Genomic DNA, 57,671 nt, shown 5'->3' on the forward strand with positions numbered 1-57,671 from the left:
CCATCAACCAGCATCTTTGTAGTGTAATCAAGTCTTCTTTTTAGGACGCTAATTCAGAAACAAAGGGAGGCGCGGATTGTGTAGTCTTAATAACTTACGATGAGGTTTATTATAGAGACCGTAGATTCCGATAACAATGTGTTGTTGGGTTAATGCTTGTTGTTTTGCATTTAATCGGCATTCGAGGGCAGGATGTATGAGAATCTCGTCAAGTCGCTGTGTTATTAATTGCTTCACTTGTAGATGCAGCACTCCGCAAGGTAGTCTTGCCGCTACCGCTGATTTACAGAGGGAAACTCTGTCCTCAAAACTCATTTAGTATGACTGAAATTTTTGAGGTCTATTTCTCAGCGAGCTCAGCAATTTGTCCCTACATGAACATCAAGTAGATCCCAACGTAAACAACAGCGACTATCCCGAGCCAAAGTTTGAACTGCTTGTTCTCCGCAGTGGTAGGTTCCATTCCCATCAACCGAGTGCTCTTCATTTCCGCAAACGATTCTCGGCCATCTCCTTTCGTTAAAAAAGTGATGGCAAATAGAAGGACGAAACCAAGCACAGTTAGAAATACCGCCGCATGAAGAAAATGCATATCCAGGAATCCCAACCCCACTGAGTGAGCCCAGGCACCTATCGCTGAGTTATCCGCAACCAGCCAGAGAAACAGTCCTAGAAAGGAACCTATGACCAGGGTCCAGAAACCGGCTTTTCGATTCGGATAGGGAGAAACCAGACCTCCGATGAAACAGGCTAGCAATCCGCCGACGGAGTAAGAGTTAAACTTAGCCAGGTAATCGAAGAGGAATTTGAAATGCGGGATAACCCATAACGCCCAAAACATTCCCATGATTATTATCAAAGCACCCACAACCCGACCAACTTTCACCAGCTCTTTTTCCGAGGCATTTGGCCTTGCCGGTTGATACCAGTCGAGCGTGATCAAACTTGATGCAGAGCAGATATTGGAATCGACCGAGCTCATCAAAGCGGCGACCAATCCGGATAACGTGATACCGATAAGCCCACTGGGCAGCAACGAGCGCACCATCGCCGAGTAGATCTGATCTTCCGTTTCAGGAGGGGTGGTGAAAAATCCGTCTTTCAAAAGCACCAAGCCTACAATCCCGGGCATGACGATAATAAATACGGTGAGCGCTTTCAACAAAGCAGCAAACAATCCACCCATGCGACCCTGGTGAATGCTTTTTGCGGCCATGGCCCGCTGAACGATGGTGTGGTTCATTGAGCAATAATAAAATGAATGCACGGTTAAACCAAACACAACTCCCGTCCAAGGGATAATCGGGTGATTAGCCGGCCGAAACAACGACATCAAATCCTCCCCGCCGCTGGCCTTTATGGCGTCCATCTTTCCAAGAAAAGCACCGACGCCACCCACAGCATGCAAACCGAATCCCAGAACGAGAAAACCACCGATAACCAAAATAAACATTTGCATGAAGTCGGTAACCACAACCGCCTTCAACCCGCCTATTACAGCATACAGACCTGTAGTGACACAAAGAATAAGAATCCCTGGAACAATCGAATCCCAACCAAACATATCGCGCATGACTTGACCGCCAGCGTAGAGCGAAAGCGGGACCGCGTTTAATCCAATAAAAAGAATGGTGATAATCGAAAGAAACTTCCGTGACTCTGTACCATAGCGAATTTCCAAAAACTGCGGAGCGGTGGTAATCCCCAAGCGAATAAAGGTGGGCAGAAAAATTAGCCCCATGAGCGCAAATCCCAGAACGCCCGCCAACTGGTAATTGGCAACCGCAATCCCGATGGCAACTGCCAGTCCGGCCTGCCCCACGAACTGCTCCGCCGAAATATTGGTGGCAAACAAAGAGGCTCCGATCATCGGCCAACGCATAGACCGTCCCGCGAGAAAGTAGTCATTCGAATCCGAAACCTTACGCCCAATTCGAACCGTGATGATGAAAATAACAACAAAGTAGCAGGCGATTATAGAGAAATCGAACAGAGAGATATTCATACTTAAGGTAAAGAAAACGAATCTTGGAACAAAATGACATCAACACATCGCCTTCACATCGTAAAAGGAAAACTTATACCTGTCCGCAGAAAACGAAGCTTATCAAGGGCATTAAATTGAGTGTATGATAAGGATTACCTGTTCGAAATACAATGGGCTAGAGGATAAACAAATGTCACTTTGCATCCTCAAGCAGGATATCTGCCTTTTTCAATTTTCGAGTAAATCCTGTCTTCAATCCCCATTTTCGCGTACGGAAAAAACGAACAGAGAGCTGTTCATTGAAATCAAGTGAAATAGATTAGAGCGAGGATGCCACCATTAAAGGGAGGCGAGTGGTAATGGGTAAGGAGATTATAGAAAGTTTGGAGTGAATGCAGGAGCGACCTTGGTCGCGAATTGTTTGATGTGCGGAAAGAGATTAACCACAAGTATCACAAAATGAAGTGATTTGAAAAAGTCTATTTAACCACTGAGCAGGGGCTCGGCGTTCCCAGGATTCAAATCTCGACTGACAGTGTTAACAAAAAAGAGGCCAGTCCGGTTAGGGACTGGCCTCGGATTATTAAGAAACTGTTTTTTTCTTAGTAGCTAAGCGAAGCGCGTAATTCGAAGGTGCGTTCGTCAGGAATGCGGACTACTGGAATGCCGCCATCGGGATCAGCGACAACAGGGATAAGATCTGTATCGTCCAACAGGTTGCGCACATTGAGCTGGACTCTCAACAGAGTGTCTCGACCAAAGTGATTTCCAATTCCTCTTTCCCAACCAACCCAGGCATCGAATCTGTCTTGGGTTGGTCCATATATGGGATTAGCCAAGTCGGGTTTGAATCCGCCTTCCGGATTAACCAGAAGAGGCCGTCCGATTCCAACAACATCTTGCCAGCGGTAGGCACCACCGACATTGAAACCGGCCAACTTGGAATCCCGGTCGAATTCATAATTGGTCACCAGATTCCAACGCCATTCGCGGATTTCGTTGGTCCTTTTTGCACCATCCTGGGCAAGCTGCAGGTTGATGGCTGTGATGGCATTACGGCCGAGCCAATTATTAATCGTCTCACTACCGGTGGCACTTAACGGGAACTGACCATATTTCGCTAAATTAGGATTCACTTCCTCATTGATCCACTGAACAAGCAAGCCGCCGGTGTTTGTGGCAGACACCTCCTGTTGTGTAACATTCAGCATAACCCGCCAATTGCTGGTTATATTGGCTACCGCTTCGATTTCCTTACCTTCGGACAACAAGTCGGAGGTGAAGGCCAATGCAGCGGGGATACTATTTTGAGCGTTACCAGCAGAGTCTATTCGGCTGTTTATCAGGCTCGCTACATCTTTACCTATCGGTGAATCAAACGGTTTGAAGTTTAGAAAATCGTCCGGGTTACCAGTGCCTGGCCAAGCCGACGGATTCTCCTTCACAAAGTCAACGACTTCCTCCTTAAGCTGTGTGCTAACATAGTTGCCGTATAACTGAATCAGAGGTCTAAAGCTGTTGGTTAAGCCTATACTGGTCTCACCCACTTGCAGGGTCTCATACTCGTTGTAACGAATGCTGAGCCAGTCATTGATCTCAACGGTAAAGCCCTTTTCTGTCGTATCTCCACTCACCGGTGCCAGATTCCGCCCTCTCAGGTTGACCCGCTCCTGACCGATCTGCGAGTTTTCAGATACCGCGTAGTGAAAGCTAAGTCCCAGTCCTCCGAGGTTTTTCATCCACGCGTCGGGAACGTGAGCCACAACACCCCAGTTAGCTGAATCGGAGGAGGATTTAAATGTAGGTGTAGTCGGCAATTGCCAGGCGCTTCCGTTGACGTTTCTACTACCGTCATCATTGAGAGGGGCATTGTCGTTGGTAAATACGTCCACTTCGTCCTCACGGTAGCCATAGTTCGCTACCAGATGATCATCGAGAAAGCGGCTCTGTAAGATGATGGCTTTACTTTCGATATCAATGTTCTGCTTTATCGTATTGTTATTCTGTGCTGGCGATCCGGCAACACGTTCTTCGAACCTGAAAGTACCATTTTCATAAGCTCCCGTATCGTAATTGAGGTACCGTAAGGTATACTCATCTTGCAGCTCAAACTTGGTTTTCCAATTGGACACATTGGCTCCTGCTGAACTAGTCCGATCGGCCAGACTGCCAGACACATAAACCAATTGGGCTGCGGCATAGTTAGGTACACCAAAGTCGGTTGCCGGATTCTTATTTAAACGAACACCATCGCCAACCGTTCGAAACCGGGCATCGGGAATTGGCTGAAAGTAGGAAATCGACGTGGAGCCATCTCTTGAATTCTCATAGAGACCTGTAATGGCGTGAGAACCTAGAATCATACCCAACCAACTATCATTCTTATCGAACTTCGAAAGATCAAATTTGTAAAAGCCGGTAACACGGTGATTTTCGAGCGATTGTTCACTGGTATTGATGAATCCCCGGCTTCCCGATATCCAAACCCGACCGAAATTGGGATTTACATCACCCCAACGAGTGTGGGTATTCAAATCGATGCCCAAACCCTGGAAACGGGACCCTATAGACAACACGGCGTCAAAGTCGCTCCGGTAATCCTCCTTGTTCATTTGATAAGATAAACCGGCATTTCCTTCCAAAAAGGTTTGTTCTAAGGAGAGGTTGAACGCGTCGAACCATTCCAACTCACTCTTGTTAGGTCCGTCTATCAGTTTGTTAAAGAAGTCGAAGAAAGTAGGGTCTTGCACTACCGCATTGGTGTAGAAACCCCTCGTAGCATTTCTTGAATTACCGTTCTGATCGAAAGTATCCGGCTTTTGTGCAGTGACAGTTCCATGATTCTCAGCCGTTCCCCGCATGGCGGCAAAACTCTGTGAATTCGCCCCATTGGAAAAATCTCTTGAACGATTGCCTCCCGGTTGGATAAACACCGTGCCATCCACACCTCTGGGTAACGCCCCGCCGGCAACGCCGAATTCCGGGCCGTCGTAAACGAGAACCGGTTCAAAGGTATACCCACCAAATCCAAAATAATTGGGAAGAGTAGAAATTCTATACTCGTTGACACCTGTCGTCGACAGGTCATCCGGTACATAGCTACCAGGAACCTGGTAATTGGTACCACCGCCCCAATAAGGATTGTGCGTTGGCTTTGGAGTGCCTGCCGGACCGGGAAGGAACCACGCGCTTACCAAATCCTGCGGAGGAAGGGTACGCGGACGGTTAGCGGAAATGGAGCCTGACTCGAAGGACGCGCGGAGAGAAGTATTCTCGAACGGACGCCATTCCGTGACGGCGAAGACGCGCGCGTCGTGCTCAAAGGCAGGTTTCTGTTGGTAACTTCTTTCTTCATTCAGTATTGCGACCCTGAGAGACAACTTATCCTCAATGAGGACTTGTTCAACATCGATTTCTGAACGATGGGAGTCGTAACTACCAAATTGAAACGAAAGTTTTCCATGATTTTCGAAAAGTGGAGTAATGGTCTGGTTGTTGATAATACCAGCTGGACTACCCAATCCAAACAATGTCGCGTTCGCCCCGCGATTAATAACAACACGGGAGGTGTTGTAAGAATCCATGGCGATAACGGTTGAGAAATAGTTGCGGGTCAGGTCAGCCCTGGCAAGACCGCGAACCCGGGTATTTCGAATCGGATCTCTAAAATTTTGCTCCTGAACACCTGAGACCACATTGGTGCTGTCCGGGTTGGCAAAGTTGCCTCCAATACCACTGATTTCCGTGCCGGCCGTGTAGACGAGCAGCTCCTGCAGATCGGTGGATCCGGTATCGTCCAAAAACTCCTGGGTGATGACACTGACAGTTGCAGCGATATCTCTCAAAGGTGTATTTAAACGTGTGCCAGCCAGGGAAGACCGGGCCAGGTAACCGACGTTCTCCTCTTCCGTTACGTTGAAAGGATTAAGTTCGAAAACATTATCGTCGTCTTCCTGAGCGTAACTCAAGGGAAGTCCGACGGCCATTCCAAAAGCCGGAATAGCGACCAGGGTTGTTAACCATTTGTTCTTTTTAGCGTTCATAGATGTATATGTTTATTTGTTAGTTGAAGTGCTTTGTATGTAGAGCGTTAGGAGCAAGCCCCTAGTTCTAGTTGCCTTGCACGGGTAAATTAAGTGTGGATTTTTTGAGACCGTTAATAGGTTTTGGAGAATGAGTAATTACTCTCGAGGTATGAGAAAAATTCTAATAAATGAATACAAATGGAACGAAATTGGCACCATTATGGATTAAGAGATATGGAGTAGGTGTTATCGAGTCAAGACTCCATTGGCCATTTTCGGACTTTTGATTGTAGGCTCACTCTAAAACCTCAATTAAAGGAGAAAGTCTTTATTCGTAAACACTTGGCATTGAAGGTGAAATGGAAAATTCTAAAGGACTTGGGAACGGTGGTATCACGGCCTCGTTTACAAGCTTATTGGTTATTTGTCCCAACTTGAAAGGGTGCTTCGAGTAGTATGGGGGTCCTGTTCATTCTTAATTTCAAACTACAGATTGACTCAAATAAACACAGATCCAGACCGGGAAGCCTGAGCCTTAGGTATCTCGTAGATCCGTAGAATGGCAGTCCTAAGCAGAAAGTATTGGTTAAGCTGCTCTAGTCCCTCACCTTCAGGATAACTTTCCCGATATTTTCGTTGTTCGCCAATATGTTTTGTGCGGCCTCGGTTTCCTCTATGGGAAGTGTTTTGTAAATGATCGGCTTGATCAGACCGGACACAAGATCCGGCCAAAAGCTTTCCTCAAACCGATCATGAATGGCGACCTTCTCTTCCAGCGAACGGGAACGAAGTACAGAACCTATGACACGTTGTCGACCACGCATCAAAAGAGACAAATCGATCTCGGCTTTGGTGCCTGTAAGAAGAGCAATGATGACCAGGCGGCCACGTGTCTTTAATAATTTCATGTTGGGCTTCAAGTAATCCGCCGCCGCAATATCTAATATTACAGCCACTCCATCTGGTGCTTCTTTTCGAATGACTGTTTCAAAATCTTCTTCTTTGTAGTTCACCGCCACATCGGCACCGAGCTGTTTACAAAAGTCGATCTTGTCCGCGCGTCCTGCGGTGACAAGCACACGACAACCCGCGCGTTTGGCCAATTGGATTCCAGCGGTCCCTACCCCACTCGCTCCGCCGTGGATCAATACGGTTTCGCCTTCTTTTAACTCACCTTCGATAAACAAATTCAGAAAGGCTGTATAAAAGACCTCGGGCACCGCTGCCGCTTTTTCGAAATCCCAATCGTCTGGCATACGGATGAGCATGGAGGCTGGCGTTGCTACGCGTTCTGCATAGCCACCACCACCGAGTAGTGTGCAAACGCGATCACCTACCTGCCAGCGGGTTACACCCTCACCGAGTTCGGAAATGACACCGGCGGCCTCCAGTCCCATGTAAGGTGGGGCGTCGGGAGGAACCGGATACTTCCCCATTCGCTGCAGTAGATCAGCACGATTCACGGCTGAAGCATGAATATCGATGACGACTTCACCAGGTGCGGGTGCTGGGTCGCACACCTCAGTCCAACTGATGGCGTGTGTGTCAGGATCAACGCAGATGGCTTTCATTTAGTGATAGGTAGAAAAGAGATGGGAGGATGTCGATGGAAACTCGGTAGGATAACAACTGTAGCCATGGTCGTGAGACCATAGATCGATTAATGGTTTTATCTCGTGAGCTTATTCGTAAATCAATGGTGTCACCACCATGGCAACAGTTAGCTGCACGTCCTCGCAGTGCCGTTTCATTAATCCGGATTTATACCGACCGACCTGGAGGACATTATTGATACCCGAATATTTGAACAAAAGGTTTAGAAAACAATTAATTATCCAAAAATGGATTATAATATTGATACATCCCTAAACCTTCCCTACTCATCTCAATTCAGTAACCACCATAGAATTTAACATAGAAGGAGTTTGTTTATGAATCGCAGGGACATGATGAAATTAGCAGCACTTGGCACCACAGCAGGAGCTATGGGTGCCATGAATAAGCAGGGAGAAGCGATGGCGGCGACCTATGAAAAGGGAACCAAGGGGCTCGCCCCGCTCAAGATCACCAACGTTAAAGTCTTCCTGACGGTGCCCGACAATCAAAATTTGGTGGTGGTCAAAATTGAAACCTCTGAACCAGGATTATACGGCTTGGGATGCGCATCCTACCGCCGCAGAACTCATCTCGTTGCCGAGGCGATTGAGCGCTATTTGAAACCGTTTGTGATGGGGAAAGATCCCGATCAAATTGAGGACCTCTGGCAGACCACCTACAATATGTCCTATTGGCGGAATGGTTCAATATTCAACAATGCACTGAGCGGAATGGACCAGGCGCTGTGGGATATTAAAGGGAAACGGGCGAACATGCCGGTCTATCAATTGTTGGGTGGGAAAGTCCGTTTTGCGGTCGATTGCTATGCCCATGCCAGAGGCGATGATTTGGAAACAGTCGAGGCAGAAGTAAAGGCGTTGATGAAAAAGGGATTCCGACATATCCGAATTCAGCAAGGCGGATATGGTAGTGAAAACCTCTCCGGGGAACCCGATTTCAAGAAGCATGGTTTTGGATCTGCGGATGATATCTCTGTCGATACCCGCGTTTATTTAGAAAAATTGCCCGAAATGTTTGCCCATATTCGACAGACCTGTGGGAAACAAATCGAATTGCTCCACGATATTCACGAACGGATCAATCCTATCGATGCAATCCGTCTGATCAAACAACTTGAAGAGTTTGATCCGTTTTTCGTGGAGGATCCTTTTCCACCAGAAACACACCAACACTATTTCGATATGCTGCGGGACCAAACGAGCTGCCCCATTGCGATGGGAGAGCTTTTTAATAATCCGACTGAATGGATAAGTTTGATTTCCAGTATGATGATAGACTTTATCCGCGTCCACGTCTCCCACGTGGGTGGACTTAGTGTGGCCCGCAAAATTTCTGTCTTGAGTGAAATGTTCAATGTGAAAACCGCCTGGCATGGACACGGAGTTTCCCCGGTAGGGCATGCGGCCAACGCGCATCTGGATTTGGTAATCCCCAATTTTGGTATTCAGGAAGTCGTAGTATTCAACCATGATACTCAGGAAGTTTTTCCGGGATGTCCGAAAATTGAAAACGGCTATATGGTTGTGAATGAAGCGCCGGGATTCGGTGTAGATTTTGATGAAAAGTTGGCCGCAAAATTTCCCGTTTCGGAGGATCCGCTAAATTGGCCGCCCATTCGAAATGGAGATGGCACCGTTATCAGGCCTTAAATAACAATTAGGCTTTCCCTCGATTACCTGGTTTTAGTAACCAAGCAATCGGGGTAACCAAAGTACGATTTCCGGAACATAGGCCATAATGAACAAGGCTCCAATAAGCGGAATCAGGAATGGTGCCACGGCAATAGATACCCGCCCAAGGGAGAGTTGAGCGACGTCACGCATGACAAAAAGGGAAAGACCCATGGGTGGTGTGTATTGACCAATCATTATCGAAAACACCATAACCACACCCAAGTGAACAGGATCCATACCAAAGGATTGCTGAGCGATTGGTAGAAGCATCGGAGCGAGAATCAAGAGCAAAATCGCATTCTCGATTATAGCGCCCAACACCAGGAGTACCAGGATTACCGCCAGCAGAAAACTCCACCTTTCATTAAAAGTAGAAACCAGAAATTGTGAAAGAGCCTGCGGCAGTTCGCCGACCGTCAACGCCCAGCCAAACAACATCGCCGATGCGATGATGAACATTAACTTGGCGGTCGATAGCGCTGTCTCCTCCATGATCTTCTTGAATTCGTCCCAGGAAAGATCGCGATAAACGATTGCCGCGAGGAACAACGCCCAGACGGCAGCGACTGTAGCTGCCTCGGTCGGACTGAAAATACCTAATGCCATGCCCCCAACGATAATGATCGGCGTCAGCAATGCGGGTATGGCGATAAAGCCGGCGACTAAAACGACCTTCCAACCCACCCATTCCTTGGAATAATAATTTCGCCTCACCCCGATAACGAAAATATAGATCATTAGGCATAAAGCGATTAGCAGTCCGGGAACAACCCCCCCCAGAAAAAGGCCCGTTATGGAAACATCCGCAATAACACCAAAGAGCACCATAGGAATACTTGGAGGTAGAATCGGACCTATGGCCGACGAGGCCAGCGTAATACCAACGGAAAAGTTCGTGTCGTAGCCTTTTTTGCGCATGGCCTTCACCTCCATGGATCCGAGGCCTGCAACGTCGGCCAGAGCAGATCCCGACATCCCAGCGAAAACAAGGCTGGCTAGCACATTTACGTGACCCAGTCCGCCGGGGATTCGCCCGACCAACACATTGGCAAAATCAAAAATTCTGTCGGTAATTTTCCCGGCATTCATGGTCATGCCGGCAGCCATAAATAGGGGGATAGCCAAAAAGGTAAAATTCTCCAGGGAAAAGCCGAGTTCCAATGCTCCTTGACTCAAAGGAAAACCGTTTAGCCAGAGATATGCGAACGCGCATGTTGCCAGAGAAAATGCCACAGGCAGACCAAGAAAGATAAGAACCAGACTTGCCGCAATTAACCAAAGAAGACCTGCGTCGAATGCCACCCTATCGCCCTCCAGCCAAGTTGAAGATCGTCCGATAAATGCGGCGAACAATGGTGAAAAGCATCAAAACCGCAACGACCGGGATGATGCAAAGAACGATGGCATATGAAATTCTGAGAGCTGGTGTTTTGTCGTAAACAATCACTTCCATAAGAGTTACACCTGCATAGGCCATAGCGACCAGAAAAACCCCAATAACGAAGTCCCAGAAAGTATGCACCCACCTGGCGATGCGCTGTCCGAAAAGATCATCGATAAGATCCACGCGCGCATGGGAATCTCGATACAACAAGGTATAAGCTCCAACGTAGGTCATCCAAATCAAAATCATCGTCGAAATTTCCTCTGTCCAGGACAAGGGGGCATTCAGAACATAACGGGTAAAGACTTGCAAAACCGAAAGAACTAACAGGGCAACGATCGAAAACTGAAGAAACAAAATATCATATTTTATACTTTTCAGTTGATGGAATAATTTCATGGTCAAAGTTTCTTTCAAGTAATAGTATGATGTATTAAAAATCATATTACAGATTTACCAGCAAATTCAAATGAGTATTTCCAAGTTGTTTTATTTTTGTGCAAGAAAACGAGCAGTAGCAATGCTCACTGTAGGGTTAGTTTCAATAACCCATGCCTTTGCAGCCAGCTTCTCACCTAAGGTAATGCGCCTGGCCCACGTCTATCAGCTCGATTCGCCTAGTGGTATTGGCCTGCAGGCTTTCGCCGAGAAAGTGGCTGAGTACAGCCAGGGCCGTATAGAAATGAAAGTCTTCCCTGCTGGCCAGCTCGGTTCGAACCGAAATATTTACATCAGCACAAAAACGGGCGGTATTGACTTCTGCGTTCCAAACTTCCCCATGCTTTCCGATATTGTTCCGGAAATGACCATTATGACTTCGGGATATTTATTCGACAATTTTGATCAAATTGAACGAGTAATGGCTCATCCCCAATTGGGACAAAAATGGAACGAGGAGATCATTGAGAAATGCCATATACGGATTCTCGGTTCGTATTATTATGGGAAACGCGTGGTAACTACCGGAAAGACGCCGTTTAAAAGTCCTGACGAAATGAAGGGTCTGAAAATCCGGGCCGTTCCAAACCCCATGTCATTAGCGGTGATCAGAGGGCTTGGAGGCAATCCAACTCCCATGCCTTTAAAAGAAATTTTCATCGGCCTCAGTCAGGGCATCATTGATGGGCAGGAAAATCCTTATCCAACCATTTGGTCCAACAAATGGTACGAGGTGCAGAAATATGTCTTAGAAACTAATCACCAGCTAAACGCTATCCCTTTTGCGATTTCAGAAAGATCCTGGAAAAGCTTGAGCCTGGAGGACAGGGCTGCTGTCGAAAGGGCCAGCAAAGAAGCAATGGATATTATGAGCGCGCTTACGCGCCAGTTTGAGAATGAAATCGCCGAAAAGCTCCAAGCCAAAGGTATGATCATTGTACCCTATTCGGAATTGGATATTGACGCATTTAAACAATCCGTTCGGGAATCGATTAAGTCTAAATTCGATGGGAAGGTCTGGCGCAGAGGTTTAATGGAAGAAGTACTGGCCGCTGGAAAAGAATAAATGAGGCCGCCCCTCCAAAAGGAATTTATCTAACCGAGCTATAGACGGACTCGCGGAATCGTTTGCCAACATCCCAACTGAAATCCCGCGCACGCGTCATAAACAGACCGAAAAGGTTCATCTCGGGATCTATCCAAAAATGTGTGTTTGCTACTCCTTGCCACCCATAAATCCCCTTTGACGCCCCCATTCCATCCGCTTCAGGATCTTCCAAAACGAATAGTGACAATCCGCGGTAAAAGCCAACCAGAGCGGGTTCGGCTCGTTCTTCAATTGGAAAGCCTTCTGAATGTTTTCCGGTCATTATTTCTATGCTTTTCGGCGAAAGGATTTCTCTGCCTTCAAAGCTTCCACCATTCAGCAACATCCGACAGAATTTTGTATAATCAGACATGGTTGAGACGAGTCCAATGTCTCCAAAGTAGGCGTGATTGTCTTCGTTAAATGTAACCCAGCTCAAATTACTCGTGAAACCTTTAAGGTGTCCGGAGTTTACAAATACGGGCTGAAACAAGTTACTTCTTTCTTCGTCGGTCACGTAGAATTTCGTGCTTTTCATCCCAAGAGGATCGAAAAGCCTCTCTTTCAAATATTCGTAGAAACTCTGTCCGGTGATGGATTCCACAACACATCCCAACAAGGCTTGATTTAATCCATACTGGTATGCCGTCCCCGGTTCAAATTCGAGAGGAAGCTTGGCGACCGCATCTACAAAGTCTTCCAGGTTGTCATGTTTCTTGGTACTCGGTTAATGATGCGAACCAATGTAATAAGAATAACCTGACCTATGGCTTAGCAGGGCAAGAGCGCGTGCCAAGCCGTAGCCCTAGGGTCTAGGTTGGTCTCGCTCTGCCACAAAGTTTGAGACATGTTCGATATTAGAACGATTCGGAAAGGTTTTTATGATAGGCCACTAATCGACAAAGATCAGCTCGTTGGACAAAAGCAAAGCTTGGGCATAAAGTTCCCATCCTGAGAGTGGCTCTTTCGCTTCAGAATCCTCAGTGCTTTTTACAACAACAGAACTAGCAGTGAAAGCTTCAGCATTCGATATGAACTCAACCCCAATTTGAATTTCCTCCTTGGTCGCATTTCGCTGAAAAACCACCTTATAATACTCACCGATCTGCGACTCTACGTCCTCCCCTGCTTCAAGGCCGATTCGGTCCGCCAGAAATTTAGCCTGCCGAATTATAAAAGGACTATTCATAAGAAACAGGGCTTGTTGGGGAACAATGGTTTCGAATCTCTCCGGAGCGGTCGCGTTAGGACTGGGATGGTCAAAAGTCCGAAAAATGCCAGCTGGTTCCGTTCTATCAAAGTAACTGTAAACCGTTCGACGATTGGTCGTTGGATCCAAAAGATCTTGCTGTAGTCCGCCCATGGTCCGATCCAGGTTTCCGGATACTTCAAGCAAGGTGTCGCGAAGGGACTCAAAATCCAACCTTGTCCTGGGAAAGTGATGCCAGAAGAGATTTTCAGAATCTGCAGCCACAGACTCCGGGTTGGCTGTACTCGATTGCTGATAGGTATTGGATAGCACAATCATTTTGTGCAACGCCTTCATGGACCAACCTGATTCGATAAACGAGGCAGCCAACCAATTTAATAAATCGATATGATCCGGCTCGGGCGTCCTTACACCAAAATCGCTGGGCGTATCCACCAGTGGGGTACCCATATGCCATCCCCATACTCGATTAACAAAAATGCGAGCAGTTAACGGATTGTTGGCATTCGCAATTTCGCGAGCCAGATCCAGTCTTCCGCTACCAGTCGTATAGGGTTTTCGTTTTTCTCCAGCGAGTACTTCAAGGTAACGCCGAGGAACCTCCTCTCCCAGGTTTTTCGGATCTCCCCGTTTATAAATGGGAGAGTCCTTAGGCTCCGCAATATCGACTAAAGCATGTGCCCGAAAAGGTGTCCCTGGGTGGGTGAATTCAAGGTCCCCAATTTCTTTGGTGAGTTTAGTCGTTTCCGCCCCAATTTTTCGATCAAGCCACTCGGCAACTTTTTCGCGATCCGGATTCAGCGGTGTTCCTGGTTCGGTAAGAAAGGCCCAGACGGTTTCAACGCCTGCCTGGTCGTCATTCAGGGCGTCTTTGAATAATTGATTGTAATGCACAATCCCTGGCAGGGGATCCGCACTGGCAAAAATATCGAACCAATCTTTCAAGAGTGGTTGAGCTCGTCCTTCATCTGTTTCCAGGTATTCGATCCAAAGCCGTAGAAGTTCCGGACTGACTCCTTTACTTTTGGCAAAAACTACGAATTCGGCCTCATCAACAATTGTTTTTCCTTCTTCAACAGCTCCCAGGAAATTTCCGGCCACAGAACGCTCGTTCAACAACCATTTGTCGATCGTCTCTTCCGTCTTTTCTTCAATCAGTTTTTGTAACCGCGCTATTTCAGCCAAATAAGATTCATGATCTTCTTTGTTTTCTGGATAACGAATAATTGGCAATTCCTTAGGCAACTCGGAGGAGTTAAAGATACCATGAAGTGAATAATAATCCCGGGTCGGAATCGGATCAAACTTGTGATCATGGCAACGAGCGCATGTAACCGTCAGTCCCTGTAGTCCTCGCGTGACCACATCGATCTGATCATCGATTATAAAATCTTTTCTCCTGAAAAAGGAATTGCCTAAGGTCAAAAATCCGAGAGCCGCTAGTTCTTTTTTATCTTCACCCAGGTCCAACTGATCGGCCGCAATTTGCTCCAGTATAAAGCGATCGTAAGGTTTGTCCTCATTGAATGCTTCTATCACGTAGTCGCGATAGGTGTGAGAATATTTATAACGGTTACCGTCTCGAAAATTTGGTCGTCCCTCAGAATCGGCATAACGCGCCACATCCAGCCAATGTCTCGCCCAACGTTCGCCAAAAGCAGGTGAAGCCAAAAGACGTTCTACGAGTTGTTCATAGGCATTGGGCGAGTCATTCTCCACGAACGACTGCATTTCTTCAAATGTGGGTGGCAGTCCTGTAAGATCATATGTCACCCGCCGAATAAGGCTGCGTTTGTCAGCAGGGGCATTTGGTTTCAACCCACGCTCGCGAAGTTTATTTAGAATAAGCGCGTCCACTTCGTTACCTGAGCCAACATGAACTGTGGGAAGCTCAGGTTTTTGCAAGGGGATGAAAGCCCAGTGCGTATCCGCCGCAGCCATATTAAAGGCAGGTTCGACTGGAGATTGCTGAGTCTCCGGGGAGGAGGCAAAACCGATTGCACTTCCAATCGCCAAGCCGATTACCCCAATCCAAACAGATATCATCCGGTTCATTTTTTCAGACGGGGAGTTCATGAACGCTAATCGACAAACATCAGTTCGTTAGACAAGAGCAACGCCTGGGCGTATAGTCCCCAGCTTGAGAGTGGTTCTTTAGCCTCGGGATCCGTTGAACTGTTTCCAGCCATCGATTCCTTATAAGCTTCGGCATTCGAAATAAATTCAACACCGGTTTGAAGCTCCTCCTTTGTTCCTTCCCGCTGAAATACAACTTGATAAAATCGATTGATCCGGGATCTGATATTGGCCTCCTCCTTACCAATTCGGTCAGCGAGGATTCTCGCCTGTCGAATAGTAAACGGGCTATTCATGAGAAACAAGGCTTGTTGGGGTACAATCGTTTCAAACCTGGCCGAAGCAGTCGCATTGGGACTGGGGTGATCAAAGGTTCGAAATACACCAGGCGGTTCTGATCGGTCAAAAAAACTGTAGACGGTCCGCCGGTTAGACGCAGGATCCAAAATATCTTGCTGCACACCACCCATGGTTCGATCCAGGTTGCCAGACACTTCTAATAAGGTATCGCGCATAGATTCAAAATCCAACCGTTCACTTGGGAAGTGATGCCATAGAGTATTTTCGGAATCTGCTGCCACTGACTTCTGATTGGGCTTGCTCGATTGCTGATAGGTATTGGAAAGCACGATCAATTTGTGCAGCGCCTTGATGGACCACCCTGACTCGATAAACGAAGTGGCCAACCAATTCAGAAGATCAATTTGCACTGGCTCAGGGGTTCGAACCCCGAAATCGCTCGGCGTATCCACCAGTGGGGCACCCGTGTGCCATCCCCATACTCGATTTACGAGGACTCGGGCAGTTAAGGGATTGTCAGGAGTAGCAATTTCCTGGGCCAATTGCAGCCTTCCACTTCCTTCTGTGTATTGTTTTCTATTTCCCCTTGATAGTATTTCTAGAAACTGACGGGGAACAATATCCCCCGGAGTTCCAACGTTTCCTCGTTTAAAGATGGGAGAATCTGTTGGTTCGGATACGTCGGCTACAACGTGGGCACGATAGGGTGTTCCCGGATGGGTCCATTCAACCGCATCACGCTCTTTCATGATGTCACCGGCGTTCTCAGGTTCTTCAATCTTACGCACAATCCATACCTTGACCACCACACGATCCGGATTAAGAGGCGTGCCTTCCTCTTTCAAAAAATTTCTTACCTCGTCATAGCCGTTTTTCCCATCGAGAGCATTTTTGAACAACTGGTTGTAATGCGCAACCCCGGCTTCTCTGTCGTTTTTGGCATACTTTTCAAACCAATCACTCAAAACTGGATGGGAGCGTCCTTCTTCTGTTTCCAGGTAGGCAATCCAGCTTCGCAACAAATGAGGACTCACGTTGTTAGTTCCGGCAAACACTGTGAAATCCCCCGTGACACTACCATCATCCTCGATCGTCATGGCTTCTTCATAAGAATTCAGAAAATCTCCCGCATGATGTCGTTCGTTTAACAACCATAGGTCGATGACTTCCTCCGCTCTTATATCAATTCGTTTTTGGATTTTCGCTACTTCAGCTAAATAAGATTGGTAATCTGCTTCACTTTCAGGATGCCGAATCACAGGCATTTCCGTCGGAACTTCGGTTGAGTTGAAAATACCGTGAAGCGAATAATAGTCACTGGTCGGAATAGGATCAAACTTATGGTCGTGACAACGTGCGCAGGAAACAGTGAGTCCTTGCAAGCCTTGGGTTATCACGTCGATCTGATCATCAATCAAATCATTCTTTGCCATTAATTTCCCCAAGGTGAGAAAGCCCAAAGCTGCCAACTCACTGTTGTCCTCTCCCAAATCCAACTGGTCGGCTGCAATCTGTTCCAAAATGAATTGGTCATAGGGTTTGTCGTCGTTAAAGGCTTCGATCACATAATCGCGATAAGTATGAGCGTAGGCATAACGGTTACCGTCACGAAAGTTGGGCCTCCCTTTGGTATCAGCGTAACGCGCTATATCCAGCCAATGTCTTCCCCAACGCTCACCGTAAGCAGGTGAAGCCAGTAGCCGATCGACTACTTTTTCGAAAGCATCCGCGGATTCATCCGCTACAAAGGATTGTACCTCTTCATAAGTGGGAGGTAGTCCAATAAGGTCATAAGTCACACGTCGAAGGAGGCTTCGTTTGTCAGCAGGACCATTTGGTTTCAATCCACGCGTTTGAAGATTCGCTAAAATAAACGCATCCACTTCGTTGCCCAAGCCAACATCGACTGAGGGAAGCTCTGGCTTTTCCAAAGGGATAAAAGCCCAGTGCGTATCCGCAGACGCCATATTGAATGCCGGAATCTCAGAGCGTTCCTGCGTCTCCAGAGAGGAGGAAAAAGCAATTGCGCTTCCGATAAGCAGACCGAATGGAGCAAGCAAATATGATTTCCTTAACCTCATTTTGTTAGGCAATGAGTTCGTGCACAACATTTCCGTGCACATCAGTCAGTCGAAAATCCCGTCCGGCGTAGCGGTAGGTAAGTTTTTCATGATCGAATCCCATCAGGTGCATGATTGTCGCCTGCAGATCATGAACATGGACACGATTTTCAACGGCAGCAAATCCGAATTCATCGGTAGCTCCATGAACGTATCCTCCACGAACACCTCCACCAGCCATCCACATGCTGAATCCATGGTTGTTGTGGTCCCGTCCGTTCACCTTCCCCTGGTTGGCCCCCGGTACCGATAGTTCAACTACAGGCGTGCGTCCAAATTCGCCACCCCAGATAACCAGGGTATCATCGAGCAGGCCGCGCATTTTAAGATCTTTCAACAAGGCTGCGATTGGCTTGTCGCACTCTCCACACAATCTACGGTGTTCGCTGTTGTTATCATCGTGGGTGTCCCAAGGTTGACGGAAACCCGTCCACACCTGAGTAAAACGCACACCACGTTCAGCCAGGCGCCGGGCAATCAAAAGCTGCCGTGCCTGAACTCCTTCGCCATACATTTCGCGGATATATTTCGGCTCTGTCGAAATATCAAAAGCATCGGTCGCTTCCATCTGCATCCGGTAAGCCAACTCAAAGGATTGAATTCGAGCACCAAAGCGGCCATCGTCAGCTCGTTGCGCAGCATGGAATCCATTTATCTTGTTAAGTAGGTCGAGTTGCTTCCGCTGAGTACCGTAATCGGTATGGTCGTTTTGAATGTTCTCCAGAAGCTTATCGATATCCTCATGTTTGGTGTCGATGTAGGTTCCCTGGAACGCACCTGGTAAAAAGGCATTTTGCCAGTTTGCTGCATCCCCAACCGGATAGCCGTTCGGACACAGTACCACGAAGCCCGGAAGATTCTGATTTTCATTTCCCAGTCCGTAAGTCAGCCATGACCCCATGCTCGGTCGTGCCAATCGAGCATCCCCGCAATTAAGAAGTAAGAGAGATGGCTCGTGATTGGGAACGTCTGTGTACATCGAGCGAACCAAACAAATATCGTCCATGCATTCACCGACATGGGAAAATAATTCACTGACCTCGGTTCCGTTTTCTCCGTAACGACTAAATTTAAAGGGCGAGCCAAAAGCTGCGCCAGTGGTGCGCTCAGTCTTCAGGGTAACCGGCAAAGCTTTTCCATGCCATTCATTCAGCAACGGCTTAGGATCAAAAGTATCAACCTGGGAAGGCCCTCCATTCGCAAAAATTTGGATGACGCGTTTGGCCTTTGGCGCAAAGTGCGGAGCTCGTGGATCCAGTGTTGTGATGGTGCCTGAATCACTTGCTGCGGCCTGATTTCCAAAAATAGATCCAAGGCTCAGTGCACCAAAGCCCATGCCACAACGGTTTAAAAACTCTCGTCGCGTATAGGCAAAATCTTCTTGGGGATGGTAATCCATGGGGAAAAGTTGGTTTATTCAAACTTTAGCTACTTAGAATGCATTTATAACAGGCGGACGCAAGGAATTAATAGCCATTTTTGGACTTTTGGGATATGGTATTATTTTTGAGATCATCCTCGGCCGTCTCTAAAAGTTAGTTAAAAAAAATATGCATGATTCTCAAGGTTGGCACCGTGTCAAAAGACAAGGCGGTATTTGTTTGAAAACAATGGGGATTTTGAATGGTTCCTATCTTTTGGACAAGGTAATTTAATACTCATGAATATTATAACATCGGTTATGTTCCGACCGACACAACTGACCATCGCTCCTTTGAAGCCGGGACTGGCGGGGGATTACCAGCAAAACAGCGCAGATGCTGGATTCATTAATGGACCATACTGGCATCGAAAAATTGAGTAGAGATTGATATTTTTACCAAGAAGTTAATATCTACTTTTTCAGTAAGCTCCAAGCTTTGAGGAATGGACCCGCTTGCGATTCAAAGACTTCGCCTAAGTACCGCAGAACGTTTGATGGACGATTTCTTCTGGTCGCGGAGGTGTTTCGAGATCCGCGTAGTCGGCCTGCTCGGTATAAGGATTGGCTAGCGCTTCAACGAGACGATTGAACGGAGCATAGTCGTCAGCATAAGCGCTTTGAATAGCCTGTTCAACGCGGTGGTTACGCGGAATCAGGATCGGGTTCGCCGAACGCATGTCGGTCAGGTGATTAGTGAAGTCGGCCTCGTTCTTCCAGGAGTTGAACCATGTATTAAAAGGCTCAGTATCTGAAAATAATGCGCTTATTTCTTCAGTAGATTCTCCAGCGGCAACTCGCGTGAGCTGACGAAAGAAAATCGTAAAATCAACTTTTTGGGAGGCGAGTAATTCGAGGCATTCTTTAATGAGCTCCACAGGAGCTTCAGGCGGGAGGCCCAATTTGGCACGAAAACGATAGATGTATTGCTCGCCGAATTGATCCGGAAATTTGGCCAACGCGGCTTCGGCCAACTTGGTTGATTGGTCCGCATCCCCTGACAGCAGCGGCAACAAGGTTTCTGCAAAACGAGTAAGGTTCCAGAATCCAATGTTGGCCTGATTGCCCCAGGCGTAGCGAGCACCCCTGTCAATAGAACTGAACACGCATTGCGGATGGAAGGCATCCATAAAGGCACAGGGACCATAGTCGATTGTCTCCCCCGATATGGCAAAATTGTCGGTGTTCATTACGCCATGAATAAATCCGAGAGAAAGCCAGTGAGCGATCAGGTTTGCCTGCGCGATAACAACGGACTCCAACAAAGCAATATAAGGATCATCCGCTTTGGCAGCATCAGGATAATGGCGAGCAATAGCAAAATCGGCGAGTAGTCCCAGAGCCTCGGTATCGTTGCGTGCATGAAAATACTCGAATGTTCCGACTCGTATATGACTGGCCGCCACGCGGGTAAATACGCCGCCGTCGATAAGCCCTTCCTGGCGCATGACTCGTTCACCGGTACGAACCGCCGCAAGTGCCCTTGTGGTGGGTACACCTAAAGCGGCCATGGCTTCGCTGACAATGTATTCACGGATCACGGGACCAAGCGCAGATTTGCCATCACCACTCCGTGAAAAAGGGGTACGTCCGGAACCCTTCAACTGAAGATCGTATCGTGTGCCTTCTGTATCCAGAACTTCACCAAGCAGGATGGCGCGACCATCACCGAGTTGTGGTGCGAATCCACCAAACTGATGGCCGGCGTAAGCCTGGGCAATCGGCTGGGCACCATCGGGAACCGCGTTGCCCGAAAGCATCGCAAGACCCTCGGCTGATTCCAACCAGTCGATGTCAATTGACAACTTTGCCGCCAGTTCCCGATTGATACGAATCAGCTTGGGATCCGAAACCTGGGCTGGCACCTGACTCGCATAAAAACGTTCTGGCAGATTAGCGTATGTGTTGTTGAAGGAAATACTCATAGTTCCATAAAACTTAGGTCAAAAGCTAAGCGGTTTATTCAATGAGATGTTATCCATTCGGATGTCCCATCTCTCTTTCGATCATATTAATATTCTTGGTTAAACTTCCTCACTTTGGCGACCGCATTTACCGCGGCGGACAAAATACACTCATTCAGTCCGGGATGGATGTAAATCATGTCTGCCAATTCTCGCACATCGTTTTTCAAATGCATAACGGCAAGCACTTGATGCATCAAGGTACAGGATTCCGGACCTACAAGATGACAACCGAGTATGGAATAATCCGCCGGGGAAACGAGCAGTTTGATTCGTGGATAATCGATCCGCATTGCCATGGCACGGGCACTGGCGAGCCAGTCTTCGAATACAAAAACATACGGCGTGCCAGCATCCTTGAGTTGCTCTTCGGTCAACCCAACTGAGGCGACTTCCGGATTGGAAAATACAGCATGGGCAATCTGCTGTTCGTCGATTGGCTCATCACTGTTTTTGATAAATTTATGCCGCTGATAACGAACCTCAAACGCGGCCGCATGTTGCAACATGTAACGTCCATTCCCGTCTCCAGCTGCGAAGATTCCGTCAACCGCAGTCTGCAAATGTGCATCGACCGGATGGAACCCTTGCTCGTTGGCTGCGAGCCCGGTTTTTTCAAGTTCAAGTGCCTCGGTGTTTGGTCGACGTCCGATCGCGAAAAGCACGCGTTCAGCTTCGCGAACCCGGTTGGCCGCCTCAGCGAAACCAATAAGCAATTTCGATGGCACGCAGCCACGGTTCGGACAAGCCCCACCAAGCTTGTCACGCTCCACCAGAACAGTCTTCAAACCCGATTGTGCCGCCGCGATAGCGAGACCCGAGGCGCGGCCACCCCCAACAACTATGAGATCAAACGTTTCTGTCATGGCCTATGAGTCGGCTTTCAACAGATTTCCAAACAGATCGCGGAATTTTTTAAGTTTTGGCTGGATCACCGCGGCACAGTATCCGCCTTGTGGATTCAAGCGGTAATAGTCCTGATGATTATCCTCGGCCGGATAAAATGTCTCGAAAGGTGCCAACTCCGTTACAACCGGATTTTCCACCAGTGCTGCCACCTCATCCTTAATAGCAGATGCCTGCTCGAGTTCTTCGTCGTTTTGATAAAAAACTATACTTCGATACTGTGTCCCTCTGTCAGCTCCCTGCTGGTTCAAAGTAGTCGGGTTATGAGTTCCAAAATGGACCTTTAAAAGATCCGCGTAAGAGATTTCGCCCGGATTGTATTCCACTTGTATCACCTCGGCATGTCCGGTCGCACCGGAACATACCTCGTGGTATTTAGGGTTGGCAGACTGTCCTCCGGCATAACCACTGGTGACACTGACAACACCTCGCAATTGTTGAAAAAGTGCTTCAGTGCACCAGAAGCACCCACCGCCAAAAGTGGCCAGTTTTGTCTTTGGAGCCGGTTTCGAATCGCTCTCAAATTTGGTCAACGAAATTGCATTAATGCAATAACGCAGCCCACTGGGTTCTGGCCCATCTGGAAACACATGTCCGAGGTGAGCGTCGCAGGTATTACAGGTAACTTCTATCCGCGTCATACCATAACTTCCGTCGTTGTGGTGCGCGATGGCGTTATCGGTAATGGGCTGGGTGAAAGATGGCCAGCCTGTGCCGCTATCAAACTTCTCTGTGGAATCAAAGAGCGGGGTGTTACAACATAGGCAGCCATACTTTCCAGGCTCATGGAGCTCACACATGCCTGAGCTGAACGCTCGCTCAGTCCCTTTAAGTCGAGCGACTTGAAATTGCTCAGGAGTGAGTATCTCACGCCATTCCGCTTCCGTTTTAGAAACCCTGCGATCAGGATCAGGGTTTCCGTTGCTGACAAAGTTGAGAACGTTTTTCCAATTTAGCATAACAGGTAGTCGCAATGGAGTTAAAATACTTACTTCAGATTCCGGTCCGTAGCCAAAACAGCTAACACCGAACCAGGGTGTTACGAGGTAATAACCGTTTTACCAGTTTCCAAAAGTTACACGCCACCAAATGAAACATGCTTTGTTTCAAGGTAAGCTTCGATACCCTCAGAACCTAACTCACGTCCCCAGCCACTTTGCTTAAAGCCACCAAAGGGACAACTGCTCGTGGCAGGAACCGATTCGTTGATACCAACGGTTCCCGCTTCCAGTTGCTCGGCTAAACGCAATGCCCGGTTCAAATCCTTTGTAAACGCGTAAGCGGCCAAACCATATTCGGTATTGTTCGCCAGAGCCACTGCTTCCTCCTCTGTATCGAAGGGTACGACCGGAGCTACAGGTGCAAAAATTTCTTCTGTTAAACAACGCGCATCGGATGGAAGGTCTACCAGAACCGCAGGTGTTATAAAGACTCCCCGTCCTTCAACAGCGGTTCCTCCGCATAGTAAGGTTGCGCCTTTGGCTTTTGCATCCTCAACAAATTGCAAGGCTGCCCCACGTCCAGCTTCATCGATCAAAGGTCCAATTTCTACTCCCTCTTCCAATCCATAACCAACTTTCAGGGCCTTGGTTCGTTCAACAAATTTTTCTACAAAGGCGTCGAGGATAAGTCGCTCCACATAAATGCGATTCGATGCGATACAGGATTGGCCGGAGTTACGGAATTTGGTGATAATCGCGCCATCGACCGCTTTGTCGAGGTCGGCATCGGCGAACACCAGGAGAGGTGCGTTACCTCCCAGTTCCAATGAAAGACGGGTGCAGGTTTTCGCTGCTCCTTCGATCAGCTTTTTTCCTACTTCGGTGGAACCGGTGAAAGAAATCTTTCGGCACAACGGATTTTCCAGCATTTCATTTCCAATGTCCGAGGCCTTACCAACGACCAATTGGAAAACGCCTTTGGGGAATCCAGCAGCTTCAATACACTGAGCCAACTTGACTGCGCAAACCGGCGTGGCGGAAGCAGGCTTTAAAATGACTGGGCATCCGGCGGCTAAGGCAGGTCCTACTTTTCGCAACGATAAAACCAGAGGAAAATTCCACGGAGCGATCGCTCCAACCACACCCACCGGATGCTTGAGAATAAGATGCCTCTTGCCAGGAGTTTGGTTTGGCACACTACGCCCATAGGAGCGGCGAGCTTCTTCCGCGAACCATCGAATATGATCAATTGCCATACCGACCTCGCCTTTGCTCTGTGGGAGTGGTTTACCGTTTTCAAGGGTTATGTCGTGGGCAATTTCTTCAGCGCGTTTGCTGACTTCTGCGGCAAGCTTTAACAGGAGATCACCTCGGGCCATGCCAGTCGTAGCTGCCCAACCGGCGCGAGCTGCTTCGGCGTCTGCAATGGCTTTGTGAATGCCCGCTCGATCAACCGTGGCTACTTCGGCGAACGCTTCGCCTGTTCCTTTATCAATAACGGTCAGTTTTTTCTCACTGTCGACCCATTCGCCGTTTAAATATAATCCGTATGTGTCCATGGTATTTATTATTGGTCGAAACTTTTCGAAAGCTCCAACTTCATTTCTCCGTGCAGGTTAACTCCGGGCTCAAAATTCGGGCGTCTTATCCCAGGCATCTTGAAAAATCCCTTCGCCCATAGTTGTGTAAGGGTTCCGGAAGCTCTCGTTGTAGACAGCGACTCCAGCCGTTATGCAATGAGCCCCGGCAATTGCCACATCACCAATCTGTCGTGCGTTACGAACAGCTGCCGCGATGATTTCTGAAGGATATCCGAATTTATCCAGCATGGTTCGAACTTCACCAATGAAGGTATCAGGTGAATCACCGAACTGATCTTTCCATCCAAGAAAGGGGCTTATAAAGGATGCACCTGCCCGGGCCGCATGCCATGCCTGGGCAACGGACATGATCAAGGTGGCGTTCGTTCGAATGCCATCTTTGGAAAGTTCTCTTATGGCGGTAAATCCTCCCTCACAGGCACCTACTTTGATGACAAAATTGGGAGAAAGCGCAGCGAGCTCACGGCCTTGATCTACGATTTCCTTACACTTAGTAAAATGGGGATTTACTTCTACACTTACTGGTTTGTCGGTGCCATGGACCATCTCGGCGATCTCGGCGATAACCGTGCGAAACGGTTTACCTGACACCATAACATGCCTGGGGTTGGTTGTAAGTCCATCCATGTCCCAAGCTTCGAGAGCATGGGCAATTTCTTCTGTAATCGCGCTATCAAGGAATAACTTCATATTATTGGATTGTTTTTTCGTTAAATAAATGTGTGTGAAATTGCACGTTGCACCAAAACTGGCTAAGTCAGATTGGGTCTTAATCGATCCACACTTGAAGTGGTGGGATAAAGCTCATGAAAACATCGTTGGGTCGCTCCAATAGCAGCTGCAAAAGAACCAACCTGAGAATACAACAAAGAGACCTTGTCTGCGATGTCGGATAAGATAAATCGGCGAAATGTTTCCTCGACATACGGCCAAATCTCTCCGTCTGGTTCCAACAGCGCTCCAATCAAAATAATAGCTTCGGGGTCCAGCAAGGTGGCCAATGAAGCGGCTTGGGCGCCTAAAAGTTCGCCGACTAATTTGGCCTTTTCTTTGGAAAGCTTGAAGTCTTTTCCTTCACCATCCACATCCAAAGCTTTTTCGGAAACCACCTCCTGAAAAGTTTTCCATTCAGAAACAGGCTTGTGGCTTGGAACAGGCGAGTATCCAGCTTCGCCTGATAGACCATGGCTTCCATCCAAGAGACGACCATCAAGCATAATGGCAGAACCAAATCCGCTTCGCACTGCCAGGCAGATAAAATCGGACATGTTCTTTGCAGCTCCAGAACTCCATTCGGTCAATGCATAACAGCGGATGTTGTTGTCGACCACACAGGGAAGGCCCGAGTGGTTTTCTACGAGTTCCCGGATGGGTATGTTTTTCGCTGCTTCAATAAAGTCGTAATGTATAAGCGTCCCTGATTTTCGGTTGATAATACCTGGAGCGGCCACGCCCACACCGAGAACTTTGGTTTTTGAATCTTTAGCAGCCTCTAATCCTTTATCAATAAATCCAAGGATATGATCGATCAGTTTTTGAGGGTCCTTCATCGGCAATAATTTTTGATGCTCCTGAAAAAGTACCTTTCCGGCAAAGCTCACCAACACAACCCTCATCCGCTTGGCCTCAAAATCCAGCCCAACAAAACTACCGTAACCAGGATTGGCGCTCAAAGGAATAGGCACACGCCCTCTTCGCTCAGTCCCATTCATAGTTTCAAGAATCAATCCTTCATTGATCATTTCCATGACAACTTCGCACAAGCGTGATTTGCTCATTTGTAAGTTTCTACCCAGCTCGAGTCGCCCAATGGACCCTTTAAGGCAGATGTGTTGAAGCAAAATGTTTTTCCTCATCTCCATTTTCTCAGAGACGGTATGAGCCTTTAAAACCATTGTACTTTTCTTTATCACCTAGGAAAGATAATCGAACAGGAACGAAAAAGGTCAATGATCATTATCCAATAATGGATATATAGTCCTTGACTCTTTTTTCCGGTAAACAACATGCTCAATCTATCGAGGTCAAAGATTCATTTGTTAATAAAATAAAATTACCCTGTTCTTATCAGATAGCCTGAACGGACAAGCAAAGATGAGCTCTTCAAAATCAGATACAAATATAAAAATTGGATTACTTTTTCTGGGGCGTAAACGCCCGGGTTTCGATATGGATTGGGGTGCCGGAATGGAGATTAAGGTCCGCAACGCGGTCAATCAATCGGGCTTTGAAGTGTTCGAACCATCTCAAAAAGCGGTAGACGATGCTTCGCTTCGGAAAGTTGTAGGAGAATGCAAGGAAGCCAGAGTAAATGTACTCATCCTGCTCCAAACAACCATGGCCGATGGACGGATGGCACCCACCTTGGCTCAGATCTGGCCTCATCCACCCATATTTTGGGCAACACCTGAAAATCAGGAAGGCGATATGATCAGCTCTTGCTCGCTCGTGGGAGCTCATGTTTGGGCTACCAGCTTCCGCCATCTGGGCCGCTCTTTCGAACTGCTGAAAGGAAATCCTGAGGATTCAGAAACCCAGGCCAGGCTGGACACTTCCGTTCGGATTGCAGGTATTATTGAAAAACTACGCCACATCCGTGTCGGTGTCGTAGGGGGACAGGCACCCGGTTTTATTTCCATGACGACCGACCCATTTGTCATGCATCGCGGTTTGGGTGTTCAACTGCAGACCTACAGCCTGATCGAATTCCAAACGGTAGTAAACGAGCTCAGCGAAGAAGCCGTTGCTGCAGATGTTAAAAAAGCCAAGGCACTAGGCCTCGAGTATAAAGACGCCAGCGAAGAGGATCTTCCTATGGCCTCACGACTTTACCTGGCCATGCGCCACTTCTTTAAAGAAGAGAACCTGGATGTGCTCGGTGTGCGCTGCTGGCCCGAGATGCCCAACACGTTTGGACAGTGGCCCTATCTTGGAATGGCTCGACTGGCCGACGAAGGAATGGCTATCGCCTGTGAGGGCGATGCAGATGGTGGAATTGGGGCCTTGATTGGTGAAATGCTTGGAATGGGTCGCTGCTACATTTCCGACTGGCTCGAACACGATGAGGAAACGATCACCCTCTGGCATGTCGGCGCTGCCCCACCCTCGCTTTGCCCTCCCTGCGGTGAACCGGGTGCTGCCAAAATCGCCAAACATTTTAACGTCAAAAAACCTACCGTTGTCGAAGGGGAACTGAAAGCAGGTATGCCGCTTACTTTATTCCGCCTTTGGAGATTGGAAGGCGAGTATCACCTCAGCTCGGTTGACGCAGTAAGTGAAAAACCTCGTCGAAAACTCATGATGAGCAATGGACAGGCTCGTTTGTTAAATCGCAAACCCAACGAATGGTTCGAAGACATGTGCTACGCAGGCATGCCTCATCACCTAAATGTATTTGAAGGCAATCACACAGCCAAACTGAAACGACTTGCCAGAGTAGCCGGCATCCAATGGCACGGATAAACTATCAAAGATTCCAGATTTGTATGCACCTCATTTTAGTAACTTTTCCAACCATACGGCGGCATCGCGAGGACGCGATTGCCCTACCGATTCAGCACTCTTGGGTAGGGCCACTGCGTCCCGCAGTGCCGAACGCCGCGAGAACTATTGAACCCCGGATATAAGCATTTTAAACGACCAAAGGACTTTATGAACTCAAACGATAATCTCACAACCGAACGCCCGACCTTCGTTACGCACCTGGAGTGTGGAATGGAGGGCGATCATTATGCGGCCGATGAAATTCATGGCCTCTCCAAAGCAGGGAAACCGCTCCTGGTTCGCTACGATCTGGATGGTATCAAGAATGCGGTTACCAAGGAAGAATTGGCCAGTCGACCAGCCGACATCTGGCGTTACCGCGAATTTCTTCCCGTAAGGAAAAAAGAAAACATCGTCAGTTTAGGTGAAATTCACACTCCCATTATTGAGATACCCAAACTTGCCGCCGGCAAAGGTCAACTCCTGGTCAAAGACGAAGGACGACTCCCGACCGGATCCTTCAAAGCACGCGGACTTTGCGTGGCTGTTTGCATGGCAAAAGAACTTGGTATCACCAAAGTAGCCATGCCGACCAACGGTAATGCCGGAGCAGCTCTGGCCGCATACGGAACGCGCGCCGGAATGGATTCTTACATTTTCTGTCCGGACGATACGCCAACGATTAACGTTCGCGAGATCGCCGCCCAAGGTGCAAAAGTCTGGAGAGTAAATGGACTCATTAACGACTGTGGTCGCATCGTCGGTCAAGGCAAGGAGGCCATGGGCTGGTTTGACTTTTCAACGTTAAAAGAACCCTACCGCATTGAAGGTAAAAAGACTATGGGTCTGGAGCTGGCCGATCAAATGGGCTGGAAAGTACCCGATGTGATTTTCTACCCGACTGGCGGAGGAACTGGCCTGATTGGCATGTGGAAAGCTTTTAACGAATTAGCGAAAATCGGTTGGCTCACTGGTAAGCTTCCAAGAATGGTCGCCGTTCAAGCGACAGGTTGCGCGCCCATAGTAAAAGCCTATGAAGAAGGTACCGAGCACGCAGAACTTTGGAAGAATGCTCATACCGTGGCAGCCGGCATCCGTGTTCCTATTGCTGTAGGCGATTTCTTAATTCTGCGAGCCGTACGAGAAAGTGGCGGGTTCGCCATTGCGGTTGATGACGACTCGATCTCAGCTGGACTCGACGAAGTTTCCAAAGTGGAAGGATTACTCTTATGCCCCGAAGGAGCAGCTACCTATGCGGCCTATAAACAATCCCTGGAAAAAGGGTTAATTTCCCCGGATGACACCGTAGTTCTTTTCAACTGCGCCACCGGACTCAAATACAAATTGCCTCCAGCAGAAGATACCCTGGACTGCACCCAACCCATCAATTACCAGGACTTGTTGTGAAACGAATTCTGGTAACTGAAGCCGTAAAAGGCGAAGCGATGGATCAGCTCAGAAATGAGGCTGACCTGGAGGTGATCTTTGAACCAGGTTTATGGAATGACCCAGTTGCGCTGACAAAAGCCATAGCTGAGGCCGATGCGATCATTGTTCGCAACCAGACTCAGATTACCGCAGACCTGATCGCCGCAGCTCCGAAGTTGAAAATCATCGCTCGAGCGGGAGCTGGTCTCGATAATATCGATACGGATGCCGCAACTGCAGCCGGGGTAGTCGTCAGTTTCGCACCCAGTGAGAATTCACTATCGGTTGCGGAGCTAGCTATGGGTCTGTTTATTTCCCTGGCTAGAAATATTGCGACAGCCGATAGGGACATTCGCAATGGGAATTGGAACCGCGCGCTATTCACCGGCTCCGAGCTTTCAGGAAAAACGCTCGGTGTAGTCGGTATTGGAAGGATCGGTACCCTCGTAGCTCAACGCGCCAAAGCGTTTGGCATGAACATTGTTGCGCACGATAAATTTGTAGATCAAAACGCTTCGCATTACACTGACCTTGATGTTTCCTTTGTGGAGCTCGACGAGCTTCTGGCGCAAGCCGATTTCATAACCGTGCATCTGCCACTTCTTCCTTCTACGCGACAGCTTTTTAATAAAGAGCTTTTTGCGAAAATGAAATCATCCGCGTTCTTCGTAAACACATCGCGAGGTGAAGTGGTCGATGAAACTGCGTTGGCAGACGCACTGGAGAATGGAATCATTGCGGGTGCCGGATTGGATGTCAGAGAAACGGAACCGCCAAAAACCGGAGATCCAATCATAGTATCGGACAAGACTGTCCTTACTCCGCACATAGCAGCATTCACCAATGAAGCTCAGGAACGTGTTGTTGCTTCGGTTTGTCGAGACGCAGCCGCAGTATTACGAGGCCAAGCTGCGGTAGGATTTTTCAACTTTCCGGAACCCAAGGATTAGTTTTTTTTCGGCGAGCCAATCAACCCGGCTGCAGTATTGGAGCATATTAACCTTATTCTGTCGCTGAATATGGTGGGGCGGTTTTTGGCCCAAACCGCCGTTTCCACGTCGGTTCGCTAAACCGGAATAGTTGCGACTATTTATAGTTAAAATGGTCAAAGACTATAGATTCACGCAATTAGTGACTTCACCGTCCTGGAAAGCTTTTAAGTTATCGGCCGCCATACTCATTAGTCGGCTGCGAGCAGCTTGGGTAGCCCAAGCAGTGTGGGGTGTAATGAAACAGTTCTTGGCGCTCAGCAATGGGTTGTTAGGATCGGGTGGTTCGGTGGAAAGTACATCGAGTCCGGCACCGGCAATGCGACCTTCGTTCAATGCTTTTGCCAATGCCTCTTCATCCACCAGTTGTCCTCGACCAGTGTTGATCAGGATGGCCGTTTTTTTCATCTGCTGAATGCGCTCTTCATCAACCAGGTTTTCTGTTTTCTCGGTCAGAGGGCAGTGCAACGTGACAATATCACTTTCGCTGAACAATTCTCCGAGGCTCCTCCACGAAACACCCGAAGGCAAAATTTTGGTGAAATCATGGGTATAGGCGGTCACATCCATGCCAAAGCCATGGCCGATTTTCGCACACGCCTCCCCAATCTGTCCAAATCCTATGATGCCCAGCGTCAGGTCTTTTAATTCAATTAACGGATGATTCCAGTAACAGAAATCAGGGCTTCGTGCCCATCCACCTGCCTTGGCATCGGCAGATTGTTCAGCAATACGGTGAGTAAAATTCAGAATGTGGGCAAAGACCATTTGAGCCACCGACTCGGGGCCATAGCCAACTACATTGCAAACCGGAATATTTAGTTCAGTCGCTGCATCAACATCGACGATGTTAACGCCGGTCGCGAGGACACCGATGTATTGGAGCGATTCCTCGTTATGTATAATTTCCGAGGAGACAAGGGCTTTGTTGGTGATAAGCGCATCGCAACCTCGAGCTCGCTCAACAGCTTCTTCGGGCGTCGAACGGTCGTAAACCGTAAGGTCACCCAACGCTTCAAACTCTGCCCAACTGAGATCACCCGGGTTAAGTGCATATCCATCTAAAACTACAATTTTCATATATAAATCCTCGTCTACCATTCACCATGGCCGCTAAACTTCTCCTTCACGGCTTTACCAAAAGCATTACCGGCTTCATTAATATTGTCGAGGATTATGCTTGTTGATTTTCCGCTCGAGGACCTCGCGGCGGGGATAACGGTATTGCATTCGTTCTGATCCATAAAAATAGCTGCATCCAATAATCGTTCTTCATCTTCAGCTGGTATCGCCATAAACCCATGCTTGTCGGCATGTATCAATTGTCCGGGTTGAATCGTTTGCCCAAACACTTTAACCGGACAATTCCACTCTACAGGCGTACTGTAGGCATGCCCGACGCACAATCGCTTCGCCAGGGCTTTAAATCCTGCATTTGTCATTTCATCCACATCGCGAATGGCACCATCGGTAATCGTACCAACACAACCCAAGGCTTTGTGAATGTTGCTGTTCACTTCACCCCAAAACGACCCGATGGTCCTCGGTTTGTCGAGATCCTGAATCACGACAATCTTGGGACCCGGAAGGCTCGCGACATATTCACGATACTTTGCCCAGGTAAGGGCTTTGTTTTCCGCATGACTGGGATTCGAAGGTTCGATTCTGAGGGTTATAGCGTATCCGACCATGGGGCCCATCTGTGGCATGAAGTCGGTCGTCGGCTCTATATTGAAAGCATCTCGGGTTCGATCATGCCGGGTAATTTGTTCCCAGCCATTATAAATGGTCGGAGTATTCCAGCGTTTTAAATGGAGAAGTGTCGAGTGTGATAAAGGCATGATTTAAAAACTAATTCAATTTAAACGGATCATTCAAGACAAGCCGTCATCCTTAATCACGATCAGCTTGTATCTTGAATGTACCAGACAATTGAGATAGGCAGGGCTTAATAAACACCTATCCATTCAATTATGCGAACAAGTAAAGTTAAGAAAATCTGGAAAGACGGAGGCCTCGCCCTCGGGACCCTTATTAAGTCTATCGATCCGGTTCATTCGGAGGTACTCAGTCAGATGGATTTTGATTTCCTTTGGTACGATCTGGAACACTCGGACAAAAGCGTCGAAACCTTTGCAAACCTCACAAGAGCAACTCGCGTTGGAGACGTGGATATTCTGGCCCGACCCGCTCGCTGGGAATACATGCGTATGGGAAGAATCCTGGAAGCCGGGGCAACCGGCATCATGTATCCACGGTGTGAATCCGTAGAGGAAGCCAAAAAAGTAATCCAATTTTCAAAATTCTTTCCCATAGGTGAACGTGGGTTTGACGGGGGCAATGCAGACAATAACTACGGACAATACCCGGCTGATGGCTACACCGATGCGGCTAACGCTGAAACCTGGATCACCATTCAAATCGAATCACCTGCCGCCCTACCCCATGTTCGGGAAATCGCAGAAATCGAAGACGTTGATTGCATTTTTCTTGGTCCAGGTGACATGTCATTGATGAACGGTATACCCGGCCAGACGAAAGACCCGTCTATTCTTTCAATAGCAAAACAGATCGCAAACGACACCCTCGCAGCCGGCAAGGCGTTTGGCACCATGATATTCGATATGGATAACGCAAAGTTCATGCAGGACCTCGGAGCCACCATGCTCATCCATGGTGCAGACATCGTGAACTACAAGAACTCCCATATAAAGCTACTCGAAGACTATAAGAGCCTTAGATAACTTTTCGATTGTTCGCTGCCAAAGGGTTGGTTAGACCCTGAACATGGAAAAAGTTAGATGGGGAATTATTAGCACTGCGAATATCGGCCTGGCACGCGTTCTTCCTGGCATGTTGCAATCTGAAATTTGCGACATTGCAGCCATGTCGTCACGCGATATCAACAAAGCCAGGGCGGCTGCCGATAAATTGGGTATCCCCAAAGCCTATGGCAGTTATGAAGAGTTGCTGGCCGATCCTGATATCGACGCTATTTATAATCCCTTGCCCAATCACTTGCACGTCGATTGGTCTATCAAGGCACTCAAAGCAGGGAAGCATGTACTTTGTGAAAAGCCTCTGGGGCTTGATACCAAGGATGCCAGTCGTCTGTTGCATGCCGCTGCGGATTACCCACACCTTAAAGTAATGGAGGCCTTTATGTATCGCTTTCATCCTCAATGGATCCACGCAAAAGACTTGGTGAAAAATGGAAATATCGGAGAACTAAAAACCATCCACTCCTTCTTTTCCTACTTCAATAATGACCCCAATAATGTTCGTAATAGAGTGGACATTGGAGGAGGCGGGCTCATGGACATTGGCTGCTACAGCATATCCCTGGCGCGCTTTCTTTTCGGCAAACAACCCAAACGCGTCATAGGTATCGTCGACAGGGATCCAGAATTTAAAACCGATCGAATGACATCAGGTGTGCTCGACTTTGAATCTGGAACCAGCACCTTTACCTGTTCAACCCAGCTCATCCCCTACCAACGTGTCCACATTGCAGGTACGACAGGTAGAATCGAAATCGAAATACCTTTCAACGCACCACCCGATGCCGAAACGCGCTTATGGATTCATAGCAACGAAGGAATCGAGGAAAAGCGTTTTCCAATATGCAACCAGTATCAACTTCAGGGAGACGCATTCTCCAAAGCAATTCTTGAAAACACTCCAACCCCCACTCCTCTGGCAGACGCCATTGAAAACATGACCGTCATCGACGCCCTATTCGAAAGCGCCGAAAACTCGACCTGGGTGACTCTGTAGTTCGATTCGGAGCACCGTTTGCTAGGGAGTCCAGGAGAAAGACATGTTGGTAATTGGGCTTGAGCCAGGCTTGGCCGTCACTGTAATATCCGTTATGTCTTATCAAGATCGCTTTCCCTGGACTGCAGCTTTCCATTCGGAAAAGAAGGAAACATTTTGCTTTCCCAGACGTACTTTCCTCGCCAAGTTAGGAGGGATCGGGCTGGGTATATCCGCCCTATCAGGGACAGCGTGCCGCGCCGCGCCAAAGCTGATGGCACGACCCGCCTGCCAGACAAACGCGTGGCCCATATCTAATGGAATGGATGATTTGATCTCTGTTCTCAAGACGATAAAAACTCTGGGGTTCCGGGGCTATGAGACATCCTTTCGGAATGTACAAGAAACGTTTTCAAACCCAGAGCTGGCAAGAGCGAAGTTGGAAGCAACCGGTCTGGAGTTTGTTGGCATGCACATCGCCGCGCCAGACCAGTATGAGCCGGAGACCTCCATCCCGCCATTCACTTTCCTGCAAGAGATGGCCGATGGTGCGAGCGGCCTGGGTGCAGAATACTTGATACTAAGCGGTCGAGGAGTTGCGGTCGAAGGTCAGCTTGATCGCGCTGCCTTGAAACGAAAAATAGATGCGCTTCTCAAGATAGGTGAGTACTGTCAAAGCAAGGGCGTTAAACTCACTTATCACCATCATGTAGATGACTTTCTTCTAGGGGGAGCCGAAATAGATGATATACTCGAGCGTAGCGATCCGGCCTTGTTTAGTGTATGGCTTTGCACCGATGCTGCGATCCAAGCGGAGGTCGACCTTGTAAATTACTTTATCCACCGCCACAAACGCATCGCCGGTATTCATGTCAAAGATACTCGCGACGATAGGCAGGTAATTCTCGGACAAGGAGTTCTTGATGGGGTAGCTCTCGCAGAGAAACTTCAAAAGGCGGCATGGAGCGGTTGGCTGCTAGTTGAAGAAGAGCGGGGTCGGTACCGCAAAGAATGGCCAGGCACGCCTGCTGTCCAAGAGGCACGGCAACATATGAAGCAAGTCTTCGGAATCTGAATTCAGGCTCTTGTCGCAGGAGTAGGACTTTGGAAATCCAGAACCGCTGCTTAACTTGAATGATTGAAATCTGGTCTATGGAATTTTCCCTGAAACCAGATCAGCAATAGCTGCGAATATATCTGCAGTGTTGATAAGAACGTCTTGGGTAGTTCTACTATCGTCATACTTGGGCTAGTGGATATGAATGGAACTGCAAATCCACCGTTGAAGATGGTCTGTTTGTCACCGCGAAATTGTCCATTCAAGGCCATAAATCGTCTGAGAGATAGACGATAATATTTGGAGATGCCTGAACATCCAGAAACAGAAAGCGAAGAAGATTTAGTCCTTTAGCGTGAACGTCCGTTTATTGGCTTTCTCGGTGCTTGGAAAATCGACAGGGATCGCTTGAGTGACCTTGCCAGTCGCTGCCCATTCGGTGCCGCGCAGGAAGGTGGTGATAAAACTAACACCTTCCAGGGCTGGCGTGTCGTGGCCGAGTGTGGTGTGAAAGACGCGCCCCTTGCCGTAATTGATTACCATCAGAGACGGTTCGTGGCGGTCGCTAGGAGCATTTTCGGTCGTATCCTTACCAGTAGCGAGAACAGTCATATTCTCAGCCGGACCGCGGAGGGTTGCGTAGCATTCGTCCTGTGCTGTGAGCCAACGTTTCGGCAGCCCTTTTGTGATCGGATGACTGGAATTTCGCACGGTGATTTGAAACTCATGTTGCTTTCCATGGCCACCCGCTTTGCCGGATGGATCTTCATCGCGTACGAGCTCTCCGTCATGATTATAGTAAACGTAAGGACCACTTTCCGGTGTACGTCCACCCCACCCGCCGAGGCCGATCATTCGGTTGTATTCGTCCCACTGCCCAAACGAGTTGTCTGCAGCGTGCACCGACACAAAACCTCCGCCATTCTTCACGTAGGCTTCGAACGCGCGTTGGGTTTCGACAGGCCAATCAGCAGCGTTATTGCCGAAGTTTGAGATCACAACATCGTAGCGGGCAAAGGAAGGATTAAAACCTGGATCCGCCTTGGGTTCTCCCAGGTCTTCCGTTTTTCCCACGCCAGCGAGCGGCAGCCAGGCGCCTTCTTTTGTTTCGCCTTTCCAGGTATATCGAGTGCGGTCGATATCGACTTCGAAGAGTCCGGACTCCTCGAGGTATTGTTTCATCATGATCGTCGACTTGGGCCAGACAGTATGGTTATTCTGACCGTCCATGATCAATACTTTGAATTTGGCTTCAGCACTTACGGCAAACGCCACGAAGCTGAGAGAAAAAAGAAATCTCGTTATTGTTTTCATTAGGGAAATAAGGATTCTAATCCAAGCTACTCAAAAGCTTCATCTGATAATGTCTATCCTTTAAGATAAGCGCATAGGTCGAAATCACATCACAACAACCCAGCTTCTGAAAGGATGAATTTACGGCCTTGTTGTTGGCCAGGAAATCGAACCGGATTCATCGAACTCATAGGGTCTCGGTTGGCCAATAATGGTCATGTCTTTTCTTTCAGAAATTTCAGGAAGGAATGCGGACGACAACCAGATGGTATCCAATGATTTTGTATTCAGGATATGGACGATTCGTTTTTCTTCTGATAGCGACCCAATACTCGATCGAATAGCCAGTGAAATGGCGTCTCGATCCGAGACAGCAATGATCGGAAGTCTCGCTCCCTGTGTGACACCTGCAGTGATGGCGTTGGTATAGGCACTCGACAAATCCACTTTGTCTGCCGCACGCTTGCACATAAAATCGGCCATTCCCATGCCGAGGGAATTGCCGGCTGTTTTTTTGGAAAGATCCCTCACAATAATTCTTCCAATCGATGGTGCATCAGCTCGCCTCAATCCACTGGCTGAACGTCCGGTTACATTAGGGTCCATGCCAGCGCCACTGACGTCCTTTCCCAGTTCGTCAACGACCAGAATGTCTATTTCCGAAACTAAAAGGCGGCCCATGATCGATTTGGCAAACACAAGCATTTCCTTTTCCCGATCAAAAAACAAATCCGGCGATATGGCTTCAATTCGAGCGACTTGGCTGTAAGCATTTTCGACCAGGCCAACTCCAAACAGGATCGGCGCCTTGTCTAATATGACGGCTGCAGCCTCGGGCACTACCTTCGCAAAGGCTCCAAACCCCAGCCGATGTAAGCCGGCCGTTCCAACGTGTTTGCCAAGACCGATCACCATCATTTTGAGTAATCCGCTTTCATAGTCACCGGCAAAGCTCGTGTGCGCCTTTATGCGGTTGCAAACGACAATTCCATCGGACTCGAAAGCAAGGCGATCACAACAAACCGGGGTATTGCCTTGAATACGACCCAGCTCAACCACGTCCATCGAAGCGCGAACCGGGGCTCCTATCGTTGCCTCAGTAATTCCGAGATTTTCCAAGACCGCAACCTGGCCTTCCGCCGTTGCCCCACCATGACTGCCCATAGCTGGCACCAGGAACGGGTTGGCTCCCCACGCCAACAATTGACTGACGATTGCCTGCAGGGTTTCAACCATACCATGAATGCCTCGACTCCCTGCCGTAACGGCAATCTGTTTTCCCTTTAAATCGAGGGTCGAGAACGGAGCCAATGCATCCAAAACCGCCTGGCGAATATCGCTGACCTGTTCATCGGGAAACCGTTGCTTTACCTCCACCATGGAAGGGATCTCAATCTCCCCGGTATCAGCAATGGTTGGAACGTAATTCTGGATGGAAAGACTGGAATTAATTGGGTTCATGGGCATTTGAATTATGGGGGGTTCTAAAAGAAATCACCGGGCTATACAAACTGAATAGATACCTTTCCCAGATCAGCAAAGTCCGCAGTAATAGTGTCGCCCACTTCGGCCCACACCGGCCGCACAAAAGATCCGGCCAACAGCATTTGACCTGGCTCGAGGGAATAACCGAGGGAGGATTGTTTGTTCGCCAACCAGGCAACTGAATTTGCCGGGTGATCCATAACACCGCAGGAAAGTCCGGTCTCTTCGATCTTGTTATTCCGATAAAGAATACCTGGCACCAGCCGCAGGTCTATACTGTATGGATCCAGACGTTTGTCTCCCAGGACGATGCCAGCGCCAGCGCCATTGTCGGAAATCGTATCATATACCTTCCGCGGCTCGTCGACCCGCGCATCAATAATCTCAATACTTGGCACAACGCACTCCGTTGCATCCATCACTTCTTCCATGGTTATGCCCGGCCCCTTGAGTGCTTTCTTGAGGATAAATGCCAATTCCAATTCGACGCGGGGAACACAATAATTGGCGCGGGGTACCCGTCCTCCATTCTCGATCATGAAATGCTCGTAGAGAAAACCGAAGTCCGGTTCGTCGATATTGGATGACCGCTGCATGGCGGCCGAGGTCAGTCCGACTTTGTAACCAATAAGCTTGGCACCCGAAGCCTGCAACCGCCGTGCGACTTCTCCAGATATTGCATAAGCATCCTCAAACTCGATATGCGGATACATAGCCGACGGTCGTTTCGTTTGAACCTTGGTTTCGTTGGCTTTTAAGAGGGCTTCTACAACCTCAATGCGTTCATTTTCACTAAGCATTGTTTAGTTCTTTCAGCGTGGTGTGATAATGTGAATGAAAAAATCCTTCATTCTTTAGCAGATGGGGATTCAACCCAGTCAGTTTCTAAAAAGTCCTTCAGCTTTGGACTGAAGTTGCCATTCAGATCGCCTGTGGCTAAAACAAAGGCCATCCCACCATCGGAAGCATCGAGCCCATTTTCTTTGTGTTTCGCTGTTGCACGGAAACGGGAATGCACCCATCGGTATTCTTCGCACGGCGAGTCTTTCAACCATTCTACAAGATCCCACCGAAGGAAAGTCTTGCCGCCGAATTTATCCAGACCTTGTTTCTCCGTGAAGAAGTACTTCGCACCCAGGGCGATACAGTCATCTTTACCGCGTGAAGGCGACCCATCTTCCAGTTTCCATTTATCGGCCTGCTCATTGATTTCCGAATGGGAAACAAGAATGCAGTACTGCCGCTTCTCGGGGTCGGCTCGCAAGAGGGCCTGGTAAGCAAGTTCGAAGGGACCCGCCTGGACGTACCAGAATTTACTGCCTTCATGACTTTTGTTAATTTCTTCTTTCGCATGTTCAACGGCGGCCTCCAGCTCACGCTGTGCATCGAAAAAGACCTCCTCATTGAAACCAAACCTCCTCGCACCTCCGATAGTACTTTCATAATTCTCGGCCTCTTTCCACTCATAGGTCTTATCGAGCCGGTTGTTGTAGTCGAAGTGAACCAACTTGTCCTGCCATCCCATCTTGGCAAAGATGGAAAGCGCCAACGCGGTGGCTGCCCAGTCATCCGGATCAACCCGGTTCCCGTCAGAGCTCCAGCCAATGCGGTCATTTTTTCCAGGGAGCGGAGCGGCACCCAGATTCTGTAGTGTTAAGCTCAACAACAGCGCAAACAGAGAAATCCTGATCAATGGGTTCATTTCTAATTTCCTTTTTTCTTGGATGGCACCGGCAGGTACATTTCTGATAATTTCGGGACCGAGGTTCGAAGCGCATCTATGGCAGAAGCATATTTCTGGTTGTTTATTTGATTCGTCCATTCATGGGGATCTTGCGCGCTGTTATAAAATTCCTCCTGGTCGTCGCGGTAGCGAATATAGCGAAACACCTCAGTTCGAATGCTTATATACCGATCACCAAAAGCAGTGATAGCCGTACTCTTCCATGCGGCAATCGGATTTTCAAGCAGAGGTACCAAGGAACGTCCGTCCAAATAGCGAGGAGGCTCAATACCACACAGTTCGGTTAGGGTCGGATAAATATCTTGCAGGGATACAAATCGTTCGGACTGCCCACCCGCTTGGGTAATTCCCGGAACCCGAAACATCATAAGGCAATGAGTAGCCTCTTCCCATAGCGTCATTTTCTGCCAATTGCTGAGGCAACTGGATGCGTCCGGAGCTGGTTAGATCAGACCACTGTTATTATCCTTGAACCGGGTAAAAAATTTCCACTCATCTTCTTCAATTTCCTCGAAGACCTTGGCAGCGGGGGCAACCTGACTACCGACACGCACATAGCTGCGATCGCAGTAGAAAAACAAGGGGAAGTTCATAGTTGCGACTCAGACTTCGCCCGATTCGAAGGACTTAAATGGAGCAATCCGATTGCCTGAAAAATGAAAGCATTTCGATTTTCTCAAACGCCAGCACTCTATTAGAAACCCAAACGACTCGGCACCGCAATCAGTAGTTCTACCATTGCAGGGATAAAAAACCGCAGTGACATGACCACAAGAGCCCAATCGCCGGGACACGCGACCACCTCAGCCATGGTTATGATGACCCGGACTACCAGGTATTGTGCGATGCAGTGCAGACTGATATCCCAACGCTTCTCGAAACGATCGAGGATATTCTAGGTAATCTTTCTTCAGATTGACCGTACAAGTATGAGGACATCCTATCACCCTCTTAAATGTTAAGATGTTTATTATGGTCACGTCGCCTTCAAGGAAAAATCCGGAAACCATGTATTGACCTATACTTTCACCAACTTTTCGAAATACTGAACAACCCGCCATCGCATTAAAACGCTATGGCGAGACACGGCTAGGACAGGCACTTTTCCGACATTTTCCTTTTAGAAAATCCCAATCAGTTATCCAACAAGAGGAACCACTTCTTCGGCAATGCGATGGCCGCTCTCTCGTTTGGCCTTGCGGATGTCATACTCTGCCTGGAGCCGGAGGAAATAGCCTTCCGAAAGCCCAAAATACCGTTCCAGTCGTAAGGCGGTGTCTGCCGTGATGCTCCGACCCTCCCTTAGGATGGCGTGGATGCGCGTGGCCGGAACATGAATGTCCTTGGCGAGCCTGTAAGCGGTTATCTGCATCGGCTTCAAAAATTCTTCCTCCAGAAGTTCGCCGGGAGTGCAGAGGGGAATCTGTTTCGTTAAAGTCTTCATGGCTAATGGTAATCGACAATTTCGACTTGGTGGGCTCCGTCTTGTTTCCACAGGAAGCAGACTCGCCATTGTTGGTTGATTCGTATGCTGAGTTGGTTTTTTCGATTCCCGCGCAGTTCTTCAAGACGATTCGCGGGCGGAATTCGCAGGTCGCCCAGCTTATCCGCGATATTGAGTTGCAAGAGTTTCCGGTGGGCGACCTTCTGGATATTCGTGGGTAGCTTGCGAGAAAAATGGCCCTCGAACACCTTGCCGGTCTCCTCACAACGAAAGCTCTGTATCACACCTAACAATAATTCCGTCTGCCGTAATCATGTCAAGCGTAACTATACTCCTTTTTTCTACTCCTTTGCGGTAAAGGCAGTTTGTCAAAAGTTGCTGACGTCCTTTGCTGACCTTTTGCAAAACTTCCGACCTCATAGGAGCCAATAAAAGATTCCTGATTTCCAAAGCTTCAACATCCAGTCTTTCAAAATAAGGAGGCATGTGCGCGCTCAAAGGTTTCCTGGAGTTATTAAGCGAAAAATGGTAACCATACTGACGCGCGAACACCAACGTCGGGAAGGAATGGGCAAAAAAGACAGGCAAGGTTGATATTGTTATTATGCGCTGCTTTCTTGTGGTCATGTCGCTTTCAAGGGCAAAATTCGCGAATCATGTGTGGAAACTTATAGCTTCTTCATCTTTTCGAGGTTAACCCGCCGTCGCATTGAAACACTATGTCGAGGCAAGCTAGGCCCGGCACCTTTTCAGTTCCCATGTAAACTACTTTCTTGCATCGAGTGTTTTAACAGACCGATATTTTAGAATCCGTTCGTCTGCAGTGACCAAGGTCAACCCGTGTTCCCGGGCGGTAGCGACTAGAATGCGGTCGGCGGGATCTTTGTGAAACGCTCCCGGCAGTTGATAGGCTCCCATAGCAGCCGCGTGCGACATTTCAAGCGAGCCGCATTGCAGGGCCTCAAGAGAATCTTTGATCCAAGACTCCAATTTTCCGTCAAGCTCAAGCGATCCCGCGTCAACGAGTCTGGCAATCTCCAGGGAAGAAAGCGTGGCTACAAACAGGCCCGTGTCTGTGTTTTCCAGGACCCGCCGTGCTTTGGGTCCTATTCGATCCGGCTCCACCTGGGACCACACCCAGACATGTGTGTCCAACAATAGATTCATATCGAAGATTCCCACTCCGAATCGAAATCACTGTGGACGATGTCGCCCTTGATCCGCATGCGCGACTTGAGAGCCCCGAACTTGCGCGGAGGCGGATTGTCATAAACCGGCTCGATCCGGGCCAACGGATGCCCGCGACGTGTAACTAGGACCGGTTCGCGGGTCCGCTGAGCTTCCTTTAAAATCGCAATACACCGGGCCTTAAACTCTGAAATCAAAATCGTCTTCATACAAAATTGTCAACTAGGTCCAGTGACTTGGTCAAGTCCTAAAACGCAGCCAAAAGAGTAGCCATTTGGCGAAGCCGAATATCGGTACTCCCTTGGCGTGAGACTTCATGATTCTTCATTTTCCGTTGGTTCTTATCGGCCCGACCAACCCTGACACGCTAGGTAAATATGAAATATGAACATTGACCCTATTATTGTTCCCCTAGTAGCCATTTTGCTGAAAAAACTCCGGCAGTAGAACCGAGTCGTTCAGTATCGGGTTATGTATAAACGAACTACTATTGATATAATTACCTGAAGTCGACGGTCTGATCCCGCTCATAATGGCCGACCTTGAAGGACCGCAAGCCGGGGCCGCGCAATGCGCATTGGTAAAAAGCATGCCTTGAGAAGCCAGCTTCTCCATGTGAGGCGTTTTGGCCTGGGGGTTGCCTTTCAGCATCCCCGTCCAGTCATTCAAATCATCGATCGCGATGAAGAGGATGTTGGGTTTTCCGTCATTGGCACTGCTTAAGGCACAGCCCAGTAAAACGGACAGAAGTAGTGAGATGGTTGGTTTCATATATTTTATCATCATCTGGTATTACTATTAATTCTAATCGGTCAGCTCGGCGATCTGACCCTACCCTTCAACTTTTTATATTCCAACGATGGTAGGGCGCTATCGCCGAGAGCGCCGCTATGGTTTGCCAGAGATTAGGCTTAAGATTTAGAACGAATCATGCGTTGGAAGAGGTTGTGAGTAATTTGCTGGACGCGGGGATCGACTCCTTGTTGAGCGACTCCATGCCTGACCGGAGTTTTGTGACCCGGAGGGCTGGATAAACCATTGGCCCACCAGATGGTGGCGGCATTAAACACGATATTACCTTTGGGGCCGTCGTAGATCGTGGCGGTGTAATGGCCCGGATTTTTGCCGTTGATCAAGGTCTCGCCTTCAGCAACGACCTGCATCCCGGGCAGGTCCATCATCGGGGCGCCGTGCCATTCCCAGCCGACCAAGCCTTTGATAGAATCTCCCTTCTTCATGCCGGACCCTTTAAAGAGCCAATGGTCCGGCAGAGTACAGGTCCAATCGCCGGCTCCCCTGACCGGAGGAGTCGTCCGATTTCCCATCAATAAAGCACCATCCGGCCCCATGACGGGTTCGAAGCCGTCCTGATTGACGTTTCGCCTTGCGTCTCCGCTTCCATATTCGGGCGGAAAGAACCAGCCTTCCCGACGAGTGACGCGGTTCGGCGTACCGTTTCCGGAAGGCAGCAGGGGAACAACACAGAGAACGGCATTGGCACTCAGAAAGGCGAGGTTCACCCCTTCATCACGTGCTTTTAGAACGTTGTCGTACATCTGCAAGGACCAGTACTCATCGTGACCCACTGAAATGAATCCTTTGGTGCGCAGCAAGCTAGCGGGATCGGCATGGGTGTCGATATTTGAAATGTAGGAAACATCGTAGCCATGTTGCTCCAGCCAAAAGGCCAAGGGAAATTCCCAGGGCCGGTATTCACCGGAACCCACGGATGCTTTGATCCGATTAACGGGGTGGGTGAACAAGGCATAAGGACGATCGAAGCTCACGGATCCACTGGGCACGCTGGTAGTGGATCGTCCTTCATGTGCTGAATAAATCGAAAAATCAGTCGGCCACCGGTTGTAAGCGGACCAGGTCAGATCGCTGCATTGAAACAGCAGATCGCAGGGACGATCATCGCGCACGATGAAGATAACGTAGCTTTGGATTCCACTGAACTCTCCTGTCAGTTTCCCCAGGTAAACACCGCTCAACCACTCGTCGGGTATGGTCAATTCCACCGAGGGTTCCCACTGGCATTCGTGCAAGTAGTTTTCGCCGACGGGTGGCACCGGTTGCGGGGCGCCTTTGAGTGAGTCGTATCGTCTGACCAGCCGAGCTCCATCTCCGTTGTAGTAACCGGTGCGAAAGATCTCCAAATTGAACTCGGTCTCCGGATCCGTGCTCACCATAATCTGCAACTTCTCACCCGCCCGGACGCTGTTGGCCGAGCAGTAGCCTTCAATCCAAGGGCAGCGTCCGCTGGTCACGTTGCTTCTTCCTATGGTGGGGTCGGTAAGGGTATTGGTGAGCAACCAGTCGCGCGTTCCGGGTTTGGCGTTCTCGAGTTGTATCAAGTTTCGTCCTGCCTGTCCTGAGCTTGGCGAAGGCGATTGCCCAAATATATTAGGAACACCAATCGCGCTTGTGGCAAGGCCCAGGCCTGCGGCGGCCGCCCCTTTGAGTAGATCACGGCGATGGATGCCGCGTTTGGGTTTGTGTGATTCGTTCATGTTTGTCTTGGGGTAAATCCTATATCAGCTAATTTGGTAGCCGAGCCGTCCGAATTTCATTGATCAACGGCTCGATCGCCGTTTCGAGCCCTACCATTCGACGGCATACGCGCCTTTTGGTTGGGGTAAATTTTGTCGGGGCTAACTTGCCGCTGAAGGGATCTGAAAAATGGCATCGCATCCTATTCGCCTTTCCGCTTCACGCCAAAGTGGTGCAGCACGTTCCTGACAAGCATGCTCATTTTCTCGTCGTGGTAGAGACCCCACGCCGTTGCGATCGAACCGGTATGGAAGACGCGTCCCCCTTCGGGGCGCTCCCAGTAAATGATTTCGGCAATGGTCTCCTCACCGCCGACTCGGGGTTGGTGACTCTCAGCGTTGAAATCGAGGACTTTGCGCGACGCCTGGCTACTGGCGATAGTTATGATGCCTTCGGGTTCGACCAGTCCCTTGATGACCGGATCCGCTGTGGCTCGCTGCAAAGTCGATAGGCGCACATCAAACTCGTGGCCTACGGCTCCCATATCTTCGCTGATAAACCCAAAGGTATCTCCCTGCTTCAGCTCAATCTTGTGCGGCTGGTTGAACAGAAAATGATCCGACTGCTCCACCCGGTAGGGTTGAAACGCGCCGCCCCACCCAATACAGGTTAGCCCCACATTTTTCCAGGCAGGATAACCACAGAAGCGCATCAGGCTGCCGAGCTTGAAATCGTGACTGTGATAAAGTTCCCCCACCTGAGCGTTGGCACGTCCACCAATTCCGGTTCCATATTTGCGGCATTCCATCACCTCGCCGGTGTCATCAAAACTGACCCTCCAGAACATGGTGTTTCCCGACATCACCAGGGCCGCACCACCGGACTTCAGGTACTTGTCGAGTCCATCATAAGCGGGGGCCGACCAGTACTCACTGTGCCCATTGAGACACACGGCCTGGTATCCTTCGAGAACCTCCGGGTTTCGATCAAGATCGTGGTCAGTGATGACATCGTAGTCGTAGCCGTGCTTGTCCAGCCAGAGATGCAGGAAACGCTCCCCGCGGAGTAAGTGGCTGTATGAATCATTAATATAGGTTTTGTTTGGGCCAGCTGCCGGCCACGGTAAATTCAATCCAATTTTGTAGGTCGGTTGCCCAGCGCGGTGATCCCGGTAACAACTGTAGGTTGCTGCGTCCGGGTGACTGCTTTCCAGACCTCCCGTACCCAGGCGAGTCAACTCCGGTCCATGATTGACCGGGAACGGAGCCGAGTTGTAAGCCAGCCAGGTATTCGACGAGACAAGCACCAAAAGCGGCGCTTTGGGCCGCGATTCGGGGCGCCGCACGATGAAGGTGGTGAAGTAGCGCATGGACTTGCCATCCACCTCGAAATCAAACCGTCCCGCGTAGACTCCGGATTTGGCGTCGGCGGGAATCTTGAAGCGATGGCTCACGTCCCAGTGAGCATTGTACAGTTCGTCGGAGGCCAATCGCAGCCCGTGGCCGCGTTTCGGATCTTGAGTTGGATCGTAGGACGTGGCGTGGCGACCAATCGCCGAGGCATCAAAGCTGGGGCCGCCAATCATCCAGGTACCCAGGTTAATGATCTGACCGTGGCGGCCGTCCGCACTCGCATCGGTGACCCGAGTGCCACGCTCTTCAGTGAAGGGCCAGCAAGCTAACACGGAATCATCCTTGGGAGCTGTCAGTCCTTGATCGGCGAATAGTTGTTGAATCTGCTCTTCGTTCAGCGCCTCGTCATAGATCACACACATGGCGAGATCGCCGTCGTAGAAATTCGAGGTCTTGCCTTGGTTACCAAAAGCGCCCAACCGAAGCGCAGTCTGCCCCGGTCTGACGACTCCGGTGAATAAGAACTCTTCCGCCAGCTTGCCGTCGACGTAGATGCGTTTTGTCTTTCCATCCCAACTGGCCACAACGTGATGCCAATTCTGAACGCTGATAAGCCCCCGCTCGGTTTGATGAAGCGACGCGGGATCGTGTTTCCCACCCGACCCTGTCATGAAAGCGATGCGGCCCTCGTTGAGAAACAGTCCGATACCACTGCGCTCGGGAAAGTCGTGCTGAGTAATCAGTCCCTGCCATCCCTCCAGGCTGAACGGACGGATCCAGCCTTCCAAGGTTAGCTCAGTCAGCCGTCTCTCATCGGGCAGCCCCTTGGCCACATGCACGTATGACCCGGGATGGATGGGCTGAGATTTGGGATTCTCGACCTGCACCCTTTCAAGAACGGGATCATCGTCTCGATTCTCCGGCTCCGGCCCCAGTTGCACGACGGATAGGTCATAGGGAACGCTGCTGCTGACTCGGAATTCGATTTCCTCACCCGCAACAATGCTCTTCTGGGCGTAGGCATGTAAACCGGGCAGGTCCACCGGCCAATGTACGGGAATTGTCGACCCCTTCTCACTCCCTTGCCCAAAGGCTTTAGGAATGCCGATCGCGCCCGTGGCAAGACCCAGGCTGGCGGCAGCCGCCCCTTTGAGTAGATCACGGCGATGGATGCCGCGCTTGGGGTTGTGTGATTCGTTCATGCTTATTTCGGGGTAAGTTCTATATCTGCAACTTTGGTAGGGACGGATCGCCAAGCCGTCCGAATTTCATCGACCAACGGCTCGCTCGGCGATCGAGCCCTACCATTCGAGGGCATACACGCCTTATTATTAGGTAATTTGCGTTAGTTTTCCAAGAGTCCATATTTGTGTTCCAGCCTGCGGCTACCGTGCCTGCGATAAGTAGGCGACGATGTCTGCAAGATCGTCAGGACTTAAAAGGGCATCAAACACCTCAGGCATGAGGGATGTATTTGAATACTGAGCTTCAATAATATCCGCGGTCTGTATGGTAACTTCCGCTCCCGGTGCAGCAGAGAGGACCATGGTTTCCTCGGTTTCATCCGTAATAATACCGGAGAATTCACCCTCCTTGGTGCGGACGTGCACCCTCTCGTAATAACGAACGATGGAAGAACTTGGAAAAACAATGGCTTCCAATAGATCCCACTTGCCCCGCATGGCGCCAATGTTTGTTAGATCCGGACCAAAATGCAGTCCTTGATCACCCATTCTGTGACAGGTGATGCACAGCGACTTGGAGGCATCGGCAAAGAGTTTCTCTCCACCCTTAGGATCTCCCTTTGTCTGACTGAAATGTGCTCTTAGCTCCCCCATGCGCGTATACTGATGAGCTACTTTGACAGGATCGGTGTCGACCGGATCGGCCTGGAGAATATCGGGCCGGACATTGGGATTGGGACCACTCTGGGCAACCTCCGCCATGATTCGGAGTTGTTTCGCCAGGGGATGATTTTCGGAAACCTCTTCCGCGACACCCATTTCAAACAGCGCGTAGGTGATGGCGTGCTTTAGAAACGGATCGAGTTCACCGAGGCCTGCTTTCAGCAACGTGCTCATCGAGGAGCGGTCGCCGATTCTGCCCAGCGCCATGGCGGCCAGTCGGCGAATATGAGCATCCTCAGAAGTGATTGCCTTCTGTAGTGCCGGCACCGCAGCCTGATCTCGCCAAAGAGAAGCGCTTTGGATGGCCACCGAGCACTCGTCCGCACTGCCATGATTGATTCGCTCCCGTAAAACTTTGCGCGCCGCAGAGCCATCGATGCGATGGAGCGACCACAAGGCAGGCACGCCAGCCTTGGCCGTACGCAGTTCATCGATATTTTCTTCTCTGGCCAAAGCTTCGATGGCGCGGTTCACGACTACCGGTCGTTCATCGGAAAGGTAAGCGACGGAGGGCTGATCCCAATTCAGCTCATAGCCTCGCGGATCTTCCTGAACTACTGCATCTGTTTTTCGGATACGATAAATACCACCAAGGACATGCGGCTTGGCTACCTGCGAAGTCGGACAACACATCATATACCAGCTTCCCGTATCTGCTACGAGCAAACTGCCGTCGGCATCTTCAATCACATCGGTCGGATGAAAATCCGTCTGATCGCCTTCGAGAAGCACCTCCGCTTCCGAAGCAAAGGTCGAACCGGAGCGACTCAACGGGTATCTGGATATCCTTCGCAGGTTAAAGTCGGCGCAAAGCAAGTCTCCTTTGAGCCCCAAGGCATTGTTCCTGGCCATGATTACTCCGGAAGGGGCCGCAGCTCCTGTATGCGTCATCACAGGCAAAAAATCTCCCGTTTGAGGATGACCCGACAGGACAGCTGGGTTTTTCCTGCCATACACACCGCCGTAAACCGAATGCAATATACCGTCGCGCTGTCCGGGGTGAGTCGCCGGAAGAACGAAAAACGTTCCACTGAGAAAGCGCTCGCCCGTTTCACTGAATGCCAAGCCAACCGGGTTGTTCATACCGCCCGTCATGACGACTTCCAATTCACTGCCATCCGGTCGGGCTCGAAAGGCATGAGGCGCCTTTGACTGATGCACCTTACCATTTCCAAGGACAAAGTTCTGCTCATCATAAGCTCCCTTGGTCCAATAAAAATAGCCGTCCGGACCGAGGTAAGGACCATGCAAGTCATTAGCGCAGCGTTCTATGGTTCCGCTGTTAAACCAGGACACTCGTTCATCGGCTACATGGTCGCCATCGTTGTCGCTGAATTTCCATATATTTGGTGGGGCTCCTACATAAACGTCTCCTTTATAAACCAGAATGCCTTCCGGAAATGGTACCTCCTCGGCAAATACCGACGACTCATCGAAGACCCCGTCGCCGTCGGTATCGACCAGGCGCAGAATGCGGTGGCTCGGTTCCGCCAGCTGAATCGGCCCCACTCGGGTGTCTCCGGAACTATCCGTGACATACAAGCTGCCATCCTCATCGAAATACATATGGATGGGCCGATCGACGAGGGGTGGTGCTGCCGCTAGTTCGAGCGTGTAGCCGTCCGGCAGGGTAAAGTTGTGCGGAGGAAAGGAAACGGTCTCAGCGCCCATGGCTCTGAGTGAGAAATTAGTGCCCAACAGGGCCACTCCAATCGTGATAAGAAAGCGAACCAGGTTCATGACAAAAAGAAGTTCTTAGAGTTGAAAAGAGGTAAACCCAAACGTTTCAAAAAACCGAGATGTGATGAAGAGCAAGGCGCAGTTCGCCAGCCCGCGCGGGAGCGTAGATTACTACGTGACCAAGCGGGTTGCGGGCTGGAACGCTGCTCTTCGCGCATGTCGGTTTTAGGCTTCATAAGCGCGTTTTTCTAAGGTCATTTTTTGTGCGGTTCGATAATTCACTATAAAATTTCGTAACAAGTTGTATTTTAATTCCTTAACTTGGCGCTTTTAAAGCCGTTTGAAACCTTGGGTAAACTGAAATCCATCATAGGGCGAAAGCGAAAAGACTAAACAACTGGCCAATCCCCGACCACTGTAAAATCGGCCTCGTAAAAAGAGGCGAAGCACAGAATTGTAGGGATGGATTAAGTAATAGTTGCTTGTTTTGCTTTCGGCAATCAACAAGCAAAGGTATGCATAAAGGGTTAATTTATCGACAAATGCATTCTTCCACCTAATTCGAGGGGACCTTCTTTGACCAGCTTGCGGCTGTGAGCCAATCCACAATTTGGTTCATTTGCATTATTATAGACCTCATGTGCATATGATTGTGAATCGCGCCCGACCGAATTCTCTCAAAGATTAGAGGGAAATCATTGCGCACATCCCACTCATGAATGTCCCATCGAAATTCCGTTCTGCCCCATTGTTTATGTCCCTTTTCGCCGCGCTTTTTCTATCCACCTGTCTGGTTGCGCAACCCAAAGCGCCCCTTCATCCCCAACCTTCGCGTATCACCCCTGAAGCGTGGCGGACGGCTCGCCAGGAAATTCGATCCGCTTCCCTGGAAGCGAAAATCGACTACCTGCTCGATCGAGCGGAGATCGAAGATATCATCACCATCTATGCCTATAGCGTCGATACGCGCAACTGGCCATTACATGGTGAAATTTTCAAAGAGTCGCTCCAGATGCGCAGAGACGATGGCTACCCAAAGGTCGACAATCAGGAGAGACTGAAATCACTGGACAAGTTTTTCCAGCGTTTCACAAGCACGCAGCATCTTGGATTCCCGCTCGCGATAATGATAGAGCAAGACTCTGCCTATGCCGTTGCTTCCCTACACGCGCGGCACTACGACGAGAATGGCGATCCGATCGATAACACGCTGCTTTTCGGCCAATATGAATTTTGGTTTGAAAGAACTTCTGAAGGATGGAAAGTTAACAAGCTCGCTCAGGTGAATCGCACTCGGATAAACACTTCTGAAGCGAAATTCCCTGAAGAGAAATCACCCTAAAACCGCCTAAAGAAAAACCGTGAATACTTCATCTACGTCGAACTTACTCCGTATCCCGGGCGATCTTGCTGGCGAACCTAACAGTCGCTTCCTGCAAGCCGGTGGGCTCTGTTTCGGCGAATACCATCAACGCGTCGAACAAAAGCCGCGCAATATATTCGTGACGGAGCACACGCTCATTTTCGTTTCCAAGGGAGCGAAGGAGTTTCGCTTTCCGGATAAGGAAATCATAGTCGAGGCGGGCAAAGCCATTTTTCTTAAACGTGGCTGCTACCTGCTTTGCGAGAGTGTGCCCGACCATTCCAGATACGAGAGCATATCGATTTTCTTCAACGAATCAGCAGTCCAGAAATTTTGGCTCGGTCTCGATCTTTCGGATACGAATTCCAGCTCGGTTTCTCCCGAGAACAGTGAAATGGTGATCCTCGAAATGTCTCCGGCCCTGGAACATTTTCGTGATACGATCATGAGCTGCTTCAGCTACGAGGGAAGTTTTCTGGAACAGCTCCTCACAATGAAATTACACGAGCTGCTACTCCTCTTGCTCGACACGCCCATCGCAGGCGAGCTGAAGGCTTTCTTTGGCGAAATATTCGACGAGAAACGCACCGACCCCGAGTATATCGTTTCCGAAAACGTGCTGACTCCTCTCAGTCTTGAGGACTACGCCCGACTTTCCAATCGTAGCCTCTCCTCTTTTAAACGCGCTTTCAAACAGAAGACCGGCCAAACTCCCGGAAATTGGATTCTGGATAATCGCTTGAAGCATGCGCGGATGCTGGTGCAAGCCACCGGCAAGACCATCAGTGAAATCGGAGGCGAAAGCGGGTTCAATAACGCATCCAGCTTTATTCGATCCTATCGCACACGATTCGGAGTGACGCCGGTTGCGGATCGCAAATCCGCTTGAACGATCGCAAGAGCACGATTTGCACATGGTTTGAACGTTCAAGCATGAGCTTTTTTGTAGAAGTCTTTGTCAGCGATAGACAGTCTTTTTCCATGAGTTTACATAGACCCAACTTTTTGCTGTGCCGCTTTTTCTTATTCGCCTTGATGATTTCGGGACTCGGCCAGGCACCCCTAAACGCGGAAATACCCAAAAACATGGCTAAAGATGTACACATCGAAACCTCCCACGAATTCGATCTTCCGGCAGACGCCGTTTGGAATCTGATCGCAGGCTTCGACACGTTGCCTGACTATCACGCAGCCGTTCCAGAAAGTCGCTTGGAACACGGAGGCGCCGTTCGCTATCTTACGATTTCCGACGACGCGGGCGGAGGCATTGTTGTTGAGCGTTTGGTGTATTTCGATGATAACGCCATGACTTTCAGCTATAAAATCATCAAACTCATCGGCAGCCCGATGCCTTTCCGGAATTACCAGGCCTGGGTAAAACTCGAGTCTACCGGCAAGAATTCCTGTAAGCTCAATTGGAACAGCTCTTTTAATGTAGAAGGTGCGAGTAAGAAGGAAGCCGAAGAGCTTGCGCTTGTTATCTACCAAGGTTGCTATGATGGGATCACGCGCGTCCTTGCCAAATAGGCTAACAAAGAATTAAACAAGACAAAGCACAATATTATCATCCGTCTCTCTAACTCAAAACCTCTTCCAGGAAATGCTCAAAACCTCTAAACTTCAATCCAGACTTTTTTAGCTCCATCTAGGAGTCCTTTTGATGTTAATGTTTTGGACTTGCCCCTTCCTTCTCAGTAATAAGAACCCATTGGATTTCGTATCAACAACCATGAATAAACAGTTCCCCATTTATCTCTTTGTGGCCCTCGTCCTGGTGGCGGCCGCACCCTTCTCGAATGCACAACGGGCGGCAGCCGCGCAAATGCAGCCGGTATTCGATCCTGGATGGGAGAAGGATGAATTTCCGCCGAACGCGGTAAGTTACAAAACGCCTGAAGAGATTATGGCCATTTATAAGCGCGGCGAGGCGGGGCGCACTTATGCGGAAGCGAGCGACGCTCTGTCCTTTCCCAAGCAAGCCGACGGCATCCTGCGCATCGTGGGGACGGGCCACAGCTTTACCGCGCCCGGCTATAGAACCTTGCCCGCCATCACCCGTGCCGCTGGTTTCGAGCAGCCCCTTTCCTTGCACAATGGCGGCGGGCGCACGGGCAGCGTGAGCTACAAGTGGGAGCAGGAAAACGGCATTTTCGAATTTGACGGTAAGCCCCTGCCCAAGCTCCTGGCCGCAATTTCCAACGCGGAATGGGAGGCGATGATCTGGGGCCCCTACAGCGGTGATCGTCCGAAATTCTACACGAGCTGGATCGATTTCTGCGAACAATACAACCCCGGCATGAAGTATTTTCTCATCGACGCCTGGCCCGCGCTCGGACAGGTCCAGATGGTCTTCAACCTCAAAGCAAACCCGGAATCTGAAGCGTTCTTCACCGACGAAGTCTACGATCAGCTCAGCGCCCACGCGAACACTGCCTTTGCAGGCCTTGTGAAAACGCTGCGCGAAACAACCAAGGAAGTCTATATATTCCCGACACACGCCGCTATGACAGAGGCGGCCAAGCGGTTCATCCGGGGCGAACTTCCGGGCGTCGAAGGCCTGTATAAAGTGATTGGCGGAAAAGAACATTCTATCTGGGCAGACCAACGCGGCCACTTGGGCCCCGGCTTCGATCGCCTGGAGGGCTATGTCTTCTACGCCACGCTTTACGGCAAATCCCCTGAACTCATTTCAGCTCCCATCAAGTTCGACAAGACCCCAAGCTTCATGAGCTCCGACCTCGACAAAATCTTCCGCGAAATCGCCTGGAAGGCGGTAGTGGAACATCCTCTCTCCGGTGTTGCAGACAAGAACGGAAATGGCATCGGCGATCATCTGGAGTAACTATAAGCGAGTCCACAATAGAATGAAAAATATAGCTATATACAAAAACGACTGGCGACTGTTCGTCCTGTTGATTACTTCGCTGATTTCTGTAAAGGCATCCATTGGCAATCCGCAAATTGAGGCTGCAGGATCCGGGGACGCACTCGATGCGGTTTTGGCCTACGTTGATGCCAATGGCTTACTCGAAAATGAAACGCCGGTAGTCAAAAAACAGCGCTACCTTTCCACCGTTATTTCAGCCCAGAACAGGCTAGGTCGGGAGCTCTCCCACGTGACGACTTTCTATCCCGGCAAGTTGCCCATTGGAGATGATGGCGTCCACTACAGCTCCGAGGGCTACCTCATGCTCGGGAAAGCAACCGCTTCGGCGATCGAGGAATTTTACAAACATTAATCGAAGGCTCTTTTTCTGAATTTGTAATGAAAAAAATCTCCTTAACCGCATTCACGCTTTTTGTATTCACATTTACCTGTTTAGCGGCAGATAAGTCGAGTCAGGATACCTATCCCCTCGGGGTCTTCAATTTCGACTTCGCCCGACTGGGCGAGGACGCAGCCAGTCAGATTAGCGAATTGAAATCGATTGGCTATGGTGGATTGGTTCTGAATTTAACGAATCCAAAAGAACTTAAGACGCTGGAGCGGTATCAATCGGTAGTCGGCGATGACGCATTTGAGGTATACGCAGGCTATGTCGTCATTGCTTTCGAAAAGGACATCGCTGCGCAAAATGCGTACCTTGATAATGTAATTAAGGCCCTTAAGAAATCGGACGCAAAGCTGTGGGTTATCCTGCGAGTACGGGGCGGGCAAAAAGTCGAAGGCAAGCAGGCCTTAGACTTCCTGCGCTCGTTGGCAGAACGCACCAAAGCGGGAGGGGTCGAGCTGGTTATCTATCCACATTGGTCCGGCGGCGATCCCCGCAACGTCTGCCTCATCGAATCAGCGGAGGATGCCATACCGTTTGTTGAAGCAGTAGATAGCGACAACCTTTTCATTTCGCTCCATCTCTGTCATGAAATCAAGGCTGGCAATGGACACCGGCTCAATGAAGTGGCGGCAAATATCAAGCCCTGGCTTCGACTGCCTTCGATCAACGGCGCCGACATAGATGCGGTGAATGAGGCGGAAGGATGGAAACGCGGTATCCAGCCTTTGACCCAGGGCGATTACGATTCGTCTCAGTTGCTGGAAGCCCTGAAATCAATCGGATATAAAGGACCGGTAATCTTGCATACCTGGGGCCTCCAGAAAGCGGCTGCGGATCATCATCAAACGTCGTTCAAGCGATTCCAGGAAATGGTGGATGCGCTTTAAAGCTTTTATGCGGGCGCGTTCCTTGCGCCTTGATGTTCTCTTAATTGTATCGGAGCATTATTAAAATTATGAGGATACCCCGCCGACTGATTTTTGCTGCCTTTATAGTAGGGCAAAGTCTGTTCGCGGCAGAGGGCGCCAGCGATCCCAATCAAACTGCCGGAGTCAGCTTCGAGCAAGACATCGCTCCGATTCTTGAAGCTAAGTGCCTGGGATGTCACAACCCGAACCAGCTGAAGGGCGATTTTTCCATGGCTACCCTCGAAGAAATTCAGGCGGCCAGTGAGGAGTACGTGGTTCCAGGAAACGCGGCTGACAGCATGCTCTATTGGATTACCTTGCCTCTGGACGAAGGGGAAGCGCCTGAAATGCCAGAGGAGGGAGACGCATTGACCGAAGAGGAAACGAAGAAGCTGGCTGCCTGGATCGATGCAGGAGCGGAGTGGCCCGAAGGCCTGGTTCTCAAAGAAGCATCGAAGGCGGATGAAAACTGGTGGTCATTTCAACCGGTTTCCGAAACTGAGCTTGATTCGATTGATGCATTTATCGAAGCGGAGCTCAGGGAAGAAGGATTGGTGATGAATCCTGAGTCAGGCAGGCGCACGGTGATTCGGCGAGTGACATTGGACCTGACCGGCTTGCCGCCGACTCCGGAGGAAGTGGAGACATTTATAAACGATCCTGATCCACGTGCTTATGAAAAACTGATTGATAGCTTGCTGGCATCACCCCGCTATGGTGAGCGCTGGGCGCAGCACTGGTTGGATGTCATTCGTTGGGCGGAAACCGTGGGTTTCGAAACCAATATCCAGCGACCCAATGCATGGCCTTACCGAGACTGGGTGATTGAATCCCTCAACGGAGACCTGCCCTATGATCGTTTCATTTTTGAACAGCTCGCCGGTGACACGGTGGGCGAAGACGCTGCGCTGGGTTTCCTGGTTGCCGGTCCGGCAAATCTTCCTCCCCAAGTCGGTCGGGACGAGGCCGCCATGCGGGGCGCCAGGCAGGACGAGCTAGACGAAGTGGTCCGTACTGTTGGTCAGGCTTTTCTGGGAGTCACCATCGGTTGCGCTCGGTGCCACGATCACAAATTTGATCCCATCCTGCAAAGTGATTACTATTCGATGCAGGCGATCTTCGCCGGACTCGCCTACGGTGAGCGACGCCATCGTGGACCAGAAAATGATGCTTGGACCTCCGATATTCCCAGAGCAAGAGAACAATTGGAAACGACCCAAGTGGAACTTGAAGCGTTGCGTAAGAAATATGGCTTGCGCAAAGCGATAGAGGACGTCCACACGGATTCCATTCTACCTGTTAGAGCTCAGGCCATTCGTATGCGGATAGAGGCAACAGGTAATGGAAAGGAGGCTTCGCTTTATGAATTCGAAGTTTGGTCAACGAAGGAAGGAAACATCGAATCCACCAATGTCGCCCTGGCTGAGAAGGGTGCTCAACCATCGGCTTCCAGTTTTGCATTGGCTAATCAATCGCGCCACTTCGACAATTTGGTCGACGGCTCGATTGACAAGCGTCAGGCCTTTCCCTGGGTTTCGAAGGAAACCGGTCCGGCTTGGATCCGTGTAGATTTTGCTGAATCCGCCACGATCGACCGGATTATTTGGCATCGCGGGAGTAGCATACCTGCGGCCTACGTCATTGAAGTGCTTCCTCCCGATTCGGATAAATGGCACGAGGTCGCACACACGCGAGACCGTCTTCTCAGAAGCGACGACACGCGCAAGGCTGATGCAGTCCATTTTGAGTCACTCGATCAGGAGGAAACGCAACTGATTGTCAGAAAAACGGCGGCTCTTCGCTCTGCGGAAAGAGAGCTAGCCCGTCTATCGGCTGGTCCCCGGGTATACGCGGCAAGCTTCACCGAGAATCCGGAAGCCACCTACCTGCTTCGGCGTGGGGATTCCATGCAACGACTGAACGAGGTTCTCCCCGACATTCCCAAAGTTCTTGGAGAACTTGCTATCGCCGCGGATGTGCCCGAAGCCGAACGTCGCCTTGCACTGGCGAACCATCTGACCCAACCCAATCACCCGCTTACAGCGCGGGTCCTGGTTAATCGTGTCTGGCAACACCA

Annotated in this window: 48 protein-coding genes (1 of these 48 running past the window's edge); 16 read left to right on the forward strand and 32 right to left on the reverse strand. The window is 49.6% G+C overall.

The window, feature by feature from the left end; genetic code table 11:
• Positions 1–370: 370 nt before the first annotated feature.
• The 3 genes from O3C43_01850 to O3C43_01860 form a co-directional block, all read right to left on the reverse strand.
• Positions 371–2,005, reverse strand: a complete 1,635-nt coding sequence (locus tag O3C43_01850; GenBank protein ID MDA1065225.1) for a sodium/solute symporter — start codon at positions 2,003–2,005, stop codon at positions 371–373.
• A 584-nt stretch (positions 2,006–2,589) separates the two neighbouring features.
• Complete coding sequence (locus O3C43_01855; GenBank protein MDA1065226.1) at positions 2,590–6,030, reverse strand: TonB-dependent receptor plug domain-containing protein; 3,441 nt, start codon at positions 6,028–6,030, stop codon at positions 2,590–2,592.
• A gap of 578 nt (positions 6,031–6,608) precedes the next feature.
• On the reverse strand, positions 6,609–7,583 hold the full coding sequence (locus O3C43_01860) for an NAD(P)H-quinone oxidoreductase (GenBank protein MDA1065227.1): 975 nt from the start codon (positions 7,581–7,583) through the stop codon (positions 6,609–6,611).
• 360 nt (positions 7,584–7,943) lie between these two features.
• Between O3C43_01860 and O3C43_01865 the strand changes: the two genes are divergently transcribed.
• Entirely contained in the window at positions 7,944–9,278 is a 1,335-nt protein-coding gene (locus O3C43_01865) for a starvation-sensing protein RspA (GenBank protein ID MDA1065228.1), read from the forward strand.
• 33 nt (positions 9,279–9,311) lie between these two features.
• Here O3C43_01865 and O3C43_01870 read toward each other — a convergent pair whose 3' ends face one another.
• Positions 9,312–10,604 carry a TRAP transporter large permease gene (locus tag O3C43_01870; GenBank protein MDA1065229.1) on the reverse strand — a complete coding sequence of 431 codons (1,293 nt, stop codon included), beginning with the start codon at positions 10,602–10,604 and terminating at the stop codon, positions 9,312–9,314.
• Between the two features lies 1 nt (position 10,605).
• Positions 10,606–11,085, reverse strand: a complete 480-nt coding sequence (locus O3C43_01875) for a TRAP transporter small permease (GenBank protein ID MDA1065230.1) — start codon at positions 11,083–11,085, stop codon at positions 10,606–10,608.
• A 70-nt stretch (positions 11,086–11,155) separates the two neighbouring features.
• Here O3C43_01875 and O3C43_01880 point away from each other — a divergent pair, with 70 nt between their 5' ends.
• Positions 11,156–12,190, forward strand: coding sequence for a TRAP transporter substrate-binding protein (locus O3C43_01880; protein ID MDA1065231.1), 1,035 nt, complete (start codon positions 11,156–11,158; stop codon positions 12,188–12,190).
• Positions 12,191–12,215: 25 nt separating this feature from the next.
• Here O3C43_01880 and O3C43_01885 read toward each other — a convergent pair whose 3' ends face one another.
• The 4 genes from O3C43_01885 to O3C43_01900 all read right to left on the reverse strand — a co-directional run bounded on the left by O3C43_01885 (position 12,216) and on the right by O3C43_01900 (position 19,316).
• Positions 12,216–12,914: a serine hydrolase gene (locus O3C43_01885; protein MDA1065232.1), complete on the reverse strand. Its 699-nt coding sequence runs from the start codon at positions 12,912–12,914 to the stop codon at positions 12,216–12,218.
• A gap of 189 nt (positions 12,915–13,103) precedes the next feature.
• Positions 13,104–15,497 carry a DUF1549 and DUF1553 domain-containing protein gene (locus O3C43_01890; GenBank protein MDA1065233.1) on the reverse strand — a complete coding sequence of 798 codons (2,394 nt, stop codon included), beginning with the start codon at positions 15,495–15,497 and terminating at the stop codon, positions 13,104–13,106.
• Between the two features lie 5 nt (positions 15,498–15,502).
• Complete coding sequence (locus O3C43_01895) at positions 15,503–17,857, reverse strand: DUF1549 and DUF1553 domain-containing protein (protein MDA1065234.1); 2,355 nt, start codon at positions 17,855–17,857, stop codon at positions 15,503–15,505.
• 25 nt (positions 17,858–17,882) lie between these two features.
• Positions 17,883–19,316: a DUF1501 domain-containing protein gene (locus O3C43_01900; protein MDA1065235.1), complete on the reverse strand. Its 1,434-nt coding sequence runs from the start codon at positions 19,314–19,316 to the stop codon at positions 17,883–17,885.
• Positions 19,317–19,577: 261 nt separating this feature from the next.
• Here O3C43_01900 and O3C43_01905 point away from each other — a divergent pair, with 261 nt between their 5' ends.
• Positions 19,578–19,721, forward strand: coding sequence for a hypothetical protein (locus tag O3C43_01905; GenBank protein ID MDA1065236.1), 144 nt, complete (start codon positions 19,578–19,580; stop codon positions 19,719–19,721).
• A gap of 92 nt (positions 19,722–19,813) precedes the next feature.
• On the opposite strand, the gene O3C43_01910 is transcribed toward O3C43_01905, so the two are convergent.
• The 6 genes from O3C43_01910 to O3C43_01935 all read right to left on the reverse strand — a co-directional run bounded on the left by O3C43_01910 (position 19,814) and on the right by O3C43_01935 (position 26,527).
• Entirely contained in the window at positions 19,814–21,262 is a 1,449-nt protein-coding gene (locus O3C43_01910; GenBank protein MDA1065237.1) for a YdiU family protein, read from the reverse strand.
• A gap of 86 nt (positions 21,263–21,348) precedes the next feature.
• Positions 21,349–22,167: an FAD-dependent oxidoreductase gene (locus tag O3C43_01915; protein MDA1065238.1), complete on the reverse strand. Its 819-nt coding sequence runs from the start codon at positions 22,165–22,167 to the stop codon at positions 21,349–21,351.
• Between the two features lie 3 nt (positions 22,168–22,170).
• The gene (locus tag O3C43_01920) at positions 22,171–23,166 is read right to left on the reverse strand and encodes a bifunctional methionine sulfoxide reductase B/A protein (protein ID MDA1065239.1); all 996 of its coding nucleotides are present in this window, start codon (positions 23,164–23,166) and stop codon (positions 22,171–22,173) included.
• Between the two features lie 116 nt (positions 23,167–23,282).
• The gene (locus O3C43_01925) at positions 23,283–24,707 is read right to left on the reverse strand and encodes an NAD-dependent succinate-semialdehyde dehydrogenase (protein MDA1065240.1); all 1,425 of its coding nucleotides are present in this window, start codon (positions 24,705–24,707) and stop codon (positions 23,283–23,285) included.
• 69 nt (positions 24,708–24,776) lie between these two features.
• On the reverse strand, positions 24,777–25,439 hold the full coding sequence (locus O3C43_01930; protein ID MDA1065241.1) for a transaldolase: 663 nt from the start codon (positions 25,437–25,439) through the stop codon (positions 24,777–24,779).
• Positions 25,440–25,501: 62 nt separating this feature from the next.
• The gene (locus O3C43_01935; protein MDA1065242.1) at positions 25,502–26,527 is read right to left on the reverse strand and encodes an ROK family protein; all 1,026 of its coding nucleotides are present in this window, start codon (positions 26,525–26,527) and stop codon (positions 25,502–25,504) included.
• A 316-nt stretch (positions 26,528–26,843) separates the two neighbouring features.
• Between O3C43_01935 and O3C43_01940 the strand changes: the two genes are divergently transcribed.
• The 3 genes from O3C43_01940 (at position 26,844) to O3C43_01950 (ending at position 30,610) form a co-directional block, all read left to right on the forward strand.
• A complete protein-coding gene (locus tag O3C43_01940) occupies positions 26,844–28,211 on the forward strand; it encodes an L-fucose/L-arabinose isomerase family protein (GenBank protein MDA1065243.1) in 1,368 nt (455 codons plus the stop codon).
• A gap of 189 nt (positions 28,212–28,400) precedes the next feature.
• Complete coding sequence (locus O3C43_01945; protein ID MDA1065244.1) at positions 28,401–29,639, forward strand: threonine synthase; 1,239 nt, start codon at positions 28,401–28,403, stop codon at positions 29,637–29,639.
• The gene (locus tag O3C43_01950) at positions 29,636–30,610 is read left to right on the forward strand and encodes a hydroxyacid dehydrogenase (protein MDA1065245.1); all 975 of its coding nucleotides are present in this window, start codon (positions 29,636–29,638) and stop codon (positions 30,608–30,610) included. Before O3C43_01945 ends, O3C43_01950 begins: the two co-directional genes overlap by 4 nt.
• 162 nt (positions 30,611–30,772) lie before the next feature.
• Here the strand turns inward: O3C43_01950 and O3C43_01955 are convergent, their stop codons facing one another.
• On the reverse strand, positions 30,773–31,729 hold the full coding sequence (locus O3C43_01955) for a D-2-hydroxyacid dehydrogenase (protein MDA1065246.1): 957 nt from the start codon (positions 31,727–31,729) through the stop codon (positions 30,773–30,775).
• A 14-nt stretch (positions 31,730–31,743) separates the two neighbouring features.
• Positions 31,744–32,490, reverse strand: a complete 747-nt coding sequence (locus O3C43_01960) for an RraA family protein (protein ID MDA1065247.1) — start codon at positions 32,488–32,490, stop codon at positions 31,744–31,746.
• A gap of 132 nt (positions 32,491–32,622) precedes the next feature.
• On the opposite strand from O3C43_01960, the gene O3C43_01965 reads away from it, so the two are divergent.
• From O3C43_01965 to O3C43_01975, 3 genes are all read left to right on the forward strand, one after another.
• Positions 32,623–33,393 (forward strand): aldolase/citrate lyase family protein, encoded by a 771-nt coding sequence (locus O3C43_01965; protein ID MDA1065248.1) that lies wholly within the window; start codon positions 32,623–32,625, stop codon positions 33,391–33,393.
• A 43-nt stretch (positions 33,394–33,436) separates the two neighbouring features.
• Positions 33,437–34,426, forward strand: a complete 990-nt coding sequence (locus O3C43_01970; protein ID MDA1065249.1) for a Gfo/Idh/MocA family oxidoreductase — start codon at positions 33,437–33,439, stop codon at positions 34,424–34,426.
• 94 nt (positions 34,427–34,520) lie between these two features.
• The gene (locus tag O3C43_01975; protein ID MDA1065250.1) at positions 34,521–35,480 is read left to right on the forward strand and encodes a TIM barrel protein; all 960 of its coding nucleotides are present in this window, start codon (positions 34,521–34,523) and stop codon (positions 35,478–35,480) included.
• 324 nt (positions 35,481–35,804) lie between these two features.
• On the opposite strand, the gene O3C43_01980 is transcribed toward O3C43_01975, so the two are convergent.
• The 15 genes from O3C43_01980 to O3C43_02050 form a co-directional block, all read right to left on the reverse strand.
• Positions 35,805–36,776 carry a ThuA domain-containing protein gene (locus O3C43_01980; protein ID MDA1065251.1) on the reverse strand — a complete coding sequence of 324 codons (972 nt, stop codon included), beginning with the start codon at positions 36,774–36,776 and terminating at the stop codon, positions 35,805–35,807.
• A 120-nt stretch (positions 36,777–36,896) separates the two neighbouring features.
• Positions 36,897–38,216, reverse strand: a complete 1,320-nt coding sequence (locus O3C43_01985) for a lactate racemase domain-containing protein (GenBank protein MDA1065252.1) — start codon at positions 38,214–38,216, stop codon at positions 36,897–36,899.
• A gap of 41 nt (positions 38,217–38,257) precedes the next feature.
• Positions 38,258–39,040: a fumarylacetoacetate hydrolase family protein gene (locus O3C43_01990; GenBank protein ID MDA1065253.1), complete on the reverse strand. Its 783-nt coding sequence runs from the start codon at positions 39,038–39,040 to the stop codon at positions 38,258–38,260.
• A 47-nt stretch (positions 39,041–39,087) separates the two neighbouring features.
• Positions 39,088–39,942, reverse strand: a complete 855-nt coding sequence (locus tag O3C43_01995; protein MDA1065254.1) for a hypothetical protein — start codon at positions 39,940–39,942, stop codon at positions 39,088–39,090.
• Positions 39,943–39,944: 2 nt separating this feature from the next.
• On the reverse strand, positions 39,945–40,385 hold the full coding sequence (locus tag O3C43_02000) for a hypothetical protein (GenBank protein ID MDA1065255.1): 441 nt from the start codon (positions 40,383–40,385) through the stop codon (positions 39,945–39,947).
• A 42-nt stretch (positions 40,386–40,427) separates the two neighbouring features.
• Positions 40,428–40,577, reverse strand: a complete 150-nt coding sequence (locus tag O3C43_02005) for a hypothetical protein (protein ID MDA1065256.1) — start codon at positions 40,575–40,577, stop codon at positions 40,428–40,430.
• Between the two features lie 545 nt (positions 40,578–41,122).
• A complete protein-coding gene (locus O3C43_02010) occupies positions 41,123–41,428 on the reverse strand; it encodes a HigA family addiction module antitoxin (protein MDA1065257.1) in 306 nt (101 codons plus the stop codon).
• A gap of 2 nt (positions 41,429–41,430) precedes the next feature.
• Positions 41,431–41,712 carry a type II toxin-antitoxin system RelE/ParE family toxin gene (locus tag O3C43_02015; protein MDA1065258.1) on the reverse strand — a complete coding sequence of 94 codons (282 nt, stop codon included), beginning with the start codon at positions 41,710–41,712 and terminating at the stop codon, positions 41,431–41,433.
• Positions 41,690–42,055: a hypothetical protein gene (locus O3C43_02020; GenBank protein ID MDA1065259.1), complete on the reverse strand. Its 366-nt coding sequence runs from the start codon at positions 42,053–42,055 to the stop codon at positions 41,690–41,692. Before O3C43_02020 ends, O3C43_02015 begins: the two co-directional genes overlap by 23 nt.
• A 138-nt stretch (positions 42,056–42,193) precedes the next feature.
• Positions 42,194–42,595, reverse strand: coding sequence for a type II toxin-antitoxin system VapC family toxin (locus tag O3C43_02025; protein MDA1065260.1), 402 nt, complete (start codon positions 42,593–42,595; stop codon positions 42,194–42,196).
• Positions 42,592–42,825 carry a type II toxin-antitoxin system Phd/YefM family antitoxin gene (locus O3C43_02030; GenBank protein MDA1065261.1) on the reverse strand — a complete coding sequence of 78 codons (234 nt, stop codon included), beginning with the start codon at positions 42,823–42,825 and terminating at the stop codon, positions 42,592–42,594. The genes O3C43_02025 and O3C43_02030 overlap by 4 nt, the downstream gene beginning before the upstream one ends.
• A 202-nt stretch (positions 42,826–43,027) precedes the next feature.
• Entirely contained in the window at positions 43,028–43,402 is a 375-nt protein-coding gene (locus O3C43_02035; protein ID MDA1065262.1) for a sulfatase-like hydrolase/transferase, read from the reverse strand.
• 125 nt (positions 43,403–43,527) lie between these two features.
• Positions 43,528–45,129, reverse strand: coding sequence for a twin-arginine translocation signal domain-containing protein (locus tag O3C43_02040; protein MDA1065263.1), 1,602 nt, complete (start codon positions 45,127–45,129; stop codon positions 43,528–43,530).
• Between the two features lie 182 nt (positions 45,130–45,311).
• Positions 45,312–47,663: a LamG domain-containing protein gene (locus O3C43_02045; GenBank protein ID MDA1065264.1), complete on the reverse strand. Its 2,352-nt coding sequence runs from the start codon at positions 47,661–47,663 to the stop codon at positions 45,312–45,314.
• Positions 47,664–47,846: 183 nt separating this feature from the next.
• On the reverse strand, positions 47,847–50,108 hold the full coding sequence (locus tag O3C43_02050) for a HEAT repeat domain-containing protein (GenBank protein MDA1065265.1): 2,262 nt from the start codon (positions 50,106–50,108) through the stop codon (positions 47,847–47,849).
• Positions 50,109–50,802: 694 nt separating this feature from the next.
• Between O3C43_02050 and O3C43_02055 the strand changes: the two genes are divergently transcribed.
• From O3C43_02055 to O3C43_02085, 7 genes are all read left to right on the forward strand, one after another.
• Positions 50,803–51,390 carry a nuclear transport factor 2 family protein gene (locus O3C43_02055; protein MDA1065266.1) on the forward strand — a complete coding sequence of 196 codons (588 nt, stop codon included), beginning with the start codon at positions 50,803–50,805 and terminating at the stop codon, positions 51,388–51,390.
• Between the two features lie 19 nt (positions 51,391–51,409).
• Entirely contained in the window at positions 51,410–52,300 is an 891-nt protein-coding gene (locus O3C43_02060) for a helix-turn-helix transcriptional regulator (GenBank protein ID MDA1065267.1), read from the forward strand.
• Between the two features lie 92 nt (positions 52,301–52,392).
• On the forward strand, positions 52,393–52,938 hold the full coding sequence (locus O3C43_02065) for an SRPBCC family protein (protein ID MDA1065268.1): 546 nt from the start codon (positions 52,393–52,395) through the stop codon (positions 52,936–52,938).
• 202 nt (positions 52,939–53,140) lie between these two features.
• Positions 53,141–54,253 carry a hypothetical protein gene (locus tag O3C43_02070; GenBank protein MDA1065269.1) on the forward strand — a complete coding sequence of 371 codons (1,113 nt, stop codon included), beginning with the start codon at positions 53,141–53,143 and terminating at the stop codon, positions 54,251–54,253.
• A 22-nt stretch (positions 54,254–54,275) separates the two neighbouring features.
• Positions 54,276–54,650: a hypothetical protein gene (locus tag O3C43_02075; protein MDA1065270.1), complete on the forward strand. Its 375-nt coding sequence runs from the start codon at positions 54,276–54,278 to the stop codon at positions 54,648–54,650.
• 26 nt (positions 54,651–54,676) lie between these two features.
• Complete coding sequence (locus O3C43_02080; GenBank protein MDA1065271.1) at positions 54,677–55,573, forward strand: TIM barrel protein; 897 nt, start codon at positions 54,677–54,679, stop codon at positions 55,571–55,573.
• A 68-nt stretch (positions 55,574–55,641) separates the two neighbouring features.
• Positions 55,642–57,671, forward strand: the 5' portion of a protein-coding gene (locus O3C43_02085; GenBank protein MDA1065272.1) for a PSD1 and planctomycete cytochrome C domain-containing protein. Its footprint extends 745 nt past the window's final position; only the first 2,030 of its 2,775 coding nucleotides appear in the window; its start codon is at positions 55,642–55,644; its stop codon lies off the right edge, out of view.

The organism is Verrucomicrobiota bacterium (genome assembly GCA_027622555.1).
GTDB lineage: Bacteria > Verrucomicrobiota > Verrucomicrobiia > Opitutales > UBA2995 > UBA2995.

What these genes read in the sequence shown, in the direction of transcription:
- O3C43_02070 (MDA1065269.1), top strand. Translation starts at nt 53,141, where the DNA reads ATGAATAAACAGTTCCCCATTTATCTCTTTGTGGCCCTCGTCCTGGTG.
- O3C43_01995 (MDA1065254.1), bottom strand. Translation starts at nt 39,942, where the DNA reads ATGAACCCATTGATCAGGATTTCTCTGTTTGCGCTGTTGTTGAGCTTA.
- O3C43_01930 (MDA1065241.1), bottom strand. Translation starts at nt 25,439, where the DNA reads ATGAAGTTATTCCTTGATAGCGCGATTACAGAAGAAATTGCCCATGCT.
- O3C43_02025 (MDA1065260.1), bottom strand. Translation starts at nt 42,595, where the DNA reads ATGAATCTATTGTTGGACACACATGTCTGGGTGTGGTCCCAGGTGGAG.
- O3C43_01865 (MDA1065228.1), top strand. Translation starts at nt 7,944, where the DNA reads ATGAATCGCAGGGACATGATGAAATTAGCAGCACTTGGCACCACAGCA.
- O3C43_01990 (MDA1065253.1), bottom strand. Translation starts at nt 39,040, where the DNA reads ATGCTTAGTGAAAATGAACGCATTGAGGTTGTAGAAGCCCTCTTAAAA.
- O3C43_02005 (MDA1065256.1), bottom strand. Translation starts at nt 40,577, where the DNA reads ATGAACTTCCCCTTGTTTTTCTACTGCGATCGCAGCTATGTGCGTGTC.
- O3C43_02030 (MDA1065261.1), bottom strand. Translation starts at nt 42,825, where the DNA reads ATGAAGACGATTTTGATTTCAGAGTTTAAGGCCCGGTGTATTGCGATT.
- O3C43_02045 (MDA1065264.1), bottom strand. Translation starts at nt 47,663, where the DNA reads ATGAACGAATCACACAACCCCAAGCGCGGCATCCATCGCCGTGATCTA.
- O3C43_01945 (MDA1065244.1), top strand. Translation starts at nt 28,401, where the DNA reads ATGAACTCAAACGATAATCTCACAACCGAACGCCCGACCTTCGTTACG.
- O3C43_02000 (MDA1065255.1), bottom strand. Translation starts at nt 40,385, where the DNA reads ATGACGCTATGGGAAGAGGCTACTCATTGCCTTATGATGTTTCGGGTT.
- O3C43_01910 (MDA1065237.1), bottom strand. Translation starts at nt 21,262, where the DNA reads ATGAGTATTTCCTTCAACAACACATACGCTAATCTGCCAGAACGTTTT.
- O3C43_01935 (MDA1065242.1), bottom strand. Translation starts at nt 26,527, where the DNA reads ATGAGCAAATCACGCTTGTGCGAAGTTGTCATGGAAATGATCAATGAA.
- O3C43_01920 (MDA1065239.1), bottom strand. Translation starts at nt 23,166, where the DNA reads ATGCTAAATTGGAAAAACGTTCTCAACTTTGTCAGCAACGGAAACCCT.
- O3C43_01975 (MDA1065250.1), top strand. Translation starts at nt 34,521, where the DNA reads ATGTCTTATCAAGATCGCTTTCCCTGGACTGCAGCTTTCCATTCGGAA.
- O3C43_02010 (MDA1065257.1), bottom strand. Translation starts at nt 41,428, where the DNA reads ATGAAGACTTTAACGAAACAGATTCCCCTCTGCACTCCCGGCGAACTT.
- O3C43_02035 (MDA1065262.1), bottom strand. Translation starts at nt 43,402, where the DNA reads ATGATGATAAAATATATGAAACCAACCATCTCACTACTTCTGTCCGTT.
- O3C43_02065 (MDA1065268.1), top strand. Translation starts at nt 52,393, where the DNA reads ATGAGTTTACATAGACCCAACTTTTTGCTGTGCCGCTTTTTCTTATTC.
- O3C43_02055 (MDA1065266.1), top strand. Translation starts at nt 50,803, where the DNA reads ATGTCCCTTTTCGCCGCGCTTTTTCTATCCACCTGTCTGGTTGCGCAA.
- O3C43_01890 (MDA1065233.1), bottom strand. Translation starts at nt 15,497, where the DNA reads ATGAACTCCCCGTCTGAAAAAATGAACCGGATGATATCTGTTTGGATT.
- O3C43_02080 (MDA1065271.1), top strand. Translation starts at nt 54,677, where the DNA reads ATGAAAAAAATCTCCTTAACCGCATTCACGCTTTTTGTATTCACATTT.
- O3C43_01905 (MDA1065236.1), top strand. Translation starts at nt 19,578, where the DNA reads ATGAATATTATAACATCGGTTATGTTCCGACCGACACAACTGACCATC.
- O3C43_02075 (MDA1065270.1), top strand. Translation starts at nt 54,276, where the DNA reads ATGAAAAATATAGCTATATACAAAAACGACTGGCGACTGTTCGTCCTG.
- O3C43_01850 (MDA1065225.1), bottom strand. Translation starts at nt 2,005, where the DNA reads ATGAATATCTCTCTGTTCGATTTCTCTATAATCGCCTGCTACTTTGTT.
- O3C43_01980 (MDA1065251.1), bottom strand. Translation starts at nt 36,776, where the DNA reads ATGAAAACAATAACGAGATTTCTTTTTTCTCTCAGCTTCGTGGCGTTT.
- O3C43_02050 (MDA1065265.1), bottom strand. Translation starts at nt 50,108, where the DNA reads ATGAACCTGGTTCGCTTTCTTATCACGATTGGAGTGGCCCTGTTGGGC.
- O3C43_01880 (MDA1065231.1), top strand. Translation starts at nt 11,156, where the DNA reads ATGAGTATTTCCAAGTTGTTTTATTTTTGTGCAAGAAAACGAGCAGTA.
- O3C43_02020 (MDA1065259.1), bottom strand. Translation starts at nt 42,055, where the DNA reads ATGACCACAAGAAAGCAGCGCATAATAACAATATCAACCTTGCCTGTC.
- O3C43_01970 (MDA1065249.1), top strand. Translation starts at nt 33,437, where the DNA reads ATGGAAAAAGTTAGATGGGGAATTATTAGCACTGCGAATATCGGCCTG.
- O3C43_01860 (MDA1065227.1), bottom strand. Translation starts at nt 7,583, where the DNA reads ATGAAAGCCATCTGCGTTGATCCTGACACACACGCCATCAGTTGGACT.
- O3C43_01955 (MDA1065246.1), bottom strand. Translation starts at nt 31,729, where the DNA reads ATGAAAATTGTAGTTTTAGATGGATATGCACTTAACCCGGGTGATCTC.
- O3C43_01965 (MDA1065248.1), top strand. Translation starts at nt 32,623, where the DNA reads ATGCGAACAAGTAAAGTTAAGAAAATCTGGAAAGACGGAGGCCTCGCC.
- O3C43_01925 (MDA1065240.1), bottom strand. Translation starts at nt 24,707, where the DNA reads ATGGACACATACGGATTATATTTAAACGGCGAATGGGTCGACAGTGAG.
- O3C43_02040 (MDA1065263.1), bottom strand. Translation starts at nt 45,129, where the DNA reads ATGAACGAATCACACAAACCCAAACGCGGCATCCATCGCCGTGATCTA.
- O3C43_01855 (MDA1065226.1), bottom strand. Translation starts at nt 6,030, where the DNA reads ATGAACGCTAAAAAGAACAAATGGTTAACAACCCTGGTCGCTATTCCG.
- O3C43_01940 (MDA1065243.1), top strand. Translation starts at nt 26,844, where the DNA reads ATGAGCTCTTCAAAATCAGATACAAATATAAAAATTGGATTACTTTTT.
- O3C43_01875 (MDA1065230.1), bottom strand. Translation starts at nt 11,085, where the DNA reads ATGAAATTATTCCATCAACTGAAAAGTATAAAATATGATATTTTGTTT.
- O3C43_01960 (MDA1065247.1), bottom strand. Translation starts at nt 32,490, where the DNA reads ATGCCTTTATCACACTCGACACTTCTCCATTTAAAACGCTGGAATACT.
- O3C43_01900 (MDA1065235.1), bottom strand. Translation starts at nt 19,316, where the DNA reads ATGGATTACCATCCCCAAGAAGATTTTGCCTATACGCGACGAGAGTTT.
- O3C43_01915 (MDA1065238.1), bottom strand. Translation starts at nt 22,167, where the DNA reads ATGACAGAAACGTTTGATCTCATAGTTGTTGGGGGTGGCCGCGCCTCG.
- O3C43_01985 (MDA1065252.1), bottom strand. Translation starts at nt 38,216, where the DNA reads ATGAACCCAATTAATTCCAGTCTTTCCATCCAGAATTACGTTCCAACC.